This window comes from Bradyrhizobium diversitatis (genome assembly GCF_016031635.1).
Lineage (GTDB): Bacteria > Pseudomonadota > Alphaproteobacteria > Rhizobiales > Xanthobacteraceae > Bradyrhizobium > Bradyrhizobium diversitatis.
The window spans coordinates 171,331-229,001 of record NZ_JACEGD010000006.1 but is presented as its reverse complement, the minus strand read 5'-3'; the positions used below and the strand labels follow the sequence as shown (position 1 = coordinate 229,001).

The 57,671-nt window shown below is 64.0% G+C and carries 30 protein-coding genes and 1 pseudogene (2 of these 31 only partly in view); 2 read left to right on the top strand and 29 right to left on the bottom strand.

The features are described from left to right. The 21 genes from H1B27_RS07665 to H1B27_RS07565 all read right to left on the bottom strand — a co-directional run. On the bottom strand, positions 1-12,564 hold the 5' portion of the coding sequence (locus tag H1B27_RS07665; protein WP_197965559.1) for a non-ribosomal peptide synthase/polyketide synthase. The gene continues 3,879 nt to the left of window position 1, outside the view; 12,564 of the gene's 16,443 nt are visible here — the first part of the coding sequence; its start codon is at positions 12,562-12,564; its stop codon lies beyond the left edge, outside the window. Further along, on the bottom strand, positions 12,557-19,120 hold the full coding sequence (locus tag H1B27_RS07660; protein WP_197965558.1) for a non-ribosomal peptide synthetase: 6,564 nt from the start codon (positions 19,118-19,120) through the stop codon (positions 12,557-12,559). The genes H1B27_RS07665 and H1B27_RS07660 overlap by 8 nt, the downstream gene beginning before the upstream one ends. Positions 19,121-19,122: 2 nt before the next feature. Further along, positions 19,123-28,869 carry a non-ribosomal peptide synthetase gene (locus H1B27_RS07655; RefSeq protein WP_197965557.1) on the bottom strand — a complete coding sequence of 3,249 codons (9,747 nt, stop codon included), beginning with the start codon at positions 28,867-28,869 and terminating at the stop codon, positions 19,123-19,125. A gap of 57 nt (positions 28,870-28,926) precedes the next feature. Beyond that, positions 28,927-29,895, bottom strand: a complete 969-nt coding sequence (locus H1B27_RS07650; RefSeq protein WP_197965556.1) for a TauD/TfdA family dioxygenase — start codon at positions 29,893-29,895, stop codon at positions 28,927-28,929. Then, a complete protein-coding gene (locus H1B27_RS07645) occupies positions 29,864-30,619 on the bottom strand; it encodes a thioesterase II family protein (RefSeq protein ID WP_197965555.1) in 756 nt (251 codons plus the stop codon). Before H1B27_RS07645 ends, H1B27_RS07650 begins: the two co-directional genes overlap by 32 nt. Before the next feature lie 21 nt (positions 30,620-30,640). Beyond that, complete coding sequence (locus H1B27_RS07640; RefSeq protein ID WP_061882183.1) at positions 30,641-30,868, bottom strand: MbtH family protein; 228 nt, start codon at positions 30,866-30,868, stop codon at positions 30,641-30,643. 355 nt (positions 30,869-31,223) lie between these two features. Then, on the bottom strand, positions 31,224-33,599 hold the full coding sequence (locus H1B27_RS07635; RefSeq protein ID WP_197965554.1) for a TonB-dependent receptor: 2,376 nt from the start codon (positions 33,597-33,599) through the stop codon (positions 31,224-31,226). A 539-nt stretch (positions 33,600-34,138) separates the two neighbouring features. Then, positions 34,139-35,068: an urease accessory protein UreD gene (locus H1B27_RS07630; protein WP_197965553.1), complete on the bottom strand. Its 930-nt coding sequence runs from the start codon at positions 35,066-35,068 to the stop codon at positions 34,139-34,141. Then, on the bottom strand, positions 35,065-35,715 hold the full coding sequence (gene ureG / locus H1B27_RS07625) for an urease accessory protein UreG (RefSeq protein ID WP_197965642.1): 651 nt from the start codon (positions 35,713-35,715) through the stop codon (positions 35,065-35,067). Before ureG ends, H1B27_RS07630 begins: the two co-directional genes overlap by 4 nt. Continuing rightward, on the bottom strand, positions 35,712-37,418 hold the full coding sequence (ureC, locus tag H1B27_RS07620; protein ID WP_061882180.1) for an urease subunit alpha: 1,707 nt from the start codon (positions 37,416-37,418) through the stop codon (positions 35,712-35,714). The genes ureG and ureC overlap by 4 nt, the downstream gene beginning before the upstream one ends. A 2-nt stretch (positions 37,419-37,420) precedes the next feature. After that, entirely contained in the window at positions 37,421-38,173 is a 753-nt protein-coding gene (gene ureB, locus H1B27_RS07615) for an urease subunit beta (protein WP_311976929.1), read from the bottom strand. Further along, a complete protein-coding gene (locus tag H1B27_RS07610; RefSeq protein WP_246515246.1) occupies positions 38,136-38,801 on the bottom strand; it encodes an urease accessory protein UreF in 666 nt (221 codons plus the stop codon). Before H1B27_RS07610 ends, ureB begins: the two co-directional genes overlap by 38 nt. Before the next feature lie 4 nt (positions 38,802-38,805). Further along, positions 38,806-39,258, bottom strand: a complete 453-nt coding sequence (gene ureE, locus H1B27_RS07605; RefSeq protein WP_311976928.1) for an urease accessory protein UreE — start codon at positions 39,256-39,258, stop codon at positions 38,806-38,808. 33 nt (positions 39,259-39,291) lie between these two features. Then, positions 39,292-39,594, bottom strand: a complete 303-nt coding sequence (locus tag H1B27_RS07600) for a putative quinol monooxygenase (RefSeq protein ID WP_061882177.1) — start codon at positions 39,592-39,594, stop codon at positions 39,292-39,294. After that, on the bottom strand, positions 39,594-41,108 hold the full coding sequence (locus H1B27_RS07595) for an amidase (RefSeq protein ID WP_061882176.1): 1,515 nt from the start codon (positions 41,106-41,108) through the stop codon (positions 39,594-39,596). Before H1B27_RS07595 ends, H1B27_RS07600 begins: the two co-directional genes overlap by 1 nt. Positions 41,109-41,192: 84 nt before the next feature. Then, positions 41,193-41,894: an ABC transporter ATP-binding protein gene (locus tag H1B27_RS07590; RefSeq protein ID WP_197965551.1), complete on the bottom strand. Its 702-nt coding sequence runs from the start codon at positions 41,892-41,894 to the stop codon at positions 41,193-41,195. Continuing rightward, positions 41,891-42,619 carry an ATP-binding cassette domain-containing protein gene (locus H1B27_RS07585; RefSeq protein ID WP_197965640.1) on the bottom strand — a complete coding sequence of 243 codons (729 nt, stop codon included), beginning with the start codon at positions 42,617-42,619 and terminating at the stop codon, positions 41,891-41,893. Before H1B27_RS07585 ends, H1B27_RS07590 begins: the two co-directional genes overlap by 4 nt. Before the next feature lie 2 nt (positions 42,620-42,621). Next, on the bottom strand, positions 42,622-43,686 hold the full coding sequence (locus H1B27_RS07580) for a branched-chain amino acid ABC transporter permease (protein WP_197965550.1): 1,065 nt from the start codon (positions 43,684-43,686) through the stop codon (positions 42,622-42,624). Next, positions 43,686-44,552 carry a branched-chain amino acid ABC transporter permease gene (locus H1B27_RS07575; RefSeq protein ID WP_061020378.1) on the bottom strand — a complete coding sequence of 289 codons (867 nt, stop codon included), beginning with the start codon at positions 44,550-44,552 and terminating at the stop codon, positions 43,686-43,688. Before H1B27_RS07575 ends, H1B27_RS07580 begins: the two co-directional genes overlap by 1 nt. 62 nt (positions 44,553-44,614) lie before the next feature. Continuing rightward, positions 44,615-45,853: an urea ABC transporter substrate-binding protein gene (locus H1B27_RS07570; RefSeq protein WP_197965549.1), complete on the bottom strand. Its 1,239-nt coding sequence runs from the start codon at positions 45,851-45,853 to the stop codon at positions 44,615-44,617. 65 nt (positions 45,854-45,918) lie between these two features. Beyond that, positions 45,919-46,968 carry a substrate-binding domain-containing protein gene (locus H1B27_RS07565; protein ID WP_197965548.1) on the bottom strand — a complete coding sequence of 350 codons (1,050 nt, stop codon included), beginning with the start codon at positions 46,966-46,968 and terminating at the stop codon, positions 45,919-45,921. A 246-nt stretch (positions 46,969-47,214) separates the two neighbouring features. On the opposite strand from H1B27_RS07565, the gene H1B27_RS07560 reads away from it, so the two are divergent. Together H1B27_RS07560 and H1B27_RS07555 are read left to right on the top strand one after the other, a co-directional pair. Continuing rightward, the gene (locus tag H1B27_RS07560; protein ID WP_197965547.1) at positions 47,215-47,670 is read left to right on the top strand and encodes a MarR family winged helix-turn-helix transcriptional regulator; all 456 of its coding nucleotides are present in this window, start codon (positions 47,215-47,217) and stop codon (positions 47,668-47,670) included. Positions 47,671-47,785: 115 nt separating this feature from the next. Next, entirely contained in the window at positions 47,786-48,685 is a 900-nt protein-coding gene (locus H1B27_RS07555; protein WP_197965546.1) for a LysR substrate-binding domain-containing protein, read from the top strand. Positions 48,686-48,863: 178 nt separating this feature from the next. On the opposite strand, the gene H1B27_RS07550 is transcribed toward H1B27_RS07555, so the two are convergent. The 8 genes and pseudogenes from H1B27_RS07550 to H1B27_RS07515 all read right to left on the bottom strand — a co-directional run. Beyond that, positions 48,864-50,354 (bottom strand): amidase, encoded by a 1,491-nt coding sequence (locus H1B27_RS07550; protein ID WP_197965545.1) that lies wholly within the window; start codon positions 50,352-50,354, stop codon positions 48,864-48,866. A gap of 16 nt (positions 50,355-50,370) precedes the next feature. Beyond that, entirely contained in the window at positions 50,371-51,168 is a 798-nt protein-coding gene (locus H1B27_RS07545) for an FAD binding domain-containing protein (protein ID WP_197965544.1), read from the bottom strand. A gap of 11 nt (positions 51,169-51,179) precedes the next feature. After that, complete coding sequence (locus tag H1B27_RS07540; RefSeq protein ID WP_061882166.1) at positions 51,180-53,567, bottom strand: xanthine dehydrogenase family protein molybdopterin-binding subunit; 2,388 nt, start codon at positions 53,565-53,567, stop codon at positions 51,180-51,182. A gap of 2 nt (positions 53,568-53,569) precedes the next feature. Continuing rightward, positions 53,570-54,061 (bottom strand): (2Fe-2S)-binding protein, encoded by a 492-nt coding sequence (locus H1B27_RS07535; RefSeq protein WP_197488783.1) that lies wholly within the window; start codon positions 54,059-54,061, stop codon positions 53,570-53,572. A 21-nt stretch (positions 54,062-54,082) separates the two neighbouring features. Continuing rightward, positions 54,083-55,189: an ABC transporter ATP-binding protein gene (locus H1B27_RS07530; RefSeq protein WP_061882165.1), complete on the bottom strand. Its 1,107-nt coding sequence runs from the start codon at positions 55,187-55,189 to the stop codon at positions 54,083-54,085. A 2-nt stretch (positions 55,190-55,191) separates the two neighbouring features. Then, positions 55,192-56,097 (bottom strand): ABC transporter permease, encoded by a 906-nt coding sequence (locus tag H1B27_RS07525; protein ID WP_061882164.1) that lies wholly within the window; start codon positions 56,095-56,097, stop codon positions 55,192-55,194. Beyond that, positions 56,094-56,972 carry an ABC transporter permease gene (locus H1B27_RS07520; RefSeq protein WP_061882163.1) on the bottom strand — a complete coding sequence of 293 codons (879 nt, stop codon included), beginning with the start codon at positions 56,970-56,972 and terminating at the stop codon, positions 56,094-56,096. The genes H1B27_RS07525 and H1B27_RS07520 overlap by 4 nt, the downstream gene beginning before the upstream one ends. 82 nt (positions 56,973-57,054) lie before the next feature. Continuing rightward, positions 57,055-57,671 (bottom strand): annotated as a pseudogene (locus tag H1B27_RS07515) (ABC transporter substrate-binding protein) (it continues 733 nt past the right edge of the window).

Sequence of the window (57,671 nt, the reverse complement as noted above, 5' to 3'; positions counted from 1 at the left end):
TCTGCCGAGCCGTTCCGGATCGAGGCCTCGGATCTCGACGCTGACCTGGTTGACATAAACGCCGCTGCCGGCGTCGCGCAAGCTGTGAAACAGCATGCCCTGCTGCATCGGCGACAGCGGATAGACGTCCTCGATGCGGTCCCAGTGGAGACCGAGCCGTTCGAGCTGCTCGACCGAGAGTCTCGCAAGCGAGCCGCGCTCCGATGCCGCGGCGCCTTTGCCGGGACCGACATCGCGGCACGACGCAATCAGCGCCTCGATGGTCTGATGCCGGAACACGTCGCGTGGCTCGATCCGCACGCCTTCGCGGCGCGCACGGCTCACCATTTGCAGCGAGATGATGGAATCGCCGCCGAGCTCGAAGAAATTGTCGGTGACACCGACGTCGGGCTGGCGCAGCAGATCGGCCCAGATCGCAGCCAGCGCTGCCTCGGCCGGCGTGCGCGGCGCGACGTGCTCGGCGGAAGATGCGAGCTGATCCGGTGCCGGCAGCGCCTTGCGATCGATCTTGCCGTTCGGCGTCAGCGGCAGGCGCTCCAGCACCACGATCCGCGCCGGGACCATGTAATCCGGCAACACCGAGGACAAGGCCGTCTTGAGAGCGGCTCCGTCCAGTGCGTCGCCACTGACATAGCCAACCAGCTGGCGGCCGGCGCCGGCCTCGCGCGCCACCACCACGGCCGCGCGGACGCCCTGCTGCGCCTGTAGCCGCGCCTCGATCTCGCCAAGCTCGATGCGGAAGCCGCGGATCTTCACCTGGTGGTCGGCGCGACCGACATAGTCGAGCACGCCGTCGGACCGCCACCGCGCCACGTCGCCGGTCCGGTACAGCCGCGCGCCGGGCGGACCGAACGGGTCGGGGATGAAGCGCTCCGCCGTCAGCGCGCCGCGCCGCCAATAGCCGCGCGCCAGCCCGGCGCCCCCGATGTAGAGTTCGCCGGCAACGCCGACCGGCGCCAGGTTGAGATCACCGTCGAGAATGTGCAGCGTGGTGTTGCCGATCGGGCCGCCCAGCAGCGGACGATCGTCCGCCGCATCGAGCCGGTGGCGGGCCGACCACACCGTGGTCTCGGTCGGGCCGTACAGGTTCCAGACCTCGCCGGCCTGCTCCACCAGCCACCGCGCCAGATCCGGCGGCAGCGCCTCGCCGCCGCACAGCACCCGGCAGCTCGCCGACAGCGAAGGACCCTCGTGATCGAGCAGCATCCGCCAGGTCGACGGCGTGGCCTGGATCAGGGACACGCCGTGTCGCTCCACGAGTGCCTTGAGCAGCGCAGGATCATGCGCCGCCGCACGATCCGCCAGCACCACGCAGGCGCCGATCGTCAGCGGCAGCCACAGCTCCAGGACCGCGATGTCGAAGGACAATGAGGTCAGTCCCAATACCCGGTCGCTCGCGGTCATGCCGGGCTGCTCCGCCATGGTCGCCAGGAAATTGGTCACGGCATCGTGGCGGACCATCACCCCCTTGGGCAGGCCGGTCGAGCCCGAGGTGTAGATCACATAGGCAAGGCTCTCGCCGTGAACTACGACATCGAGATTGCCGGCATCTCCGGCCCCGCCGTCCTGCCCGTCGAGCAGCCAGGCCTCGGCACCGGTCTCCGCCAGCACGGCGGCGAACTGATCGTGCAAGTCCGTCTGCGTCAGCACCAGCGCCGCGCCGCTGTCGCGCAGCATGTGCGCCAACCGCTCCGACGGATAGTCCGGATCGAGCGGCAGATAGGCCCCACCGGCCTTCAACACGGCGAGCAGCGCGACCAGCATCTCGGCGCCCCGGTCGAGCGCCAGCCCGACCACCACGTCGGTCCCGACGCCGCGATCGCGCAATCGCCGCGCCAGCCGGTTGACGCGTGCATTCAGCGCGGCGTAACTCAGCTCCGCCTCGCCGAACGCCAGCGCGATCGCCTGCGGCGACTTCCGGACCTGTGCCTCGAACTGCGCAATGATCCCCTCGCGCGGTTCATCCCGGCGCGTATCGTTCGCCCGTGCAAGCAGGACGTCATCCGCGGGATCGCGGGCCGCGATCATGCCAACCGATCGATCGGCATCCATGCTCAGCGCCTCGATCAGCCGCACAAAGGTTCGCTGCAGCCGTGCGATTCGGGCCTCGTCGAAATATTTGCGCTGATAATTGAAGACGAGACGCAGGCGCTCATCGACGCCGATGCTGGCGAACAAAGGATAATTGCTGGTCTCGACGATCCGGGTTTCGCCGACCTGGATCTGCCGGTTCTGCCCGATCAGCGCGCGGTCGACCGGGTAATTCTCGAACACCAGGATGCTGTCGAACAGCGGCCGTCCCGGGCGCCCTGCCAGCCGCTGGATCTCATAGAGCGGCGTCGCGCCGAATTCGCGCAAGGCCAGATTGCGATCCTGCAATTCGCGGAGCCATGCGCCGACGGCCTGCTGCGGGCTGACGCCGTCGATGACCGGCAACGTGTTGATGAACAGGCCGACCATTTCTTCAGCGCCGGCAAGCTCAGGCGGCCTGCCCGACACCGTGACACCGAAGCAAACCGTCCTCTGCCCGGTATGCTGTCGCAGCAACTGCGCCCATGCCGCCTGCACCAGCGTATTCATCGTGATCCGCTCGCGCACCGCAAATTCCAGCAACCGTCCAGTCAACGCAGGATCCAGCTCCAGCGCAAGCGAGCCGTGGTCCGGCGACTGCGGTTCTGTGCGTTCGGCCAGGCTTTCACTCAGGAAACTTGGCTCGTCCAGCCCGGCCGTCGCATCGCGCCAGAACCTTGCCGGTGCGTCGCTGTCACGGCCCTTCAGCCACGCGATGTAGTCGCGGTAACGATGCTGCAACGCCGGGAGACGTCCCTCGCCGTTATGCTGCATCACCTCGGCGATCAGCCGCGCCGAGCTCCACCCGTCGAGCAGGATGTGATGATGCGTCCAGATCAGCCAATGCCGGTCTTCGCCGAGCCGGATCAGCCGGACGCGCTGCAAGGGCGGTCGCGACAAGTCGAACCCCGCGGCCTGCTCCTGCCGCGAGACGTCGACGAGTGCCGCGTCCAACCGTGTCTGGTCCCACCCTTCAATTCGCTCGCGCCAGTCGTCTTCGACAAAGGGCACTTCGGCGCGACGATAAACGACCTGTTGCGGCGCGCCGGACAAATCACGCCAGACGAATCCGGTCCGCAGCACCGCATGGCGATCGCTGACCGAGCGCCAGGCGCGGCGCAGTTTTACGGCATCCAGGCCGCGGATCTCCGCCGCGACCTGATTGACGTAGAGCCCCCTCTCGCCGTCATGCATCGCATGGAACAACATGCCCTGCTGCATCGGCGACAATGGGTAGATGTCCTCGATCTCGCGCCAATCGAGTGCAAGCCTGTCGAGCTCGACCTGACCGAGCTCCGACAACGCCACGTCGGATGGCGTCAGGCCGCAGGCGCCGCCGGTGCAGTGTTCGACCAGCTCATGCAATGCAGCCTCGTACAACGCGGCCAATCGCTCGACCGTCTCGCGCCGATAGCGCTTGCGGCCGAAGCCGAACGACAGCCGTAACCGGCCATCGCGGACCGTGCCGTTCACACTCAGCCAGCGTCTCAGCGGGCTCAATGCATCGCGGGATGGACCAGCACTTTCCGCCGCCATCGCGAACAGCACCGCTTCAGCGTCGCCGCCGTCGATCTGGCCCAAATAGTTGAAGGCAATCTTCGGCTCGGCAACATGCGACAGCGCCGTGCGTTGCTCCTCCGAGCCGAGATAGCGCAACACGCCGTAGCCGAGCCCGCGGCCGGGAATGCCACGAAGCTCCTCCTTCACCGACTTGATCAACAGCGAGGACTCTTGCGAACCACCGGCCAATCGCACGGGAAAAGCTGTCGTGAACCAGCCGACCGTGCGCGAGAGGTCGAGATCGCCGGACAGGTCCTCGCGGCCATGACCTTCCAGCTCGACGAGGACGTCGTCATGTCCGCACCACCGCCAAACGGCGCGTGCAAGGCCGGCGAGAAGGAGATCATTGACCTGCGTGCGATAAGCCGACGGAGCTTCCGCGAGCAGCCGCCGCGTCCATTCGCTTTCGAACGTCAGCAGGACCTCATCGGCATCTGCAATGCGGTCGACGCCGTCATGATCGTCGTCGCAAGGAATGTCCGCACCCGCATGGCGGCCGGTCCAATAGGATAGTTCGCTCGCCAATTGAGGCGATGTTGCGTAGGCTCGCAAGCGCTGTCCCCACAGCGCGTAAGCGTGGGTCTTGGGCGGAAGCGCGACCGTGGCATCACCTTGCGCAAGCTGGGTGTACGCAGAGGCGATGTCCTCCAGCAGAATTCGCCATGATACGCCGTCGACCACCAGATGGTGGATCACGATCAGAAAACGCTGGCTGCCATCGGCGACATCGATGCCGACCGCTCGCAACAGCACTCCACTGGAGATCGACAGGCTTGCCTGCGCCGACGATGCCAGCGCAGTCACAGCATCGCGGTCGGCCGCGTGCCGGACCCAGAGCAGTACGTCCGCGGCTAGAGGAACACCGTGCTCGGCACGCCAGCCTTCTTGTCTCTCTTCGAAGCGGAGGCGCAGCGCGTCGTGATGAACGACCACGGCGCCGAGCGCACGCCGCATTACGTCCCAGTCGAGACGGTCTCTCGGCCGCAGCAGCACCGCCTGGTTCCAATGGTCCCGATTTTCCATATCCTCCGCAAAGAAGCGGGACTGAATCGGCAAGAGCGGATGCGGGCCGGTGACCTGCCCTTGATCGGCGAGCGTCTCCGCGGGCTGCTCGATCCGCGCCGCGAGCGCGAGCGCCTCCAGCGTCTGATGCTGAAACACGTCGCGTGGTTCGATTAGGTATCCGGCGCGCCGGGCGCGACTCACCATCTGGAGCGAGATAATGGAATCGCCGCCGAGCTCGAAGAAATTGTCGCGGAGGCTGACGGCGGGCTGGCCGAGCAGCTCGGCCCAGATCGCCGCAAAGGCGATCTCGGCCGGCGTGCGTGGCGCCTGGTGCTCCGCATCCCCATGAACCATGTCGGGCGCCGGCAGCGCATGGCGATCCACCTTGCCGCTCGGCATCAAGGGCAGCCGCTCCAGCACCGCAATTCTCGGCGGCACCATGTAATCAGGCAGGACGGCCGACAGCGCCGTCCGCAGCCCGGCCTCTTCCAGTTCACCCGTGCCGGCGACGTAGCCGACCAGTTGGCGGCCGGCGCCGATCTCTCGCGCCACCACAATCGCGGAGCGGACGCCGGGCTGTTCGAGCAGCCGCGCCTCGATCTCACCGAGCTCGATGCGGAAGCCACGTATCTTGATCTGGTGATCCGCACGCCCGACATAGTCGATCGCACCATCGGCCCGCCAGCGCGCCAGATCGCCCGACCGATAGAGCCGCTCGCCCGCTTCGCCGAAGGGATCGGGAATGAAGCGCTCCGCCGTCAGGCTTGCGCGCCGCCAATAGCCCCGCGCCAAACCCGCCCCGCCTATGAACAGCTCGCCGGTCACGCCCGCCGGCACCAGGTTCAGATCAGTGTCGAGGATACGGATCGTCACGCCGGGAATGGGCCGTCCGATCGGCACGCGCGCCGCGCCCTCATCACGACAGGTCCAGTAGGTCGCGTTGATCGAGGCTTCAGTCGGACCGTAGCGATTGTCGAACCGGACGCCGGGGAACGTCGCGAGCACGCGCGTCATCAGGTCGAGCGACAGCGCTTCGCCGCCCGCGAACAGGCGCTTGAGCGAGGTGCAGCGCGCTGTGTCGGGCTCGGCCACGAAATGCTCGAGCATCTGAGGCACGAAATGCAGCGTCGTCACGTCATGGGCGATGACGGCCTCCACGAGGCGCCGCGGCTCGCGATGCGCCCCCGGAGCCGCGATCGCAAGCCGCGCGCCGGCCGCAAGCGGCCACAGGATTTCCCAGACCGAGACATCGAAGCTGAAAGGCGTCTTGTGCAGGAAGGTCTCGCCGGCATCGACGCGATACTCCGCCTGCATCCAGCCAAGCCGCGCTGCAAGCGCGCGATGAGAACAGGCCACGCCCTTCGGCACGCCGGTCGATCCCGACGTGTACATCAGATAGGCCAGACTGTCCGGATGGAGTGCTGCATCGGGATTGCCAGCGCAGTCGTCGATGCGAGCTTCGTCCTCTCCAACGATGGTCCAGGATTCGGCATTCGCATCCGCGATCACAGGCGCCAGATGCGTCAAGAGCCGCTCCTGGGTCAGCACCAACGTTGTTCCGCTGTCACGCAGCATGTGAAGAAGGCGATCGGATGGATAGTCTGGATCGAGCGGCAGATAGGCGCCGCCGGCCTTCAGAACGGCCAGGACGCCGACGACCAGCTCGATGCTTCGCTCGAGCGCCAAACTGACCAGCCGGTCGCGACCGATCCCATGATCTCGCAGCCGCCACGCAAGGCGATTGGCGCGCGCATTCAGCGCGCCATAACTGATCTCGCGGTCGCCGAAAACCAACGCGACCGACGACGGCGAAGCCTCGGCCCGTGCTTCAATCTGCGCGACGATACTCTCACTAGACTTCGGAGCCCGCTCAACGCAGCCGCTCCAACCGAGCACCTTCTGAGTCTCGTCGGCATCGAGGCTCTCGAGCACGCCAAGCGGACGAGACCCGTCCTCCACGATCCTGACCAGCAGCTGCGACAGTGAGCCTTGCAGATGCCTTATCTGATCGTCGTCAAAGCGGCTGCGGTCGTAGCGAAAGCCCAGATTGATGCCGTTGGACTTGGCAAACACCGCCACCGTCAACGCATAATTGGTGATCGAGACCTGCTCGACCCGGCCGAACCGGCTGCCGCTCTCGCTCTCGTCTCGCAGCACCTGATCGATCGGGTAGTTCTCGAACACGAGGATATTGTCGAACAGCGCTCGCCCCGAGCGCCCGGCAAGACGTTGAATTTCATAAAGCGGCATCCAGCCGTGATCGCGCAGATCCATGTTGCGCGCCTGGAGCTCGCGTAACCACGCCCCCACCTCCTCTTGCGGGTTGGCCTGATCGACGATGGGCAGCGTGTTGATGAACAGGCCGACCATGTCCTCGACGCCACTGATCTCGGCGGGTCGGCCGGAGACCGTCGCGCCGAAACAGACCGCGCGCTGGCCGGTGTGACGACGCAGCAGCTGCGCCCACGCGCCTTGCACCAACGTGTTGAGTGTGACGCGCTCGCGCCTCGCGAACGCTTGCAAGCCTGCCGTCAGCTCGGCCGTGAGAAGCATGTCCAGCGAGCCGTGGCCGGAAGCGCCCTTGATTGCAGGTCCTCCCAGCGTGGCCGCGAGGACACTGGGCTCATCCAATTCTGCCAGCGCGGTGCGCCAGAACGATGTCGACGACTCGCGGTCCTGCTTCTGCAGCCACTGGATATAGTCGCGGTAGCGGCCCCGCACAGCAGGCAGCCGCTCGCCGCGCTCGTGCTGCAAGATCTCGGCCATCAGACGCGCCGCGCTCCAGCCGTCGAGCAGGATATGGTGATGTGTCCAGATCAGCCAATGGCGTGTCTCGTCGAGCCTGATCAGCCGCACCCGCTGCAACGGCGCCTGCGACAAGTCGAATGCTCTGGCGCGCTCGGCTTGCGCGGCGCGCGCCAACGCGGCCCGGAGCTCTTCATCGTCCCTGGCGGCCGCCTGCGTGCGCCAGTCCTCTTCCTCGAACGGCAAAGGCGCAGAGCGATAGACCACCTGCTGTGCCGCCCCCGACAGCTCACGCCACGCAAATCCGGTTCGCAACACCGCATGCCGTAAGCTGACCTCGTGCCAGGCTGCGCGCAGCCTGCCGGAATCGAGACCGCGGATCTCCAGGCCGATCTGGTTGACGTAATTGCCACTTTCGTCGTCACGCAGGGCGTGGAAAAGCATGCCCTGCTGCATCGGCGACAGCGGATAGATGTCCTCGACCTCGCGACAGTCGATCGTTGCGACCAGCACGTCGAGATCAGCCTGGCTCAAGTCCGACAACGGGAAGACCGACGGCGTCACGCCGCGCGCGCCACCCGTGCAATGCGTGACGAGTTCGCGTAAGGCCGCAGCATAGTGCTCTGCGAGACGTTCGATCGTCGCCCTCCGATAGCGCCTGCGGCCATAGCTGAACGACAGGCGCAATTGTCCTTCACCGACCTGGCCGTTGATGCTGACCCAGCGGCCAAGCGGTGCGCTTTCGCTGCGCATCGGCCCGGAGCTCTCGGGCGCAAGGCGGAATGGCGCGTTCTGTCCCATGCTCGAATCGAACTGGCCGAGATAGTTGAAGACGATGCGCGGCTCAGGCAATGCCTCAAGCGCGCTGCGCTGCGCCTTCGTGCCGAGATGGCGCAGGACGCCATAGCCCAGCCCGCGGTTGGGAACGGCGCGAAGCTCCTCCTTGACCGACTTTATCAGCGCAGCGTCGTCACCCGATCCGGTCCGCAAGCGCACCGGAAACGCTGTGGTGAACCAGCCAATGGTGCGGGACACGTCCATGCCTGCGAAGATGTCCTCCCGGCCGTGCCCTTCGAGCTCGACGACAACATCATCGATCGCGCCCCAGCGCGAGACTGCCCGCGCAAGCGCCGCCAGCAGGAGATCATTGACCTGGGTGCGATAGGCGGATGGCGCCTCCTTCAGGAGCCGCGTCGTCAGTTCTGCGTCGAACGTCAGCAGGACTTCCTCACCGTCCGCAACCCGGTCGACACCGCCATGATCATCGTCGCAGGGAACCGCGGCATGCGCTCCTCGATCAAGCCAATAGCCGAACTCGGCGACCAGCTCGTCGGTCGTGGCATAGGCGTGCAACCGCGCACCCCAAGATGCATAAAGCTCGCTCCTCGCCAGCGCGACCGAGGCCACGCCTTGCCGAAGCTGATCGTACGCAGCCGCAAAATCCTCGAGCAGCACGCGCCATGACACGCCATCGATGACGAGGTGATGCACCACCACCAGAAGTCGCTGGCTGCCGTCCGCGAGGTCCATACCGACCACGCGCAACAACGGTCCGGCCAGCGAGAGGCTGGCCTGGGCTTCAGAGGCGACTTTTGTGACTGCGGCAGCGTCGCGGATGTCGTTGCGAATCCACAGCAGCTCCGACATTGGCGGCGTTGCGCCATAGATCGCACGCCAGGTGCCACCCATGTTCTCGAAGCGTAGGCGCAAGGCCGCGTGATGAGCGACGAGAGCGCCGACCGTGCGCTCGACAAATAGCCAATCGAGCCGCGACTTCGGTCTCAACAGGACAGCCTGGTTCCAGTGGTGGCGGTCCCCTGCATCCTCGCCGAAGAACCGCAGCTGGATCGGTAGCAGCGGATGCTCGCGGCCCTCGATATCGCCTTCGACGACGACATCTTCCGCCTTGCTTTCACGCCGCGCGACGCGCGCCAGATCCTGCAAGGTCTGGTGTCGGAAGACATCACGCGGCTCGATCAGCAGCCCCGCCTGGCGGGCGCGGCCGACCAGTTGCAACGAGATGATGGAATCGCCGCCGAGCTCGAAGAAATTGTCTTCGACACCGATGAGGGGCTGGCCGAGCAGCTCAGCCCAGATCGCAGCGAGCACCGTCTCGGCCGTCGAGCGCGGCGCCGCGTATGCGGCGGTCGCCGGGAGCATCTCTGGCGCCGGCAGAGCGTCGCGATCGACCTTGCCGTGGGCGGTGAGCGGCAGCCGTTCGAGCCGCATAATGCGGGAAGGCACCATGTAGTCAGGCAGCTCGTCCGCAAGTGCCGCGCGCATCGCCGCCTCGTCGAACGGTCCATCGCCCGCGACATAGCCGACCAACTGACGGCTGACGCCGGCTTCGCGGGCAACGACGACAGCCGACTGCACCCCGGCTTGCCGCATCAGCCATGCTTCGATCTCGCCGAGCTCGATCCTGAAGCCGCGGATCTTCACCTGGTGGTCGGAGCGGCCGACATATTCGATCACACCGTCGGCGCGCCACCGCGCCAAATCTCCGGTGCGATAAAGCCGTGCGCCCGGCGTACCGAACGGATCTGGGACGAAGCGTTCAGCCGTCAGCTCGGCACGCCGCCAGTAGCCGCGCGCCAGTCCCTCGCCGCCGATGAACAGCTCGCCGATCACGCCGACCGGCACGATATTGAGATCATTGTCCAGAATATAGGCTGAGCGGCGCCCCACCGGACGACCGATCGGCGCGTAATTGCCGTCAATCTCCTCGCTGGCATCGACTTTCCAGACCAGCGGCGTCACCACGGTTTCGGTTGGGCCATAACCGTTGATCAACGTGCGCGGCTTGAGCGCGTGCTTGACCTTATCGAATCCGGCCTTGGGCATCGCCTCGCCGCCGAACGAGTAGAGTTCCACCGGTGGTGGATCGCCACGCCACATCGCGAATTCGGCGAGCTGTTGTAGATAGGCGGGCGGGAAACCGGCATTGGTGACACGTTGCCGGTGCAGGACATCGAGGGTTTGCTCGGCCGACCACAAATCTGCGTCGCGCATCACCAGTGCGGCGCCGCAGGTCAGTGCGGTCCAAAGCCGCTCATGTGCTCCATCGAAGGTGAAGGACAGGAAGTGCAGCTCGCGCGAGTGCCGGTCCATGTCGTAGAGCCGGGCCGTCACCTCACAATGCATCGCGAACGGGCCGTGCTCGACCGCGACGCCTTTCGGGATACCGGTGGAGCCCGAGGTGTAGATCACATAGGCAAGGCTGGTCGCAGCCAGCGCAATCTCCGGATCGCTTTCGCTCTCCCCCGCGAGGTCGATCCCACCGAGGTGAACGACCTCGATGCCGGGCGGCGACGGCGTGAGCGCCGAACCATCCGCGTCGATCAGCACGATACGCGCGCCGGCATCGCGCATGGTGCCGACCTGCCGCCTCGCTGGATGCTCGGGATCGAGCGGCAGATAGGCGGCCCCCGTCTTCAAGATTGCGAGCAGGGCCACGATGAGATGTGGTGAGCGGCGCGCCGAGATGGCGACGAGGTCGGAGGGACCGACGCCCAGGTGCATCAGATGATGCGCGAGGCGATTGGCGCGCCGGCTGAGCTCGGCATAGCTGATTTCATCCTCGCCGAAGACCAGCGCCGGCGCATCGGGCGTTTCAGTCGCTAGCCGCGCGACAGTCCGGTGAACCGGCATGAGCGGTGTACCGGTCGTTCCGCCATCCCCATCGTTCCACTGGCGCAGCCTCTCCAGTTCCTGTTCGGAAAGTAGCGCCACTTCGGCGATCGATTGCATGTCGTCGGCAACCATCGCCTTCAGTATCGTGGTCCAATGCGTGGCAAGGCGCTCGATCGTGGAGGTCTCGAACAGCGCCTTCGCGTAGGTGAAGATCGCGCGGATTTCGCCCGACGGCCCCTCTTCGGTATCGAGCGCGAGATCGAACTTGACCGTGTCAACGTCGGCGTCGATCGTTTCGATCTGAAGGCCGGTCCGATCCGGTGGATTGCCCGACGCCCGGCGGTGCTGGTGATTGTAGAGGACCTGAAAAAGCGAGTTCTGGCTCAGGCTGCGCGTGGGCTGGAGGATCTCGAGCAGTCGCTCGAACGGAAGGTCCTGGTTCTCCTGTGCCTCGATCATGGCCGCATGGACTTTCGCAATGAAGTCCGCGATCGCCGCCCGGCCGTCGATCTGTGTGCGAAGCACCTGGGTGTTGACGAACAAGCCGATCACGTCGCGTATTTCGTCGCGGTGCCGATTGGCGACGGGCACACCGATGTTGATATCGGACTGGCCAGTGTAGCGATAAAGCAGCAGTTTGAAGCTCGCCAGCATGACAACAAACAGTGTCGTACGGTGTCGCCGCGCCAGAGCGCGCAGGCCATCTACCAATACCGGATCGAGCGGAATGTGCCGTGCTGCTCCCGCAAGATCGGGGACCGCCGGTCGCGCCCGGTCGATCGGCAGCTGGAGCACGGCCGAATCGGCAAGACGCCTGGTCCAGTAATCGGCCTGCCGCGTGCCGTCGACCGCACTCATCCAGAGCCGCTGCCATTCGGCATAGTCGGCACAATCGATCTCCGGCTCCGGTAGAGCGGGCGTTTCACCGTGTGCGAATGCCGCGTACAGCTTCCAGAATTCGTCGACCAGCACGCCCATCGACCAGCCGTCGGTGACGATATGGTGCAGACTGACGACGAGGAAATGATCGCTCTCGTTCAACGTCAGCAACGCCGCACGCATAGGCGGGCCGGCTTCGAGATCGAACGGCAGCGAAGCTTCTCGTCGCGCCAGCGAACGCGCCTGCCCCTCGCGGTCATCGCCGTCGAGCGACACCTGCCGCATTACGACGGGCCGCGGGTCGCATATGCATTGCTCGGCGATCTCGCCTTCCTGCCGAAACACCGTGCGAAGTGCAGTGTGGCGGGCGACGAGCGCATCGAACGCCTGCTGCAGCACGCCTGGTTGCAGCTTGCCGCGCACGCGCACCGTCGCCGAGATGTTGTAAGCGGCGCTGCCCGGATCCATCCGCCACAGGAACCAGAGACGCGATTGCGCAAAGGACAATGGAGCCCGCTTGCGTCCCTGGCGCACAATCGGCAGCATGGCGAGGTTGACGCCCTTCGCCGCAAGCTGAGAGAGGAACGCGTGCTGCTTGCCGGCATCGAGGCGCATCAGGCGCCGTGAAATGTCGCGCAGCTGCTGCTTTTGCGTGGTTGCCGTGTCACTCATCGGACAGTTCGACTTCCTTCAACATGTCGAGCATCGCGGCGATGTCGTCGCCCCGCTTGGCGGTTTCGTCCTCCAGGCCCAACGCAGCCGCCATGGCTTCAACAGTCGTCATTTCGAACAGACGGTTGAGCGGCAGGTCATAGCCGAGATCACGCTTGATGCGGCTGACGAGCTGAACGGCGATCAGGGAATCCCCTCCGAGCTCGAAGAAATTGTCGGTGACACCGATGTCGGGCTGGCGCAGCAGATCGGCCCAGATCGCAGCCAGCGCTGCCTCGGCCGGCGTGCGCGGCGCGACGTGCTCGGCGGAAGATGCGAGCTGATCCGGTGCCGGTAGCGCCTTGCGATCGATCTTGCCGTTCGGCGTCAGCGGCAGGCGCTCCAGCACCACGATCCGCGCCGGGACCATGTAATCCGGCAACACCGAGGACAAGGCCGTCTTGAGAGCGGCTCCGTCCAGTGCGTCGCCACTGACATAGCCAACCAGCTGGCGGCCGGCGCCGGCCTCGCGCGCCACCACCACGGCCGCGCGGACGCCCTGCTGCGCCTGTAGCCGCGCCTCGATCTCGCCGAGCTCGATGCGGAAGCCGCGGATCTTCACCTGGTGGTCGGCGCGGCCGACATAGTCGAGCACGCCGTCGGACCGCCACCGCGCCACGTCGCCGGTCCGGTACAGCCGCGCGCCCGGCGGACCGAACGGGTCGGGGATGAAGCGCTCGGCCGTCAGCGCGCCGCGTCGCCAATAGCCGCGCGCCAGCCCGACGCACCCGATGTAGAGCTCGCCGGCAACGCCGACCGGCGCCAGGTTGAGATCACCGTCGAGAATGCGCAGCGTGGTGTTGCCGATCGGGCCGCCCAGCAGCGGACGATCGTCCGCCGCATCGAGCCGGTGGCGGGCCGACCACACCGTGGTCTCGGTCGGGCCGTACAGGTTCCAGACCTCGCCGGCCTGCTCCACCAGCCGCCGCGCCAGATCCGGCGGCAGCGCCTCGCCGCCGCACAGCACCCGGCAGCTTGCCGGCAGCGAAGGACCTTCGTGATCGAGCAGCATCCGCCAGGTCGACGGCGTGGCCTGGATCAGGGACACGCCGTGTCGCTCCACGATCGCCTTGAGCAGCGCAGGATCATGCGCCGCCGCACGATCCGCCAGCACCACGCAGGCGCCGATCGTCAGCGGCAGCCACAGCTCCAGGACCGCGATATCGAAGGACAATGAGGTCAGTCCCAGTACCCGCTCGCTCGCGGTCATGCCGGGCTGCTCCGCCATGGTCGCCAGAAAGTTCGTCACGGCGTCGTGGCGGACCATCACCCCCTTGGGCAGGCCGGTCGAGCCCGAGGTGTAGATCACATAGGCAAGGCTCTCGCCGTGAACGGCGACATCGAGATTGCCGGCATCTTCGCCCTCACCGTCCGAAGCGTCGAGCAGCCAGGCCTCGGCACCGGTCTCCGCCAGCACGGCGGCGAACTGATCGTGCAAGTCCGTCTGCGTCAGCACCAGCGCCGCGCCGCTGTCGCGGAACATGTGCGCCAGCCGCTCCGGCGGGTAATCCGGATCGAGCGGCAGATAGGCCCCACCTGCCTTCAGCACGGCGAGCAGCGCGACCAGCATCTCGACGCCCCGGCCGAGCGCCAGCCCGACCACCACGTCGGTCCCGACGCCGCGATCGCGCAATCGCCGCGCCAGCCGGTTGGCACGCGCATTCAGCGCGGCGTAACTCAGCTCCGTCTCGCCGAACACCAGCGCGATCGCTTCCGGCAACGTCCGGACCTGCGCCTCGAATTGTGCGACGAACGACTGGTCTAGCGGATAATGCGCTCGACTCCGATTCCACGCCTCCAGCAAGAGCCGACGCTCCTCTGCAGGCAGAATGTCGAGCTCTCGGACCGGCGCGCGCGGCGAGCGTTCCAGTGCCTCGGCCAATCGATCGAGCGCCTGCTGCATCAAGGCGCAGATGCGGTCAGGCGAGAGCGGACGGACGATCTGAGCCGTCAGCCCGAGCGCCTGACCATAGTCCTCGACAGCCAGCATCAAGGGATAATTCGTGCGCTCCTCGCCACCAAGCCATTCGATTCCGGCGCCGTCCCTATCGCCGGCCAAATCGGCCGGCATTGCGTTGTGTCGATAGTTCAGGATCGAGCTGAACAGGGGCGCTGGCGCCGCGACCCCGCTACATCTTTGCGCGAGCGCCAGCGAGGCGTGCTCGTGCCCCATCAGCTCGGTCAGCCGATCATGTGCATCACGAACACTATCCTCGACCGCCCTATCATCGAGATCGAGCCGCAGCGGCAATGTGTTGATGAAAAGGCCCATGGTGCGATCGCCGCCGGCGCCGGCCTGCATGCGACCGAACAGGACCGTCCCGAACACGACGCGCTCCCGCCCGGTGGTTCGTGCCACCACCTGCCCCCAGGCGAGATGACAAAGGCTGGCCAGGCTGACACCCAACCGCCGCGCCTGAGCACGAAGCCTTGCGCTCAGCTGTTCGGGCAGCATCCGCCGGGCTTCCGCAACGCCACCGCCGGCCCCGTGCACCTGCTCAAGTCCAAATGGCGCGGTCGGCTCATCGATGTCGGCGAGCATGCCGCGGAAGAAGCGCTCGTGCTCCGCGGTCGCCACCGAGCCGCGTGACTTCGCCGCCAGATTGCGGAACGGATATGGCCGCGGCAACTCGTGACTCCGTCCCGACAAGATCTTCCCGACCTCGTCGTGCATCACCTCCAGCGTGGAGTGGTCGCCGATCAAGTGGTGCAGCAGCACCAAGAGCAGCCAGCGCCCGCCCTCGGGATCGGCGGCAATTGCAAATCGCAGCAGCGGTGGCTGACCGAGATCGATCCGATGGAGACGCGGGTCGAATCGTCGCACGAGCTGCTCAACCGCGGGACCTTCGCCATCCAGCACGACCTCGCTGACAACCAGCGGAGCCTGCCGCCAAACCACCTGTGCCGGCGTGGACAAGCCGTTCCACACGATGGACGTTCGCAGAATGTCGTGGCGGTCGACTACCTTGCGGACAGCGTCGAGATAACGATCGAGCAGGTCGCGGCTTGCAAATGCCATCCGGCCGACTAGCAGATATGGATCGCCCTCTTTCGACAGCAGATGGTGAAAGAGGATACCATCCTGAAGCGGCGACAGGCCGTAGATGTCCTGGATGTTGGCAACGCCGCCGGGAACGCCGGCCACGATGCTGTCGATGTCGGATTGCGTCAACGCGATCAGCGGCAACAATTCGGGCGTGATCGCCTTCGTCTGCCGGGTAATCCGGTTGACGGGAACGTCGACGGCTCCGTCGCCCCCGAGACCGGCAGCAAAGTCTGCCAGCATCGGCTTTGCGAACAGCGCGCGCGCGTCCGCTCTCAGCCCGTGCCGCAGCAACCGCTCCAGCATGCGGACGGCGAGCAGCGAGTGGCCGCCGAGTTCGAAGAAGTGGTCGCCGCGTCCCACGCGATCAACGCCCAGGAGCTCGGCCCAAACATTCGCGACGATCTGCTCAACATCGCCCCGCGGCGGTTCGAAACGGCGCCGCGCAAACGCATCGTCCTCCGGCGCGGGCAGCGCCTTGCGGTCGACCTTGCCATTTGGCGTGAGCGGCAGTGCATCGAGGCGCACGAAGGCTGACGGCAACATGTAATCCGGCAAGCACGTACGCAGGTGATCGCGCATCGCGCCGGCAAATTCACCGGCGTCGAGCCCCGCGCGGTTACCGCGACGCGCGGCCACATAGGCAATCAGCCGCATGTCGCCGCCACGATCACGCTGAGGCAGCACGACGGAATCGGCCACGTCGGCGTGCTCGTTGAGCCGAAACTCGATCTCGCCGAGCTCGACGCGAAAGCCGCGGATCTTGACCTGCTGATCATTGCGACCAACAAACGCGACATTGCCGTCCGGCAGATAACGCCCGAGATCACCGGTGCGATACATGCGCGCATCTGGATCGCCGTGGAAGGGATCGCGCAAGAAGCGTTCGGCCGTCAGGTCAGCGCGATTGAGATAGCCGCGCGCAACACCGATTCCACCAATGTAAATTTCACCCACCGCGCCGAGTGGAACGGGCGCCCCAAACCGGTCCAGAAGATAGATCCGCGCATTCGGCAGCGGACGACCGATCGGGGCTGCATCACCATCAAAACTCGGTGGCCGCAACCAGCTCGTGGCGCAGACCGTTGCTTCCGTCGGCCCGTAACCATTGAAGACGGCGATGCCAGGAGGTAATCCCTTGATCAGCTCGGTCTTGGGCAATTCACCGGCAAGAACAAGAACCCGCAGCGAGGCCAAGCGGTCGAGATCGGCGCGCCCGTGCAGCATCGCCGGCGGCAGGGTCGCATGCGTGATCGCGTTGTCCGTGAGATAGCCGAACAATTCCGAGGTGTACTCGCGCGGGCCAGCCAGAAACAACGAGGCGCCCGAGCATAGCGCCATGACGATTTCCCAGATGCTGGCATCGAAGCTGAACGAGGCAAACTGCACGATGCGGCTACGCGAATTGACCTCGAACAGTGCCCGTTGCGCCAACGCCAGATTCACCAGGCCGCGATGCTCGACCATCACCCCTTTCGGCCGGCCAGTCGAGCCGGAGGTGTAGATGATGTAGGCGACGCTACGCGACGTCAGTCCTTCGACAAGGCCACCCGGATCGCATGGCGCCTGCGTTGTGACGGCGGAGGCATTCGCCTCGGGATCGACGATCTCAAAGGCCCCATCCGGGAATATCGCCCTTCCCGCCTCGTCGGCTATCAGCACGCGCGGCTCGGCATCGTCGACGATCTCACGCAGCCGCTCTGCTGGATAGGCGGGATCGAGCGGCAGATAGGCCCCGCCCGCCTTCAGCACGGCCAACAGGCTCACGACCATGGCGATGCCGCGCGGCAGGCAGATTGCGACTGGCTGATCCGGCACCACGCCTAAGGCCATCAGGTGCCGCGCAAGCTGGCCCGCTTTGGCATCGAGGTCACCATAGCTCAAGCGGACGTCATCATACACCAGGGCGACGGCCTCCGGCGTCCTTCTCACTTGCTCCGCAAACAATTCATGAATGCAGCTTTCCGAGGGAAATGGCGCGGTGGTCTCATTCCATATGTCGAGAACGCGTCCACGCTCCGCGGCACCAATGATATCGATGCGATCGACCGCTTGGTCCGCATCCGCAACCATCGCACGCAGGAAGGACAGCAAATAGTCCCGGTGGCGCCTGATCGTCGCTTCGTCGAACAACGCGGTCGCATAGTTCAGGGAGCCGACGATACGTCCGCCCAACTCGCCCAGATCAAGCTCCAGATCGAACCTGATCTGTTGGAGCGGGATATCGGCGGTCTCGGCCTTTAGGCCCGGCAGCTCGAGAGTCCCCGTCTCGTTGCGCTGCCAGGCGAACGCGACCTGAAAGACCGGCGTATGCTCCCGTCCCCGCAGCGGCTGGGTGATTTCGACGACCTGCTCGAATGGCAGATCCTGATGATCCTGCGCGGCAAGCGCGGCAGTACGCACGCGACGGAGCAGTTCGGCGACGCTGGGCTCGGCCGAAAGATCGATGCGGACAGCCAGCATGTTGACGAAAAATCCGATCAGGCCCTCGATCTCGGGCCTGTTTCGATTGGCCGTCGGCGTTCCGATGACGATATCCGTCTGCCCGGAAAGCCTCGACAGCACAACCGCCCAGGCCGCCAGCACGATCATGAACGGGCTGGCGCGATGCGACTGGCTCAGTCGCCGGATGCCGGATGCGAGCTCCGCATCGATCTCGATCGGCAAGGACGCCCCGGTAAGGGTCCTGACCGGCGGACGCGGGCGATCCGTCGGCAATTCGAGCACGGCAGGAGCATCCGCGAGCGCCTGACGCCAATAATCTACCTGCCGCTGCGATCGCTCGCCCGTCAGCCATTGTCGCTGCCAAGCAGCATAGTCCGGATACTGGATCGCCAATGGCGGCAAGGGATCGTCTTTTCCGGCGACGAAAGCCCGATAGAGGGCACCCAGCTCACGCACGAGCACGCCGATCGACCAGCCGTCGGAGACGATGTGATGCTGGGTGAGCAGGAAGAGATATTCCCTCTCCGCCGTTCGGATCAACCGACCGCGGATCAATGGTCCTTTGGCGAGATCGAACGGCGTCGCAGCCTCCTCGCAACAGAGGCGCGCGAGCTCCTGCTCGCAATCGTCCCGGCCGCGCAGATCCTGTTCAAGCAGCGGGACACGTTCATCGGCGGGCAGCAGCACCACGCGCGGCTGTTCGTCGATCACGCGAAAGACGCTGCGCAGTGCCTCATGCCGCGCGAACAACCGGTCGATGCTCCGACGCAACGCATCGACATCGAGCTCGCCGGAGAGCCGCAATGCTCCTCGAATGTGATAGCTGGAATTGGTACCGTCGAGTTGTGCCAGCAGCCAAAGCCGTTGCTGCGCAAAGGACAGCTCCAGTGAGCCGCCACGCGTCACCACGGGAATCGCGTTTGCGCCGCCCCTGTCGGCATTTCGGCCGCGTTCCCGGGCCAGCGAGACCAGCCTCCTCATCTGAGCCGGATCCATCTCTCGCAAGCTCGGCTTTGCCGTGTCGGTCATGCTCACCGCTCCGCCCCAACCAATTCCCGGAGCTCTTCGGCGTCGAATTCCTGTTCGATCAGCCTGATCGACACGACCCGCGCAAACGATGCCAGATCGGGATGAGCGAATAGATCCGAGACCGCGATCGATATGCCGATCTCCTGCGAGACGCGGCTGAGCACCCGCACTGCGAGCAAGGAATGCCCGCCAAGCTCGAAGAAGTGATCGTTACGTCCGATCCGGTCGACATCGAGCAACTCCGCCCAGATCCTGGCCAGTGCGAGCTCGATCTCATCCTCGGGCTCTTCATAAGAGTGGCGCGTCAGTGCATCCTCGCCCGCCGCGGGCAGCGCCCGTCGATCGATCTTCCCATTCGGGGTGAGCGGCAGTTGCTCCAGCACCGTGACCGTCGACGGCACCATGTAATCCGGCAGAATGGCGGACAATGCATCACGTAAATCGCGACCATCGAGCGTGGGGTCACCGCTGGCATAGGCAAACAACTGGCGTCCGGTCCTGCCCTCGCCGGCCACCACGGCCGCCGCACGCACGCCGCGCTGCTCGAGCAGGCGCGCCTCGATTTCCCCGAGCTCGATGCGGAAGCCGCGGATCTTCACCTGCTGGTCGGCACGGCCGACATATTCGATCACGCCATCGTCGCGCCAGCGCGCGAGATCGCCGGTGCGATAGAGGCGCATGCCGCTACCCCCGAACGGATCGGGGACGAACCGCTCTGCGGTCAATGCACCCCGGTTCAGATAGCCACGAGCCAGGCCCGCCCCGCCGATGAACAGCTCGCCGGCTACGCCAACGGGAACGATGTTGAGATCGGAATCGAGGATGTGCGCCGATCTCACGCCGACTGGCCGTCCGATCGGTGCGGGCTGACCAGGCTTCAACGTCGTGTCGTCGACGATCCATGCGGTCGGGGCGATCACTGTCTCGGTCGGACCATAGGCGTTGACCAGAAGGTCGACATCGGCAGCACCACGCAAGGCCTTGATCCCGATATCCGACCAGGCCTCGCCGCCAACGATACAGGCCCTGATCGCGAGCTTTCGCCCCTCCTGCCGCAACGCCGCGCTCAATTGATCCGCATAGGCCGGCGGAAGAAAGATCGAGGTCACCGCATGGCGCGCGAGCTCGCCGACGAGGTCGTCGACCAAGAGGCCGGGCTTCGAGGGCAGGACCAGCGACCCACCCGTCATCAGCGGCACCAGCCAGCGCTCATGGGCGATATCGAAACTGATCGACGCCGTCTGGAACTCGCGGTCGCGGGAGGTCATCCGGTACAGCCGGCCGATTGCTTCGCAATGCATCGCAAGCGGTCCGCGCGCGACAGCTACCCCTTTCGGCATTCCGGTCGATCCCGAGGTGTAGATGACATAGGCCAGGCTCTCGGGATGGACTTCGATGTCGAGATTGCCGCTGTCGCTGTCAATGGATGGCAATGGCTCATCAATGCAGAGCGCTTCGACTCCGGCTTCGCGCAGCACCGGCGCGAGGGGCTCTAGCAGCATGCCTTGCGTCAGAACCAACGTCGTGCCGCTGTCACGCAACATGTAGGCAAGCCGGTCGGACGGATAATCCGGATCGAGCGGCAAGTAAGCGCCGCCGGCCTTCAGAATCGCGAGCAGCGCAACAATCATGTCCGGGCTTCGGGTCAGCGCAATGCCGACCAGCCGATCCGGACCGACGTTCCAGAGGCGAAGCCGCCGCGCAAGCGCGTTGGCACGCCCGTTCAGCTCGCCATAGGCGATGCGCTGGTCGCCCCAGACGATGGCCACCGCGGACGGCGCTTGCGCGGCCTGCACTTCGATATGCGTCACGACGTCGGCACAGGAAGGTACCGAGGTCAGCTGCGCTGCGCCGCTCCAATCGAGAATTCGTCGAGCGTCTTCATCAGACGCCGATCGGAGGTCACCGAGCACGCGCTCCGCGTTCGCCACGATCCGCACCAGCAGATCTTGCAGAATGTCGCGAAGACGCAGGATATCCGCCTCGTCGAATTGCCGCGCGTCATAATTGAACTCGATATTCAGCCTGTCGCCTACGGCAAACACCGCCACCGCCAGCGCATAGTTCGTCGGCGTCACATGCGCCACACGACCAATCCGAGGGCCGCCCTCGCCGCCCCGCAGCAGTCCCTGGTCGATCGGATAATTCTCAAACACCAGAATGCTGTCGAACAGCGGCTGGCCGGCATGGCCGGCGAGACGCTGAACCTCGTAGAGCGGCGTCCAGCCGTGCTCGCGCAGCGCCAGGTTCTGTTCCTGCAAGGTGCGCAGCCAATCGCCGACGATCGCCTCTGGGTTCGGCGCGTCGACGATGGGCAGCGTGTTGATGAAGAGGCCCACCATCTCCTCCGAGCCGGGCAATTCGGCCGGACGACCCGAGATGGTCACACCGAAGCAGACGGCGGACTGCCCCGAATGTCTGCGCAGCAACTGTGCCCACGCGCCCTGTATGAGCGTATTGAGCGTCACCCGTTCGTGTTTCGCGAACGACTTCAGCCGTTCGGTCAGCGCCGCATCCACGGCAAGGCCGATGCTGGCGTGGCCTTCGGCGCGGGAGGTCTTGGTGGCCACCAGCGTACTCGCGAGCAGCGTCGGCGTTCCGAGCCCCGCCAGCACCTCGCGCCAGAATCTCTCGGAGCTTTCGTGATCGCGGCTCCTTTGCCATGCAATGTAGTCACGATAGCTGCCCTGCACGGCCGGCAGCGGTTCACCGCTCGCCTGCTGCAACACCTCCGCAACCAGCCGGGCCGAGCTCCAACCGTCGACGAAGATGTGATGATGGGTCCAGATCAGCCAGTGACGGTTCTCGTCGAGCCGTATCAGGCGAATGCGCTGGAGCGGCGGCTGCAGAATGTCAAAGCCCTTCTCCCGGTCGTGTCGGGATATCTCGGCGAGCGCTGCATCCAGCTCCCCAGGTGGGCTGTCGCGCCAGTCCTCCTCGACGAACGGTACGGTCACATGGCGATGCACCACCTGTTGCGACGCGCCTGACAGGTTCTGCCAGACAAACCCGGTCCGCAAGGCGGCATGCCGGTCGCTGATCGCCTGCCACGCAGCCCGCAGCTTGCCGGCATCGACACCGAACAGCTCGATGCCGAGCTGGTTCACATAGGAGTCGTTGGCATCGTCACGCAGCGTATGGAACAACATGCCCTGCTGCATCGGCGAGAGCGGATAGATGTCCTCGACATCGCGAAGGTTCAAGGTCGTGGCTAGCCGATCGAGGTCGGCCTGTGCGAGTCCGGACAATGGAACGTCCGATGGCGTGAGGCCGACCGCTCCGTTGCAGCAGTGCGCGATCAGTTCGCGCAACGCATCTTGATAATGCGCCGCCAGTCGCTCGATCCTGTCGTGCCGGTAGCGCTTGCGTCCGTAGCTGAAAGACACTTCAAGCCGGCCCTCGCGCACGAGGGCATTGATGTTCAGCCATCCGCGCATGGGCGCCGCGGTGCTGCGCGAAGGACCCGCGCTCTCGGGTGCAAAGGAGAAGCGATGTGCGGCGCCAACGCTCGCGTCAAACCGGCCCAGGTAATTGAAGACGATCTGCGGCTCCGCCAGTTGCGCGAGGGCATGACGTTGCTGCTCGGAACCGAGATATCGCAGCACGCCATGACCGAGCCCGCGATTTGGAATCGCGCGCAGCCTCTCCTTCACCTCCTTGATCAGTGACGCCTCGTCGAGGCCGGCATCTCTCAGCCGCACCGGAAATGCCGTCGTAAACCAGCCGACGGTACGGGATATATCCGCGCCAGGAAAAATATCCTCGCGGCCGTGGCCCTCGAGCTCTACCACCACCTCGTCGTGCTGGCTCCAGCGCGACACCGCTCGCGCGAGACCGGCCAGCAACAGGTCGTTGACCTGGGTCCGATAGGCGGCGGGCGCCTGTTCGAGCAGCCGCGCCGTCAACTCGGCATCGAACACCAATGACACTTCGTCGCCGTCACCGACGCGATCGATGCCGCCATGGTCGTCGTCACATGGCAAGTGCGCACCGGCACCGCAATCAAGCCAATAGGGCAGTTCGGCCGCGAGCTCCGCGGTCGCCGCATAGGCACGCAGCCGCTCGCTCCACGAGCCGTAAGACTCGCTCTTCGGGGGCAGCGTGACGGGACCGCCATGCTGCAGCTGGTCATAGGCCGACGCGAGGTCTTCGAGCAGGATGCGCCAGGACACGCCGTCGACGACGAGATGATGAATCGCAAGCAGCAGTCGTTGACTGCCGTCCGCGAGGTTCATGCCGACCGCGCGCAGCAGCGATCCCGAAGACAGTGAGAGGCTCTCCTGCGCGGCGCGGGCGAGCCCGGCGATCTCCGTCGGGCCGCCGACGTGCGGGTGAATCCACAATAGTTCGGTGGACGCCGGCGGCGGCCCCTGCTCCCCCCGCCAGACGCCATCCACCTGCCTGAACCGCAGACGCAACGCATCGTGATGCTCTACGATGGCAGTGAGCGCACGCCGCAGCACGTCCCAATCGATCTGCATGTGTGGCAGCAGCAGAACCGCCTGATTCCAGTGATCCCGGTTGCCGATATCCTCGTCGAAGAAACGCATCTGGATCGGCATCAGATGACGCATACCGGGATCGGCATTGCCGCCGGCAGACGTCTTCGCATCCGGCTTCTCTTTCTTCGCGCTCGTCCCGGTCGATATGACGGCGACGGTCGCCAATCCGGCAACCGTCTGCTGGCTGAAGATCTGCTTCGGCGTCAGCCGGATGCCGCGCTTGCGCAGGCGGGCGATGATCTGCAGGCTGAGGATGGAATCGCCACCGAGCTCGAAGAAATTGTCATTGCGGCCCACACGCTCACGACCTAGCACCTCGCACCATACCTCCGCGATCGCGACTTCAATATCTCCCGCGGGTGCGGCATGGCCGGCGTACACCCCGTCTTCCGCCGGTTCGGGCAAGGCGCGACGATCGACCTTTCCATTGGGCGTCAGCGGCAATCGCGCCAGCATGACGACGTGTGACGGCACCATATAGTCCGGCACGATCGCAAGAAGCCGTTGCTTGATCGTATCGGCCTGCGGACTGGCATCGCGCGATGGTATACAATAGGCAACCAGCTCCTGGCGATCGGCATTCGCTCCGATCGCGCGCGGGAGCACCACCGCATCATCGATACCCGGCAGTGTCCTGATGACGCGCCCGATCTCTCCGAGCTCGATACGATAGCCACGCAACTTGATCTGATCATCGGTGCGGCCCAGGAATATCAGCCGGCCCGCGCCATCGCAGCGGACACGGTCCCCGGTTCGATAGAGGCGCTCGCCTGCTGCCCCGAACGGATCCGGGACGACACGTTCCGCAGTCAGTCCGGCCGCGCCGCGATAGCCGCGCGCCAAGCCGGCGCCGCCGATATAGAGTTCGCCGGTAACGCCGATCGGTACTTCGTTCAGCGCGTCATCCAGGACATGGGCGCTCAGATTGGCAAGAGGCAGACCGATCGGAACCGCGTTGCTCTCGCGCTCGGCCGCGCATTCATGCGTTATCGCACCGACGGTCGTTTCCGTAGGCCCGTAGTGATTGAGAATCCGGCATTCCGGACGCAAGCGACGGACTTCGTCCAGCAGCGCCCGGTCGCAAGACTCTCCGCCCAGAATGAGCGCCTCGCGGGGCAGAAGATCGGCCGACCGCGAGGCCTTCAACAGCCCTCGCAGATGGCTCGGCACGATCTTGAGAATGTCGACCTCGCCTTCGCGCATCGCTTGTGCGAACGCATCGGCGTCGATCACGGCGTCTGGAGACAGCAGATGCAGCGTCCCGCCGGACGCCAGCGCGCCGAACAGGACGGTATGGCCGAGATCGGCCGCCACCGTCGACACCATCGCCATGTTCGCTGACGGACGCGGCTTCAGGCGTAGCAGCAGGGCCTGAACGTAATTGGCCAAGGCGCCATGCGAGACGCTGACGCCCTTCGGGGCGCCGGTCGATCCCGATGTATAGATGACGTAGGCGGTCTGCTCCGGATGAATGGTCGTGTCGACCGGCAGGCTCGGGACCTCCCCGCGCGCGGCTTCGGCTTCTGCATCGAGCACGAGGCAATCGAGCCCACTCGCATCCCCGAGCTTTCCACCCGCCGTCAGCACGATCTCGATGCCGCCGTCCGCCAGGATGCGGCGGACGCGCTCCATCGGCCATTTCGGGTCCAACGGGACGTAAGCGCCGCCGGCCTTGAGCACACCGAGCAAGGCGACGACAAAAGCCGGCGAGCGCTCGATCCACAGCGCGACCGGCGTCTCCCGCGCCAAGCCCCTGGCGCTGAGCACCCGCGCGATACGGTTCGACCTGCGCTCGAGTTCCGCAAAGCTCAATCGCTCCCGGCCGCATTGGATGGCCGTGGCGGTCGATCGATCTGCGGTCGCCGCCCGGTGAAGGCTGATGACATCGGTGAAGCCGAATGCGGCGGTCTCACTTGGAACGGCCTGCCGGTGCCCATCGTCAATGGCAAAGTCCGATATCCGCCGCCCGGCATTGTCGGCAATCTGGCGTAGGTTCGAACCGAACTGCGCCGCCAGCCGCCCGATGGTCGGACGATCGAACAGATCGGTGGCGTAGTTGAACATCACCTTCATGCCGCCGGCGCTATCGATGACGTCGAGCGCGAGATCGAAATGCGAACCCGCGAGATCGGCGATGTCGATTTCGGCAGTGAGCCCTTCGATGCCGGCAAACCCGCCCGGCGCAGTCATGTAGTTGAACTTTGCCTGGAACAGCGGATTGTGGCTCCCGCTGCGTTCCGGCCTGAGCGCTTCAACGAGCATTTCGAAAGGAAGGTCCTGGCGCGACAGTGCCTCGACCACCGATTCCCTGACCTGCTGCAGCAGGCTCGGGAAGCTCGCGTCGCCCGCAATCTCAGCCCGCAGCACCAGCGTATTGACGAAACATCCGATCAAGCCATCGAGCTGCCTGTGCCGGCGTCCTGCGATCGGCACACCGACGCGCAGATCACTCTGTCCAGTGTAGCGATGGAGCAGTACCTGATATGCGCCGAGCAGTAGCATGAAGACGCTGACGCGCTGCTTGACAGCGATCCCCCGGAGGCGGGATGCAAGCGCGTCGTCGATGATAAGACCGATCGTCTCGCCGGCATGGCTCTGGACGGCCGGGCGCGGCCGATCATGCGGTAACGCCAGGACGGGATGAACATCGCCGAGCTTCGCGCGCCAATACGCGAGCTGCCGCTCGCCCTCGCCTGCCGAGAGCCAGTTTCGCTGCCAAGCCGCAAAGTCGGCGTATTGAATTGCCGGAATCGACGGCGCGCCTCCGCCCTGACCGATACCGCTGCGATAGAGCGCGGCCAGTTCGTCGAGCAGCACGTCGAGCGACCTGCCATCGACGATGATATGATGGGCGAGCAGCAGCAGCTCGTGCGCATCGTCCGCGAGCCGAAGCAACACCGCGCGCAACAGCGGACCGTTCACGAGATCGAACGGCTTGGCGAGCTCCGATCGCTTGAGGTTCTCCGCGCGCTCGGCGCGTTCCCCCACAGAATGGGAACGAAGATCCTCGTCCCGAATGCCGATGCTCATGACATCGTGGATGAGCTGCGTTCCGCGGCCGTCGCTGGCTCTGAACGTGGTGCGCAATATCTCGTGACGGCGGACGATCTCGCCGAGTGCGCGCGACAGGACGGCATGATCGAGCCGCCCCTTCAGACGGATTGTACTTGCGACGGTGTAGGCGGTCCCGGCCGGGTCCATGTTCCAGAGGAACCAGAGCCGCTCCTGCGCGTGCGACAGCATCGCACGATCGGCCGCGGCGGCCCACGGGATCGGCGGCAGCGTCCGGCCGGCACCAGCACCCACCAAGGCATCGATCCGGCCGGCGAAGGCCGCGAGCGTCGGCGCGTCGAAGAAGGTGCGCAGCTCGACCTCCACGCTTAGGCGGTCGCGGATCGCCGCGGCAGCCTGGCCGGCTGCGATCGAATTTCCGCCGAGCACGAAGAAATCGTCCTCGCGATGCACTGCCGCGACGCCAAGCGCATCGCACCAGATCGAGGCGACGGCGCGTTCGGTATCAGTCGTGGGCTTCGTCAGGGATGCGCCGCCGCGGCGACGCCCCCTCTCGAACACCATGAAGCTGTCGAGGGTATTGTCGGCGAGGCGTGCGGCGCAGGCCGAGCGTTGCAGCTTGCCGCTCGTGGTCAGCGGCATCGCTTGCGGATTCAGCAGAGCGATCACGGCCGGATATTCCTGCGCCTGCCGGAGGACCACCTCGCCGATCGCATGTGCGAGCGCTTCCGGATCGCTGAGCCTGAGCACGGCGCGGCTGAACTCCGCCGCCACGCCGATGGCTTCACGCCCGTCCATTTCGACCGGAAAGACGGCAACCCGCCCGCTGCGGACAGTCTCGACGTCGGCTTCGATCGCCTGCTCGACGTCCGTCGGATAGACGTTCTGTCCGCGGACGATCAGCAGATCCTTGAGGCGCCCGGCGACGACCAGCGCGCCATCGCGCATGAAGCCGATGTCGCCGGTCCGCAGCCAGCGCGCGTCATCCCGCTCGACGAAGGCCTGGTGCGTGGCCTCGGGATTGTTCCAGTAACCGAGCGCGACGCTGGGACCCGCGACCCAGATCTCACCCACCTCGTTCGCGTCGGCGACGGCCGATCCGTCGACACGCATGATGCGCGTGTCGTGGCCTGCGGCGGTTCTACCGCACGCTACGAGATCGGTGCCTGTGCTGGCGCTTGCGATACGACCTGCGGCGAGTTCCGCGGTGTCGAGCGTATAGCTAATGGTGTCAGCGGTGATGTCGCCGGCCGTGACCAACAGCGTCGCTTCGGCGAGGCCATAGCAAGCGGTCAACGCCCGTCGATTGAAGCCAGCCCGCGCGAACCGGTCACCGAACTTCTCGAGGGTGGTCCGGCGGACAAACTCCGACCCCGAGAACGCGAATCTCCACCGGCTTAGGTCCAGCCGACTGATGGTCTCATCCGAGATGCGGTCGGCGCAGAGCGAGTACGCGAAGTCGGGACCGCCACTCAACGTGCCGCCGTGACGATCGATCGCCTCGAGCCAACGGCGCGGCCGCTCCAGGAAGTTCCGCGGTGACATCAGGACGCCGGTAAACCCGGTGAACAGTGGGTTCAGGAGCCCGCCGATCAATCCCATATCGTGATAAAGGGGCAGCCAGCTCACAAAAACGTCGCCCGGCGCGCCACCGGCAACCGCTTCAATGGCTCGCTCGTTGGCAACCAGATTGCCATGGGAGACACAAACCCCCTTTGGCCGTGAGGTCGACCCCGACGTATACTGGAGGAACGCGATCGCATCGGCCGCGGGCCTTGTCTCGCGCCAGTCCGCTGCGAGTTCGGAGGGGATGGTATCCACCCTGACGATGTGCACGTCGCCCAATGCGGGCAGCGTTGCTTCGATGAGATCACGCACGGCCGTCTCGCCCAATATGAAGCGCGGCGCCGCATCCCGCAGGATGCCATCGAGACGTCCTGCATAGCGCTGCGGGCCACCCTCCGGCGGATAGGCCGGAACGGCGATCACGCCCGCATACAGGCAGGCATAGAACGCCACGGCATAGTTGATCCCGCTCGGAAGCAGGATGACCGCCCGCTCGCCTGCACCACCCATCTGCTGCAACCACGCCGCAAGCGCCCTGATCCGACCATCGAGCGCGGCAAACGTCAGCTCATCGGCGACGTCGTCGCCTTCCAGGAACCGCAACGCCACCTTCTCCGGTCGCAGGGTGGCGTGCTCCCGCAAGCGTTCGACGAGGTTGGCTCTGTCCATGTTCTCGAATCCCTGTCCGGCCGCGAGCCGGAAATCACCACCGACGATTGCCGCCGATCACACCTGCCGATGGGCCTCGGCCATGGCGACAATCACCTTGCGTGGTCCCTTGAATGGCGCGCGCGCATGCGCGGTGAGCATGTTGTCAAGCATCACGACGTCGCCGGCTTGCCAGGGAAAGCTGATCTTGTGCTTCTCGAGAACGGCCCGGACCGATGACAGCGTCTCATCGTCGATGGCCGAACCATCGCCGTAGAAGACGTTGCGTGGCAAATCGGCTTCGTCATCGACCACATCGAGCAGACTCTCGCGGACCTCAGGCTCGAGATTGGAGACGTGGAACAAATGTGCCTGATTGAACCAGACCCACTCACCCGTAACGGGATGCTGCGCCGTCCCCTGACAGATCTGGCGCGTACGGAGCTCGCCATCCTCCTTCCATTCGCATTCTATGTCGTGGCGAGCGCAGTAAGCCTCCACCTCCGATCTGGAGTCCGTGCCGAACACCTGTTGCCAATCGACATCGAGGCCGTTGCCGTAGTTCCGCACATACATCACGCCCTTGTCGGCAAACCGTTCGCGAATGGCTGGCGGCATGTCTCGATAGATGGCTCGGCTGTCGGCGATCGGCGTCTCCCCGCCCTCCAGCGCCGGCTGCATGCAATAGAACCAGATCTTCATCGGCCAATCGCGGGTATAGGCCTGCTCGTTGTGCAGCGGAATATGCTGGTGCGGCGGGTATTCCGTGGAGGTGTAGACCCCGGAGGTCACCTGCGAACGCGGCGTCGATCCGAACTCGTATGTGAGCAGCGGGTGACCAAAATCGGCCGCGAACGCCCGAAACGCATCGGGGCCATCGAGTGAGAAATCGCGGAACACAATGCCGCCAGTTTCGATCAGGTGCATGTCGATCGTCTCGCGCAGCATGGGAAGTGCTTTGCCGAGCGGCTGCCCGGCCTCACCGGCCTTGAGCAGCAGAGGAAGCGTTCTGCCCTCAATGAGTGGCTGGACGGAGAACGTGCTCATGATCCTCGCTCCGATGCAGATCAATCGATCGCCCCGATCGCCGGGCCAGCGCCGCACCGATCCGCTCGATCAGCTCGGCCTGCTGCGTGTGAATGAAGAAGTGATGGCCGGGCAGCACATCGAGCGTGAATGACGCGGAGGTCTCCCGCCGCCAGGTCTCGAGCGCTTCGCGGTCGGTCTCGTCGTCCGCTCCGGCAAAGACGTGCACGGGGCACGGCAAGGCACGACGCGGTCGATAGACATAGGCCCCGCACATCAGGAAATCGGCGCGGAGCACCGGCAACGCAGATCGCATCAGCTCTGCGTTCGACAGCGCCTCATCGGGCGTGCCCTGCAGATTGCGCAGCTCCTTCATCAGCGCATCGTCGCTCAGCGGCTCGCGCCACCTGCTGCCGTCCCGAACCGCAGGCGCTTCCGCACCCGAGGCGAAGAGAACGGCCGGCGCCGCCGCGCCGCGATCGAGCAGGCCGTGCGCGAGCTCGAATGCGATCACGGCACCGAGGCTGTGCCCGAACAACGCGTAAGGCCCGTCGAGCTGGCCGCCGAGCTCGCTAGCGAGCTTCGCGGCCAATACATGCGGATCGGTAGCCAAAGGTTCATCCATGCGCGCGCCGCGCCCGGGCCACTCCACCGGCCTCACGTCGATCCACGATGGCAGCAGCCTGCGCCACCGCGCGTAGAACATGGCGCTGCCGCCGGAATAAGGCAGACAAAGAAGCCGCATCGGAAGACCAGGCTCCGCCGACTACGCCGACCGTTGAGGCGTTGCGTCGTCCATGAACTTGCGCAGGCTGAGCGGGCGCATGTCGGTCCACACCTGCTCAATGTGGTCGAGGCATTCCTTTTTGCTGCCGGTCTTCCCCACCGCTTTCCAGCCCGCCGGAATCGTCTTGAACGTCGGCCAGATGGAGTATTGCTCTTCGTGATTGATGACGACGGTGAAGGTGACGTCGTCTCTGTCGAACACCATCATGGCGCGATCCCTTTTCAGCAAGCGAAAGTAGAGACGTTTGACTAGGTCAGAAGCAGACGATGGTCAAAACAATATCGACGCGACTTTTTTTAAGACCTCAAAACTGGCGACGGACGGACACAATGCAACCTCCGCGCTTGCGCGCCAACGCGCGGGAAAATATCGAGATTTCAGGACACGTCGCAGTTTGCTGCAATTCTAACTGGACAAGCAGGAACTTTTCGGATGCGGCATGATCGCGCGTTCTGTCGCGGGCGATCCTTCATCGCATTGTCATCAATTGCGCTGGTCGTGTCGAAACAATGCCGCCGCGGATCGTCCGCGGCGGCATGAATTCCGACTCCAAGACAGCAATTCAGAAATTGAACGTGGTAGACACCAGATAGGTCCGAGGCGCACCAAGCGTGATAACCCCGCTATATGCCGAGGCCCAGTAGGCCTTGTTCCCGACGTTCTCGATATTGGCGCGCACGACGATCGGCTTTCCGTTCCAGGGGGACGTAAAGGTGTAGCGCGCCCCGATGTCGACACGCGTCCATTCGGGCAACGTCAGCGTATTCGTGACGTTGACGTATTGCGAGCCCGTATAGATTACCCTGCCCGTGAGCGTAAGACCCCGCACGAACGGTGTATCCCATTCCGCGCCCATATTGACGTTGACCACGGGCACGCCGACCGCACTCTTTCCGTCGTTGATTCCGCCCTGCGTTTTCTCCTGCACACCATCAATCAGGGCGACGCCGCCGAGAACACGGATGTCGGGAGTGATCTCGCCGAACACGTTGAGCTCCGCACCCCGATTGCGCTGCCTTCCGTTGAGTTGCTGGGTCGCGGTAACGCCCGCCCCCACCGAAATGATGCTCGGTTGACTGATGTCGAATACGCTCAACGTCGTCGTGAATCGACCTGCGTCGATCTTCATGCCCACCTCAGCCTGCTTCGTCTGCGCCGGCGGAAACACGGTTCCAACGTTTGTAAAGGCGCCGCTAACCACAACGGGGGTCTGCAGGCCTTCGATGTAGTTCGCATAGAGCGCGACGTTTTCCACCGGCTTGACGAGAACGGCGTATGCGGGACTCCAGACGGAGGTGTCTTGTTCCGGCCGGCTCGATGCTGGTGTTAGGAAGTTCGTCACTTCGGTTCCAGCCGTCTGACGGCGAACGCCAAGCGTAAGCTGAACGCGCTTGTCGAGGATCGACATCGTGTCGGACACGCCAACGCTTGACAGGGAAACACCCGTCGTCTGGTTGGCAGAAACCGCCGAGAAGTTGGGTTTCGCTATGTTTGTCGGCTCAGTATACAGGTTCCAGAAAATCAGATCCGCAAGAGCATTGTTCGAGCGCGTCAAGATTTTCTGATTGTATGTCCGATCGTTGATTGAGTAGTTGACATTCACTGCATGGTTAACGGGACCCGTATTCACCGTGGCCCGAACACCAGCCTCACCCGCGAGCGTCTCGAACGTTTCCTTGCCACTAAAGGGCCGCGACCACAAACCTCCCAACTGGGAGACGCCAGGCGGAGACGTCAAGGCACCCGCCGCGGCGTTGGAGATGTTGGGCGATGGATAGGCGTAGTTGATGTTGCTGTCGTGATAGCCGAACGCCCCATACGCGGTTAACCAATCGGTGACATCCACTTCGCCTCTGGCGGTCGTGAAAAAGTCGGTCGGGGCATAGTAGGCCCACGGGACCTGGAAGTTCAGCCCGGCCTTCGGTGGTGAAGGAATGGACGTCGTCGTGGTCGGGACATTGAAGAAGCGCAGCGGCGGATTCAGATTGTCGGCTTGGTAGCCGACATCGACTGCCGCGCGCACACGCTCCCCCCGATAATCTACGCCCAGAACCACGTTGCCGAACTCGTCGGTTTGACGATTCCAGGGCGTGTTGCCGTTCGAGTAGGTGCTGTTGAGCCGAACACCCCACTCCTTGTGTTCACCGTAGCGACGGCTGACATCGATGTTTTCACCAAACTGCGATCTTGAAACGTAGGTTGCCGTGAGCTGCGTAATGTCGACGTCGGGCGCATGCTTGGTAATCAGATTGACGCTGCCGCCGACCGCACCGCCGCTCGCGACACCGGTGCCGCCGGCCGTCATGCCGTTGAGCAGCGCGCTCGGCCCCTTCAGCACCTCGACGCGCTCAACGAAATTAGCTCCCGTGGAATAATATGGAGCAATTCCGTACAGACCATTCAGCCCATAGTCGCCGCTGTCATAGTAGAAGCCGCGAATGAAGAGACTATCCGCACCACCGCCCGCCGCTTGAATGACCCTGACGGAGGGATCGTTGGCGAGAACGTCACGGATCGTACGTGCCTGCTGGTTCTGTATCAACTCCGCCGTATAGCTTGTCTGATTGAACGGCGTGTTCATCACACCGCGATTGCCGAGAAGACCGAGACTGCCGCCGGTCGCGACCTGGCCGCCTGCATAGGCCGGCGGGACGGTGCCGATCGTGCCGGTCGACGGTACGACATAGGGAACGGGCGCGGCCTGGCGCGGAGCCGCCGCGGCGACGGATCTCTGTCCCCGCGATGCACGCGTCGACTGGGATCTTTGAACCGACTGTCGTGCTCTCGGCTTGGGTGCATCGACGGTCACCGGCGGCAGGTTCGTTTGCGCAAACGCTTGCTGAAGGTCACCCGACGATTCCAGCGACAGCGCGAGATAGCTCACCGCTCCAAGCGAGAGCGTACGCACAATTTTCCTGGCCGAGAGTTCACGCGTCATTCCTGCACCCCAATTCCACTACAGGTCCCCGCGCTTCCTAACATACGCGGGTGCTCCGAGAAGGGATGGAGAACTAGAAGTTATCTAAGGTTGCACGACAAGCCGTCGCGATTGGACGATCGTTGCCGACCTCGAATGACGCCGCTCAATCTTTGAATGTTTCTATTTTCAAACCGTTCTAATCTTGGTCCGCATGCAGCATCTCGGCGAGACTCCGTTGCTCCGTCTCGGATTTCCGACCGTTCCGAGCAGGTTGCGTATCGCCCGTTCCCAGAAAGACCTTTGCCGCCTTGGATCGCGCATCAAGACACTCGAAGTCCTCAGACCCGCGCAGTGGAGGGCCATGCGCAGGATGTCGCACCTCCTTCCAACTCTTGTGCGCTTCCAAGATGGGCAAGCGGTACGGACATCATTTGCGCAATGATCGCAACACGTCGCCATAGGCGATGTCCACTTTCACCCCTGATCGGAAACCACATCCCGAATCAAGGCTTCTGCTTCCAGATGGGCTCGCTCCATCATCGCGTCGGTCGCTGTTCTCAGCGTCGCTCACAGCTCGCCGCGCCCCGGTGCGATACTGACGCCGGCTCTTCAAGCCTCGCATCGTGACCTGCATCTGTCTCGGTGATGGACAAGTTCTCAGAACGAATTCCGTCAATCCATTCCGAGAGCGTTTCGCGGTAGATTAGTCTGATCTTCTCAAACGCTTGACGGATATATCTTAGGTCCAGGGCGGCGAGACGGATCGAGAGCCCAGCCTGTGCCGGGGACGCGCTCACTGCGCCATAGAGCCCTTTGATTCGCTCTAGCGCTGCTGCCAACTTCCCTTGCAGCTCTCCCAGATCATGTGCAGGGGGCAGCACAATGAATGCCGATCCGAAGGCCCCGTAGCCATGAAAGAGGCTTCGGTCTGGGCGAGATAGACGCGTCCGCTCCATCAGCAGCGGCTCGCCACCCGATCTTCGCAGGCAGAACGTCGACTCCAGCTCGCGGAAGTGGCGCGCTCCGCCACAGGGGTCGTGCATCGTGAATGCATCGACGATCAACGCATAGGCGTCGGGCGCGCAGTCAAGCTCGATCGTCTGCGACAATGCCGCCTCGGGAAACAGGATGCGAGGCTCCGGCAGGTATTCGAGACTGGCCTTGCTCGCGACATCAAGCTCCACCGTCTCGACAGCGCGCGCGGCGGGGTCGGCGCGATGAACCGACGTCGCGCCCTGATTGGTCAGGCAAACGGCCGTCCCCGGGCCGAGCTCGAGACGTTGTGCAAGGCTGTCCTCTCCGTGAATCGCGCCGCTTGCCGTCTGCACAATCACACTGAGGCGATCCGGCCGGTCCGGATCGACGTGAAAGCTGCGCGTCAGCACGAATGGCCAAGCGAAGTTCCGTCGGTCGATCACAGTACGGTTGGCACGCCGAACGAAGCTAAGGTCGAGCCGCGCTGCGTCGCTCGCCGCTGCATCGTTCATGTCTTGAACAACACTTCGCGCTCGAGGAGATCGACGATCGATTCGATACCGTCACCGCGACGACAATTGGTGAGCAGTACCGGGCGATCTCCTCGGACGTTCAATGCGTCTCGATACATGCGCTCCAAATCTACGCCAACGTAAGGCGCCAGATCGACCTTGTTGATGACGAGAAGATCGGCGCGAATGACGCCCGGACCGCGCTTGCGCGGAATATCGTCGCCTCCGGCGACATCGATCACGAACATCCAAAAGTCCGTCAGATCGCGCGAGAACGTCGAGGCGAGATTGTCACCACCACTTTCGAGCAGGATCAGCTCGACTCCCGGGAAACGGCGTTCGAGCTCATCCGCGGCTTCAATGTTGAGTGTGGGGTCCTCGCGAATGACGGTGTGCGGACACGCGCCCGCCTCGACCGCCGACACCCGTGCCGGATCGATCAGCCCGGAGCGCCTGATCCGCTCGGCGTCTTCAGCCGTGACGAGATCGTTGGTGATGACGGCGATATCGATGCCCCGCGCAACGAGTGCTGGAATCAAGCACTCCACCAATGCAGTCTTGCCTGAACCGACCGGTCCTCCGATTCCAACCCGTGCGGCCGCGATCCGTGGCTGCGCCAATCCATTGTTGAGCAAGAGCCGGCTCATCGGAGCATATACCGTCTTGCCAACGGCACCTTCGTCGCTGGCGGGCACATCAGAAGCTTCCCATCAGCCCGAACCTCGAACGTTTGCGGGTCGACCTCGACATGCGGTGTCGCGGTATTGCGCAACATGTCTGCCTTCCGCAACTTCCGTACATTCTTGATCTGGACGGGGGCGCGCTCAAGGCCGAGCTTGCGGGTCACATCGGCATCCATGGCGAGCTTCGACATGAAGTTGACGCCCAGCCTTTGCGGTGCGGCACCGAGCGCCCCCCACATCCGCTTCTGGATCATCGGTTCCGACAGACCGAGGCTACCGTTGCCGTCGCCCATGGCTGCCCAGACGACAAAACCGTTCTTGATCACCATATAGGGCTTGATGCCGAAGGAAGCGCGGGGCCAGAGAACGAGATCGGCCATCTTGCCGGGCTCGATCGAGCCGACGAGGTGATCGATGCCCACCGCAATGGCGGGATTGATGGTCAGCTTGGCAATGTAGCGCTTGATGCGCTCATTGTCCGCACGTGCCGTCCTTTCCTCGGGCAGGCGGCCGATCCGGTCCTTCATGACGCTCGCGAGCTGCCAGCACTTCGCGACGTTCTCGGCGAGGCGCCCCATGCCTTGCGTATCCGTGCCGAATATCGAGATCGCCCCCATGTCGTGCAGAAAGTCTTCCGCCGCCATCGACTGGGCGCGCACCCGCGCCTCGCCGAACATCACGTCCTCGGGCGCATTGTAATTGAGCTGATGACAGATCATCGTCATCGGCACGCCCTCTTCCATGCCGTAGGACGTGTAAGGATTGGTCGGATTGGTCGACGAGGGAATAACGTTGTCCCACGACACGACCTTGAGCAGGTCCGGGGCGTGCCCGCCGCCGGCGCCCTCCACGTGATACATATGGATGGTGCGCCCCTCGACGGCCGCCATCGTATCCTCGCAAAAACCGTATTCGTTGATCGAGTCGGTGTGGAGGTGAACCGCGAAATCATTGCGATCTGCCGCAATGAGGCTCTGGTCAATCACCGCGGGGGCGGCGCCGAAATCCTCGTGAATCTTCACGGACATGCCGCCGGCCGCAACCGCTTCCTCGATCGCCTCGGGGTTGGACCCCGCACGTCCGAACAAGGCAAAATTGAGCGGGGAGAACTCGATCGCCTGCAGGAAGCGCGCGAAGGTCGAAGCGGCCCCGCTGCCGACGTCAAAAACCGGTCCTGATCCGTTCCCGACCAGGGTGGTCGTCCCGCCGGAAAGCGCATGGTCGGATTGCTCGGGCGAGATCAGGTGCGCGTGCGACTCAATGGCGCCGGCGGTGACGATGAAAGGACCGCCAGCAATCGGCGCCGTCGTGTGACCCACGACCATGTCGGGATGCACGTCAGGCATCACGTCGGGATTGCCGGCCTTGCCGATGCCAACGATGCGCCCGTCACGGATGCCGATGTCGGCCTTCACGATGCCGGCGACTGCGTCGACGATGGTGGCGTTCTTGATGACAACGTCGAGAGCCTTGTGCGAGGCAGTCCTGTAGGCGTTGACGCCTTCACCATCGCGCAGGTTCTTTCCCGCACCAACCAGCAGTTCGTGCCCGTAGGTGGTGTAGTCGTGCTCGATCTCGGCGAGCAGACTGGTATCGGCCAATCGCACGAGGTCGCCTTTGGTGGGCCCGTAGAGTTCGCCGTAGGCCCTGCGTGACAGTGTGGCCATGGTCAGGCTCCCAGATAGCCGCGGGCGCGAGCCCGTTGAAGCGCATCATCCCTCGCCGACGGCGCATCCAACGAACCGTTGACGAGGCCTGCCTGCCCATGCACGACGCGATCACCCGAGATCGGGACCAGCCGCACGGACTTGGTGACCCCCGGCTCGAAACGGATACCGGCCCCCGCGGGACGGTCGACTTTCCTTCCCCAGGCTGCCGCGCGATCGAAGAGCAAGGCGCGATTGACCTCGAAGAAATGGGTGTGGCTGCGAACCTGAACGTCACGGTCGCCGGTATTCGTGACATCGATGGTGATCGCAGCTAGGCTCGCGAAGCTCTCAATGTCTCCGTCACCCGGGATGATCTCACCGGGCACGATATCGTCCACGACCGATGTGTCACTGGGACCGACCGGCTCGAAAAGCGCCATCACCTTGGTCCCTTCCGCGAACATGCATTCGATATAGAGCATCGGAATCATCTGCCCGACGCCCGGCTCGACATCGTCCCATGTCAACAATCGGCCTGCCATGTCGCGGATCTCTGCGTAAGGCAGGTTACGGCGCGCCGCGGTCATGACCTCGTCTGTGATGTAGGCGACCGCCTCCGGATGGCTCAGCCGGATTCCAAGTGACCGATTGCGGCGCGCCATTTGCGCGGCATTGAAGATGACGAGGCGATCCATCTCGGTCGGTGAAAGGTTCATCATGGAAGTGCACCCTCTCTCAAGTCGTGAACATGCGGATATGTCGCAGCGGTCCACGCGAAACCGCGATGTCGATGAATGGCGTGAAGCTCGCAGGCAGCGCATCGGGCGGCGGAGTTTCCTCGAGCAGTCGCGCCAGCAACATGCGTGCGGCTTCCTGGCTGCGCTGCGCCTCGATGTGGCCGATGATCCCGAGCCTTACGGCTGCGCTGACGAGGCCGGTCACGAGCGTCCAGCCCGAGACCAGCTCTGCGGCCTCCAGGCTGAGCCCCGCGTCCCGGCCGACGACGGCCTGCACAACGGCCAGATGGCCTAGCCTGGTGTCCGACGACACCAGGCCACGGTAGGCGACCGATAGCGGTCCATCGAGCTTGAACCATACCCCGAGTAGCGCTCTGCCCGCGCGCCGCGATCCTTCCCGCATTTCGGCCGAGGGTGTTGCCGCATCGGCCAGGCGATCCACGCGCGCGATGGCCACACAATCCTCTGCCCGAAAGGCCTGGCGCAGCAAAACACGGTCCATACTTGCCCAGCGCCGCTCGAGCTGGTCCGCAATGATCCGATCGAGTTCGCTGCGATTGGCAAGCATGCCGTCCGCAGCAAGTCCTTCCAGCCCCCAGGAGAACGCAAAGCCGCCGGCCGGGTAGGCACTGTCCCCGAGCTGCAACAAGGCCAGCGTCTGCAATCTGTCAAACAGCATCGCTCTCCACGATCTCGCCCGCGTCGAGCAGCGCCTTGATCCGTGCCCGGTAAGTGTCGAGCGGCCCGTCCAGCAGGACAACAAGGAGATCGCCCTCGAAACGGACCCGCCAATGCAGATTTCCGGCATTCCAGCCCAGCTTCAGCGCGGCAGCCTGGTTGATGGGCTTCAATCGCCAGCATTCCTGCTCGCCGAAGCGGACAATGATGGCGCGATCATGTGCGAGAAACAGCAGTGCCCCGTCGACCAGGTCCTCGTCTCGGTCCAGGCTGACGGCGCAATCGGTACCGCGATCGGTCGTCAAGCGAAAGCGCTTGCGGCCGACGTCGGACGGCGGCACGAACAGGAGTTCGATCCCGCCATGATGCTCGACGTGGTGGAGACGGCCTGCATAGGCCGCGTCGTCGCATCGTCCGATGATGCCGTGAAGCCGTAACGTCACGATACCCTCCCGCAAATGACAGATGGACCCGCCTCACCGCATCGTTGCCGACACCTCCCTCGAGGTCACCAAAGTGACCTCGCCATCCAGGATGGGCTTGGCAATTCCGAAGAAGGTCGCGACGACCGCCGAGCTGTTGTGGCGATCCATCGCGGCCTTGTCGGCAAATCGCTCATACGTCGTGAACACACACGGGTCCTCCTCGCTCTGCGAGATGAAGAATCCGATCGTATCAGGCTCGTTGGCCGCGACATTTTCGGCGACGGCCATCAACGCGTCGCGCATCGTGGTCTCATGCCCGGACTTTGCCCTGATGACAGCGGTGATGGTGATCATCAGAATTTCTTCCAATCACCGTCGGCTTCGAAGGCGCTCGCCGCCTGGTAGATGGTCGCCTCGTTATAGTCCTTGGCGATCAGCATCAGGCCGACCGGAAGGCCGTCCGACAAGCCGCAGGGAATGGTCATCGCGGGATGACCGGTTACGTCAAACGGACTGGTCGTGGCCGTCATTTCAAAGGCACGTTGGACAATCTCGGCGAGCGGCGCATCCTTGGCCGGGATCGGCGTGGCGACACAGGGCAAGGTCGGCATCAGCAGCAGATCGTAAGAGCCGAATACCGCATCATAGGCCGCCTTGGCAGCGATCGCGATGTTGCGTGACTTGGCATAGTAACGACCGCGATAGTGGCTGACGCCCCACTGCCCGACCAGCATTGTGAGCTTGAGCGTTTCCGACAGGTCGTCGGCACGGCTACGCCAACCGGAATGGGCGTCGAGCAGGCCCACGTCATAGAGGCCCTTCCAGTTGAAGCCCATGCCGTTGCCGATCATCATCTGGACCAGGAATCCTTCCAGCGTGATCGGGTTCCAGGCCGCGAGTGCATGAAGATGTTCAGGAATCGAAACTTCCGACACGCTGGCGCCGAGCTTTGCGAAACGCTCTGCGCCGGCCTTCACCTTGGACGCAACGCCTTCCTGCATGTTCGCAACGGCAAATCCCTCCTTGAGGATGCCGATCTTCATGCCCTTGACGCCCTTGCGGAGCATCTCGGTGTAGCTCGTGACCTTCGGCGCATATTGGCGCGGATCTAGCCCGTCGGCGCCGGCCAGCACCTCCAGCAACAGCGCGTTGTCGGCGACGTTGGCCGTCATCGGGCCGGTGTGGTCGATGGTCGATTCGATCGGCATCACGCCCGTATACGGCACGAGCCCGTGCGTCGCCTTCATGCCGTAGATGCCACAATAGGATGCCGGGATCCGGATCGAGCCGCCTTGATCGCCGCCGATCGCCATGTCGACCTCGCCGGCTGCGACCAGCGCGGCGCTTCCCGACGAGGAGCCACCGGCCGAATACCCCATCTTGAGGGGATTGTGAACCGGTGCAGGATTGGAGGTGTGGCTGCCGCCGGACAGGCAGAAATGCTCGCACACGGCCTTGCCGACGATGGTGCCGCCGGCATCGAGTATGCGGGTCACGATCGTTGCGTCGGCGGCGGGAATGAAGCCCTCGAGCGTGGTCGAGCCGTTCATCATGGGGACGCCGGCCAAGGCGACGTTGTCCTTCAGCACGATGGTACGACCCGCGAGCTTGCCGGTGGCTGCGCCCTTGACCTCGGTCTTGATCGCCCACGCGCCGTACTTGTTGTCCTTCGGCATCGGCTTGGAGCCCGGCATGCGCGGATATTTGACCGGCGGCAGCGGGTTCGGCAACTCGTCGATGACGTCGTAGGCGTCGAACATCCCGCCCATGAGGGCAAGATAGCTTCCGGCTTCTTCGACCGTCATGTTCATGTGCAGGCTCGCGGCGAGCTCGGCGACATCTTCGGCAGTCGGGCGTTTGATAGACATAAGTCATCCTTTCTTGTGAGGACAAGCCGGCAGCAAGACAACCAGCGATCGTAACGACGGGCGCAGCGGCGCCGGAGATTGAACCTAGTTTGGATGCATCGCGCCGTCCCGAGCCAGAAGGCTTTCTCGGTCGAGCTCCCCGGTGATGCGCCCTTTTTGGATATTGAGAATTCGGTCCGACAGTGAGGTGATGAACTCGAGGTTCTGCTCGACGACGATCAGCGACATGTTCCACTGCTTCTTCAGTGCGAGCAGCGTCTCGACGATCTCTTCGATGATCGATGGCTGGATACCCTCGGTCGGCTCGTCCAGCAGGATCAGTCGGGGTTTCGTGCAGAGACAGCGCGCCAATGCCAGCAATTGCTGTTCACCGCCCGACAGGGCCCCACCGCGTCGGTCGAGCAGTCGCACCAGGCGCGGAAAGTCCTGAAGCACCGCGTCGATGACCGATCGGTCCTCCTTCGGCGCCGCCGCCAGGCCCATTCGCAGGTTCTCAAGGACGCTCAGGTCGGGAAATATCTCTCGTCCTTGCGGCACAAGCCCAATGCCAAGCCTCGACCGCTCGTGCGGCTTGAGATGGGTGATCGGCTTGCCGGCGAACGTGACGGTGCCCCCCGTCGTTGGCAAATGCCCCATCAGCGCACGCAGCGTCGTGGTCTTGCCCATACCGTTGTGGCCGAGAATACCGAGATACTCGCCATCCTGAACCGTCATGTCGAGACCAAACAGGATTGGGATGCGGCCGTAGCCCGATCGTAGATCCCGGACCTCGAGAAGCGCGCTCATGCCGCCACCTTCTTGCCGAGATAGACGTCGCGCACGCGCTGATCCGCCAAGACCTTGTCCACGGTGTCTTCGACCAGCACCCGCCCCTGATGAAAGACCGTCACCTTCTTTGCGATCTGCTTGATGAACTCCATGTCGTGCTCGACGACGATGATGGCGCGGGTCTGGTTGATCTCGCGGATGATGGCGGCTGTGTGCAGTGTCTCCTCGTCGGTCATCCCTGCGGCCGGCTCATCGAGCAGGATCAATTCCGGCTCAGCCGCAAGCACCACGCCGATTTCGACCCATTGTCGTTGGCCGTGTGACAGCGTCGCCACGATGCGATCGGCATGATCCGTCAACCGGATCATCTGCAATACCGCATCGACCGCGGGCCCCTGGGCGCGCGGCGTCGCTTTCCGCCGAACGGCGAGCCAGATGTTCTCTCGCACCGAGAGGCCGTTGAAGACGTTCGGCACCTGGGTCTTGATGCCAATTCCCATGCGGGCGATCTCGTACGACAGCTTGCCGGCGATCGGCTGACCGCGAAACGCAATCGCACCCGACGTCGGCACAAGCTGTCCAGTCAGCGTCTTGAAGAAAGTGCTCTTGCCGGCGCCATTGGGCCCGATCAGGCAGCGCAGCTCCATCTCTTCCAAAGTGAAGGTGATGTCGTCATTGGCCACGACACCACCAAAACGCATCGTGAGGTGCTCGGCCTTGAGGAGGGGTACGAGGTCCGCCATGGTCATTCGGCTCCGGCCATGTGGGACGCCGCCACCGACGGCGTTAACTGCTCGTCTGCGAGTTGCGCCTTCGGTTTCGGTGCGGGCACGAGCCGCATCAGCAGGTCGCGCGCCGTCGGCACCAGTCCCTTCGGAAGCAGCAGCACGAAGACGACCAGCACGGCGCCGAGCACGAGGTTGGAATTCAGAGCCTGCTGCGAGCCGATATAGGCGACGATGTATTCGATGAGCACGCAGCCAACAATGGGACCCAGCAAAGTGCCCAACCCGCCCACCGTGATCCAGATGATGATCTCCGCCGACAACGAGAGGCTGAAGATGGTCGGCCCGACGAACGCGCCCCAGTTCACGTAGAGCGCACCGGCAAGGCCCGCAATCGCGCCGCTCAGAACGAAAGTGAGCAGCTTGACTTTCCGCGGGTCGTAACCGAGCAGCGAGGCACGTACCTCGTTCTCGCGCACCGCCACGATGACACGTCCAGCCGGTAGAGACAGCAGCAAACGGAGAAGCAGAAATGTCCCGAGCAAGGTCCCACCCGTCACCCACCAGGATTGTTCGGGCGACAGGATTTGGTCCGGATAGAATGGAACGTTGAAAGTCGGCACCGCCGGAATGCCATTGAAGCCGCCGAGCAATGCCTTGCCAATCCTGTACTCGTCGCCCGAGGTCGAGTTGACGCAGTTGAACAGGATCAGAGTCACGGTGAGCGTGATCACACCGAGATAGACGTCGGAGATACGGCCGAAGAAGATGAAGTAGCCGAGGATCGCGGCGAACAACGAGGGAATGATAATGGCAAGCAGGATCGAGGGCGTGGAATCCTGAAAATTGATCGCTGATATCGCGTAGGCATAGCCGCCGAGGCCGAAGAAAGCCGTCTGTCCGAAGGACAGGATGCCGCCAAAGCCCCAGATGAAGGCGAGGCTGAGCGCCAGCACCGCCATTGCCGCGAACAACGTCAACTGCATCATTGCGAACAGCTCGATGACGCTCGGGATCAGCACGATCGCGATGATCGCGATGAGGACGGCAACCGCCTGAGCCACAAGGCGAAAGCGGATGGTCATTACAGATTCCCCTTGAAGAAGCGGCCGGAAATTCCCTGCGGCAGCAGGCGGATCAGCACGATTGCCGCCGTGAACACCAGGACCTCGCCATAGACCGGCGTGGTGAAGAAGGCGCCGACCTGATTGACAGCACCGAACAGGCTCGCCGCCGACATCGTCCCCGACAGAATGGCGGCGCCTCCCCCGACGACGGTCATGAAGGCCTTGGCGACGTAGGCGCCGCCCATGCCGGGCGTGATGCCCGAAACCGGAGCCAGCAGGCCTCCGGCGAGACCTGTGATGGCCGCTCCGACCGCGAACGTGCTCATGTAGACCCGCGCCGGATTGACGCCCAGCGTGGCCGCCATCGCCGGGTTCTGCATCGTTGCGCGGGCGATCAGGCCGAAGCGGGTGTAGCTCATCACGCCGTAGACCACGGCCATCATGACCACCGCCATTCCGGCCAGGAACAGCGTGTAATAGCTCGACTGATACGAACCGATGGAGAAGCCGCCGAGAGGAGTCGGCACACCCTGCTGCGTGTTGCCGTAGATCGTAGTGACGATCCCGATGATGAGAAGGCTTAACCCCCAGGTCGCGAGCATCGAATCGACGAGGCGACCGTAGAGAAAGCGAATAAGGCACCGCTCGATGACCAGACCGACGAGACCGACGAAGAGCGGAGCAACGACCAGCATCGCGATCCAGATATTCACGCCTGCATTGGCCGATATGACAGTCGCATACGCGCCGAGCATGATGAACTCGCCATGGGCGAGATTGATGATCTTCATCATGCCGAAGATGATCGCCAGTCCGAGGCACAACAGGAACAGCGACGATATCCCATTCAGGACGTCGAGCGCGACGATGAGGTAGATCGCCATTCTTGGATTCTTTCGGTCCCCTCGAAGTCACGGGCCCCGCCGGTGGCGAGGCCCGGCTAACATCAAAGATTGATGATGTACTGCTTGGTGTCGTTCGGATTCTTGACGAGATCGCAGACACTGGCAGTATCGGCCGGCTTGACGTCGGAGTAACTCTCCAGCACCGACCACTTGCGGTCCTTCACCTCCGCGAGAAACGCATTGCGGGTGGTGTGATGGGTCGGCTTGTCCAACGCAACCTTGCCGCTCGGGCCATCGAAAGCGATGCCGTCCTCCAGCGCGGCAATCACCTTCATGCGATCGATGCTGGCGGCTTTCTTCACGCCGGCGGCCCAAAGCATGACGCCCTCATAGGTGCAGGCAGCCAGCTCGCTGACATAGGGTGAGTCGGGATGGGCCTTCTTGATCTTCTCGACGAAGCTCTTCGAGGCCGGCGTGGTAAGCTCCTCGAAGTAGCCGTAGGCGCCGAGAATGGAATCGCTTTCGGCCGCATCGAGTGTGGTCGGCTCGTTGACGAGACCGAAAGTGGTCGACGCGATCGGAATCTTGCCCTTCATGCCGGCCGAGGTCCATTGCCGGTAGAAGGCCGTATGATTGCCGCCGACCAGTGCCGACAGGATAAGGTCGGGCTTTGCTGCCTGAATCTTCGAGATCGTCGTACCGAAATTGGTAACGTCGAGCGGGAAGAAGTCGGTCGCCAGCACCTCGCCGCCATTGTCCTTGACGTACTTCGTCATCCACTTCGCGGTGATCTGACCGTAATTATAGTCGGCGGCAATGATGTAGGCCTTCTTGCCGGCCTTCTTCATCGCGCTCGGCACCAGCTTTTCCACGGTCTGCGCGGGCGTGGTACCGGTGCAGAAGGTGTTACGATCGCAGACGCCTCCCTCGTAGAGGACGTTGTAGAAGTACAGCACCTTGAAGCGATCGAAGGTCGGACGCACCGCCTCGCGCGAGGCCGAAGTGATGCCGCCATGAACGACATCCACCTTGTCTTTCACCGCAAGTTGCTGCGCGAATTGCGAGTACATCTGAATGTTCGACTGCGTGTCGTAGTGGATGACTTTCAACGGGCGTCCCAACAATCCCCCGCCGGCGTTGATCTCATCCACGGCAAGCTGGAGCGCGTAGACCATGGGCGTGCCGGACGCTGCGATCGGACCAGACTGGTCATGAAGGCTGCCGACGACGATCGGGTTTTCGGCGCCAAAGGCGCCGGAGCGGAAGACTGCAGGTGCAGCAATCAACGTCGTCGTTGCAATTGCTGAGCGCTGCAGGAAGCGACGGCGGGAGAAAGTCATAGATGTCCCCTCGATCTTTGAGATGGAAAATATTACTAATACAATATTTGAAAAGGCAAGCTCTTTTATCGCCGCGCGATGATGGAGAAATCGTACCCGTCGAGCTGAGCCAGATAGATCGGATGGCGGCCGCCGACCACCGATTGCGCCAGGTCGCCTCGTGCCGTGCGTCGCTGGAACGTCCTTCCGTACAGGCGCGTCAACTTGCGCGCGTCGAGACTGGCGGCCTCCTCGATCAAGGAGGCGAGCGAGTAGATGCCTTCATAGCAGGACTCACCAAAGGCATTCACGGGAGGCGGACTATCGCCGTACGCCGTATGATAACGCTCCAGAAACGCGCCATTGTTACGTGAGCGGATCGACCCGTAGTAGCTCGAAGCGGCGTAGAGATTCTCGGTTTCATCTGCGTTGAGGCCGTATGCCACGGTCTCGTCGATCGCCGAGGAAAACCGCAGCGTGCGCGAACTCAACCCGGCCGCACAGAAGGCGCGATTGAATGCGATGCAATCAGAGCCCAGGAAATACGGAAGAACGACGTCCGAGCGCGTTGCCTTGATCCGGTCCAGCACCTCGTCAAAGTCGTGCTGGCCGACCGGCAGATAGTATTCACCCGTCACGGTGCCGCCGAAGCGGGCAATCAACCTGCGCGCAATCTGAAGGGATGAGCGCGGCCATACGTAGTCATTGCCGCAAAGAAAATATCGGCGCGCACGCCTCGTTTCCGAAAGCCATTGAATTGCGGGAGAAAGCAGCTCTTCTGCGGTCTCACCGGTCGCCATGACGTCCAGCGTCGATGAGCGGCCTTCGAACTGCGGCGTATATATGAACGGAACGCGACCACGGGCCGCGCGCGCCACGAAATCGCGCGCGAAGCTCGGCAACATTCCGACGATGCCGTCGACACGATCGATGTCAATTGCATCGCGCGCGGCCCATCCCGCACTTGGGCCGGTTTCTCCGGCGTTTACGACGTGCAATTCGACGGGACGGCGAAGGACACCGGACATGGCGTTAATCTCGTCGACGGCCAAGCGTCCGCACGCCTCGGCTGACGGGGCCCAAAGCCCCGCGGCGCCGCTCTGCGGGATGAGCAGACATATCCGGACGCTACGCAACGATGGTGTCTCCGCACTTTCCGTGCACAGAACACTCACGAATCGTGCCAACGGCAATCCTGTGCCGCTACGGCCCGTTTGACGACGAGAACACTCGATCCTGAAGGGAACATGCCCTTTTTCACGGCGCCAGCCGATGCATTCGCTCCTTCCCTAGGCAGTCGCGCGCAAACCTGCTTTTCGCTTGCTCCTCATTACGTTCCAATGCAAATATTGAAATATCAAATAATTCGCTAAGGGTGCAACGTGGACCTCCCCGAACTCATCCGAGGTGTGAATCGCCGGCTTGAGCAGATGCTGGAAGCGAAGCTCAAGCCACGAAGCCTATCTCTTCACCAGTACCGCGTGCTCGAGGCGCTGACCGAAGCAAACGGGCTGCCGATGGGCGATCTGGCAACCCGCCTCTTGGTCGACGGTCCAACGCTCACAAAGATCATCGACAGAATGGTCGAGTCGGCGCAGGTCTATCGCGCTCCCGATCCACATGACCGGCGCAGGGTCCTGATTTTCCTCTCGCAGCGAGGGGCGGAGCAATTCAAGGACATCGGCCCAATCATCAAATCCATTCAACAGAACCTTTTGAACAGGCTGGGCGCATCAGATGCCACAGTCCTGACGGGCCTGCTCTCGGAGTTGCTTAGCGACCGTGCCTCCGCGCATTCATACCCGGTTCGCGGACAAGAATCACTGATCCACGATTGATGGCCTTCGCCCGCGGGCTACTTCGTACGCCGGCGCACTCCGACAAGACAGTCATCGACGAGCTCGCGAGAGGTAGCACGGAACTTGCATAAATTCTGGGCGACATGGACGCCGCATGAATCTCATCAGTCTCGACATCCGCATGCTCCGGTCGCTGATCTCGGTGGTCGAAACCGGCAGCATCACCGAGACCGCGCGACGGCTTGGCCGCACCCAGCCTGCGATCACCCTTCAATTGCAGCGGCTGGAGGAGCTGACCGGCAAGCAGCTGTTCGAGCATGGCGGCCGCAGGTTGACGCTGACCGACGACGGCACCACCGTCCTCACCTACGCCAAGTCCATCCTGAGGTTGCATGACGAGCTGATTTCGCAGCTGGCGTCACAGGAGATCGAGGGCCAGGTCGTGCTCGGCACGCCCGATCTCTACGCCGCGTTCATGCTGCCGCAGATCCTCAGCGTGTTCCGGAAATCCTTTCCGCGCGTGCAGGTGGAGCTCAACTGCGCGCTTTCGACGCCGCTGGTCGGCCTCGTCAAGCGCGGCGATGTCGACATCGCGCTCGTCACCCGCATGAACGATTTCACCGGCGGCCAAGTGGTTCGCCGAGAGCAACTGGTTTGGATGACCGGCGAACAATCCGCCGCGCATCAGGAACGTCCGATCCCGCTCGCGCTATTGCCGCCGGGCAACATCTATCGCGACTACGCCATCGATACGCTGGAACGCGCAAACCTGCGCTGGCGCATCGCCTGTGTCAGCGAAAGCGTCGGCGGCCTTCAGGCCGCGGCCTTCGCGGGCATGGCGGTTACCGTGCTCGGGCGCAGCGCGCTGGTGCCGGCGATGCGCGAGATCGGGCCGAACGAAGGCCTTCCACCGCTGCCGAAGATCGAGCTGCTGCTCTACAAGTCGAGCGGCGCGAACTCGAAGGCAGCAACCGCCCTGCACGACTACCTCGCGCACTATCTGCGCCTGGACGAAGAGCTCAGCGGCAGGGGTATGCCGATCGAGCTGTCCTGAGACGGCAGGATTGCCAGCGTCCCGCGCTCTCCCACAAAAAGGTGGGGAAACAACCCCATGCACAGTAGACGGCGCTAGTCGGATCAAGGACTTACGCGGGTGACAAAGAGGCCATGCGCTGGCGGCGGCGTAGCTTGACATGTCGGGCAAAACAGCAGCAGGATCCCACCATGGCCCGTCACGCCTTGGTACGTGCTCGGTCCGATTCACGTAAAACCAGCGGCGGCCAGAACTTGGCCCAGGGTTGCGCCTGCTCGAAGGCGGCAGCGATGCGGAAGATCGTGGGTTCGTCGAGCCAGGGCGCGACGATCTGGAGACCGACCGGCAGGCCGTCGCGGTCGAAACCGCAGGGCAACGTCGCCGCCGGCAGGCCGGCAAGGTTGATCGGCCAGGTGAAGGGCGACCAGCCGAGATGCGGGTCGACCTCGCGGCCGTCGATCGTATCGACGCCGATCCGCCCGGCCTCGAACGCGGTCACCGCGACCGTCGGCGTCACCAGCGCATCGACACGCTCGAACAGCTTTACGAACGCATTGCGCGCCTGGCCCCGGCGGTAGCCGGCCTCGATGTACTCCGTGCCGCTGAAACGCCGGCCGGCCGTGACGACATCACGGTAGTCGGTCTCCGAGCTTGCGAGATCGGCAGCGGTCCTGGTTGCCACCGCCGCCGCCTGCTCGGTGAAGGCAATCGGCTTCAGCGTGTGCTCCAGAATGCCGGGATCGAGGCCAGGGCCGTCCAGGGTGATCTGCGCGCCGCAGCCGTCGAGAACGGCCAGCGCTTTGCTGAACGCGGCCCGCACATCGGGGCTGACAGCGGCGTAGCCGAGATCGGCGCTGGCGCCGATGCGAATGCCGTTCAACGGCGCCGCGCTGGTGTCGAAGCGGCGTGGCGACACCGGCAGGCTCGCGGGGTCGCGCAGATCGTAAGCAGCGATGGTCTCCAAGGTGAGCGCGGCATCCGCGACGGTGCGCGTGATCGGCCCGGTATGGGCGAGCGAAGCCCAGGACGGCGGCGAGAAGCCCGGCGAGCGCGGCACCAGGCCGAAGGTTGGCTTCAGTCCGAACACGCCACAGAAGGACGACGGCACGCGGATCGAGCCGACGCCATCGGTGCCGATCGCGATCGGCCCGCAGCCGGCGGCAACACCGGCTGCTGCGCCGCCGCTCGACCCGCCGCTGGTGCGGCCGGGATTCCAGGGATTCCGCGTCGTGCCGGTGACCGGGCTGTCGGCCGTCAATTTGTAGCCGGACTCGCAGGTGGTGGTCTTGCAGGTGATGATCGCGCCGGACGCCTTCAGCGCCGAGACCACGGCGGCATCGACGTTGGGCACGAACGCCTTGTTCATCGGCGAGCCGGCATAGGCCGGCACGTCCGCGACGAAGACGAGATCCTTGATCGTAACTGGCACGCCGGCAAGTGGCCCCTTGGCCTCGCCCGCACTCATCTCCCTGGTGAGCCGGTCGGCCTCGGCCCTCGCCTGCTCGTACATCGGCGTCACCACCGCATTGCAGGCCTCGTTCGTCGCCTGAAGCGCAGCAATGGTGTCGTCGACCACATCGCGCGGGGTGAACGCCTTGCGTCGGTAGCCGGCCACGATCTCGGCAACAGAGAGCGCACCAAGGCCAGTCGGCGCCGGCGGGAAGGCCGTTCGGCCGGAACCATCAGTCATCATCAATCCCAAAGAATTAGCTGAGCGCCGCGTCGACGGCGCGCTTGGCCATGACCGTGACGAGATGCGCCCGGTAATCGGCTTCGGCATGAATGTCGGAGGTCAGACCGTCCGTATCGATCTTGATCGCCGCGATGGCCGAGGGATCGAAATTGGACGACAGCGCGGCCTCCATCGGCGGCACGCGAAAAACGCCTGGACCGGCGCCGGTCACGGCGACGCGGACACCTTCGGCGAATTTGGCGACGAACACGCCGACCAGCGCATAGCGGGAGGCCGGCGCCTTGAACTTGGTGTAGCCGGCCTTCAACGGCACCGGAAAACGGATCGCCGTGATGATCTCGCCGGGCCCGAGCGCGGTTTCGAAGAGGCCGAGGAAGAACTTGTCGGCCGCGATCTCGCGCGCGCTGGTGATGATGGTGGCGCCGAGTCCGAGCACGCCGGCGGGATAGTCAGCCGCGGGATCGTTGTTGGCGACCGAGCCGCCGATGGTGCCGCGGCTGCGCACCGCGGGATCGCCTATCATCGAGGCCAGCGCGGCGAGCCCCGGGATTTTCGTCTGGACCAGCTTGGAGGCGGCGACCACCGCATGCGGAGTCATTGCGCCAATCGTGATCGTCGCGCCGCCATCGGTGATGCCCTTCAGCGACCCGAGCTTCGACAGATCAACCAGCGCAGGCGGATTGGCCAGCCGCTGCTTCAGCGTCGGAATCAGCGTCATGCCGCCGGCAACGAGTTTGCTGTCCTCGATCGAGGTCAGGAGCTTGGCCGCATCGGGAATCTGGTCAGGCTGGTGATAGGCAAACGGCTTCATTGTCATCCTCCCTATTCCGCGGCGACCGGCAGCGACGCGTTCTGCAACAGGCGCCAGATCCGGTTCGGCGTGGCCGGCATGTCGACATGGGTGACGCCGAGATGCGAGAGCGCGTCGACGACCGCGTTGATGACCGCCGCCGGCGATCCGATAGTGCCGACCTCACCGCAACCCTTCACGCCCATCGGCGTATGCGTGCACAGGGTGGAATGGGTCTCCACCTTCATCATCGGCAGATGATCGGCGCGCGGCATGCAGTAGTCCATCAGCGAGCCTGACAGCAATTGCCCTGATCCTTCGTCATAGACGGCGTTCTCGAACAGCGCCTGGCCGACGCCCTGCACGATGCCGCCGTGCAACTGCCCCTCGACGATCATCGGATTGATCACCGTGCCGACATCGTCGACTGCGGTGTAGTTGACCAGCGTGACCGTGCCCGTCTCTGGATCGACCTCGACCTCGGCGATGTGGCAGCCGCCGGGATAGGTGAAGTTGACGGGATCGTAGTAGGCCTGCTCCTCCAGCCCCGGCTCCAGCACTTCCAGCGGATAATTGTGCGGCACATAGGCAGCGCCAGCGATCTCCTCGAAGGTCTTGCTGCGGTCCGTGCCCGCCACCGAGAACTTTCCTGCCTCGAACTGGATATCGACCTCGGCCGCCTCGAGCAGATGGGACGCGATCTTCTTGCCCTTGGCGATCACCTTGTCGGTCGCCTTCGACAACGCGGCGCCGCCGACCACGAGGGAGCGCGAGCCATAGGTGCCCATGCCGAACTGCACCCGATCGGTGTCGCCGAACACGATGTCGACATTCTCGAAGGCGACGCCGAGTTTTTCCGAGACGATCTGCGCAAAGGTCGTCTCGTGGCCCTGGCCGTGATTGTGGGTGCCGATCATGACCGTGACCTGGCCCGTCGGATGCACGCGCACCGTGGCGCTCTCGTAGAGGCCGCCGCGCGCGCCGAGCCTCCCCGCGAAGCGCGACGGCGCAAGGCCGCAGGCCTCGACATAAGTTGAGTAACCGAGCCCGCGGAACTTGCCCTTGCTGGCGGAAGCCGCCTTGCGGATGCCGAAATTCTTGACGTCGGCGGCAACCAGCGCGCCGTCGAGGCAGCCCATGGGATCGCCGGAATCGTACTGCACCAATACCGGCGTCTGGTAGGGATAGGCCTCCTTCGGGATCATGTTGCGGCGGCGGATCTCGACACGGTCGATCCCCATCTCGCTGGCTGCGACATCGACGATGCGCTCCAGCACGAACGTCGCCTCTGGCCGTCCCGCACCCCGATAAGCATCAACCGGCACGGTGTTGGTGAAGACCACCTTCACGTTACAGTAGATCGCGGGCGTGGTGTAGACGCCGCCAAGAAGCGGCCCGTAGAGATTGGTCGGGATGTTGGGCCCGAAGGTCGAGAGATAGCCGCCCATATTGGCGAGCGTGTTGACGCGGAAGGCGAGGAATTTTCCGGTCTCGTCGAGCGCGAGCTCGGCCTCCGTGACATGGTCGCGGCCGTGACGGTCGGAAACATAGCCCTCCGAGCGGCTCGCCACCCATTTCACCGGCCGCCTGACGCGCTTCGCAGCCCAGGTGATCACGGCCTCCTCGCCGTAGTGGAACTGCTTGACACCGAACCCGCCGCCGACATCGGGCGCCACCACCCGCAGCTTGTGCTGCGGGATGTTCAGCACCAACGCGCCCATCAGGAAGCGCACGACGTGCGGGAACTGGCTCGTGGTCCACAGCGTGAAGCGATCGGTGCCCGGCTCGTATTCGGCGATCGCCGCGCGCGGTTCCATGGGGTTGCCGATCAGGCGGTTATTGACCAGGCTGAGCTTGGCAACATGCGCAGCCTTCCTGAACGCGGTCTCGACCGCGGCCTTGTCGCCGAGCTCCCAGTCGCAACAGATGTTGTTCGGAACATCGTCGAAAAGCTGCGGCGCATTCGGCCTGACAGCTTCCAGCAGGCCGACCACTGAGGGCAACACCTCGTAGTCGATCTTCAACAGCTCGGCCCCGACATTCGCTTGCTCCGGCGTCTCGGCGACGACGAAGGCCACCATGTCGCCGACGAAGCGCACCTTGCCCTGCGCCAGCATCGGGAACGGCGGCTCCTTCATCGGAACGCCCTTGGCATCCGAGATGCCCCAACCGCAGGGCAACGAGCCGAGCCCATCGGCCTTGACGTCCTCGCCGGTCAGCACGGCGATGACCCCGGGCGCAGCCAGCGCCGCGCTCTTGTCGATGCCACGCAGCACCGCATGCCCGTGCGGCGAGCGCACGAACACGCCTGCGGCCATGCCGGGGCGCTTGATGTCGGAGACGTAATTGCCGCGGCCAGTGAGAAAGCGCTGGTCCTCTTTCCGCTTCGGCGCGGCGCCAATGCCGATCACATTGCCCATGGTCACTCTCCCTTGGCGGCGTTCATGGCGGCGGCGCCGGCCATCACGGAAACCACGATGTTCTGATAGCCGGTGCAGCGGCAGATGTTGCCTTCGAGGCCGTGACGGACGTCGGCCTCGGTCAAATCGGGCTTCTCGGCAGCCAGCGCTACCGCCGTCATCAGCATGCCCGGCGTACAGAAGCCGCATTGCAGGCCGTGATGCTCGCGAAACGCCTCCTGCATCGGATGCATCAGGTTCGAGCCCGGCGCGCCTTGCAGGCCTTCGATGGTCAGCAGCGTCGCGCCATCGAGCGCGGGCGCCAGCAGCGTGCAGCTCTTCACCGGCAGGCCGTCGAGATGCACCACGCAGGCGCCACATTGGCTGGTGTCACAGCCGATATGGGTGCCGGTCAGGTTGAGCTGCTCGCGCAGCAGCTCGGCGACGAGGGTCGCCGGTTCGACATCCACGGTGGTGGGGCGGCCGTTGAGTGTAAAGGATATCTGCACGGTCATGCTCCTGTGCGCGACGGGTCTTCAGGCGAGTGGCAACGCGCTGCCGGCGGCCCATGTGGCCATCACGACATCGCCTACGGCGAAGGGATCTGCGAAGAAGGTCTTTTCCGGCACGTAGGCGACGAACTCGTCGTCCGGCACCGTGTCGAGCATGACCTTGACGAAATAGCCCTGGTATTCGATCGCGAGCACGCGGCTCGGCAGCGAGGTTGTGCAACCCGGAGGCAAGTCTCTGCCGGGCCGGACCAGCGCGACGTCGTCGCGGCGCACCGCTATATCGACCTTGTCGCCGACGCTGACGGCCGAGCGTGGCCGCAGCGGCACCTCGATGCCATCAGGCGCTGCCTGCGCGAGCGTGAAGCTCGCGCCGTTGACCTTCTCGACGCGGCCCGACAACACGTTCTGACCGCCCATGAACTCGGCGACATAGCGATCGTGCGGATGCGCGTAGACGTCGCGCGCCGGGCCCGCCTGCTTGATCTTGCCCTGCTCCATCACGACGACGAGGTCGGCCAGCGCAATCGCCTCGAGCTGGGTATGGGTGACGTGGATGAAGGTGATGCCGAGCTCCTGCTGCATCCGCCGCAGCTCCTGGCGCATCTGGACGCGGAGCTGCTCGTCGAGCGCGGACAGCGGCTCGTCGAGCAGCAGCACGCGCGGCTCGGTGATCGCGGCCCGCGCCAGCGCCACACGCTGCTGCTGGCCGCCGGAAAGCTGGGCCGGCAAGCGGTCGGCAAATTGCGTCAGCCTGACCTTCTCAATCATGGCATCCGCCGCGCGCAGCCGATCGGACTTGGACTGGCCGCGCACGCGAAGCGCAAAGGCGATGTTCTCCCGCACGGTCAGATGCGGGAACAGCGCGTAAGACTGAAACATCATCGCGGTGCGCCGTTGTACCGGCGCAAGACCGACGACGTTCTGGCCGCCGATCACGATCTCGCCGGCGGTCGGGTCGTCATGGCCTGCGATCATGCGCAGGATCGTGGTCTTGCCACAACCGGACGGGCCGATGAAGCAGCAATAGGCGCCGTCCTCGATCTTCAGATTGACGCCATCGACCACGTAGGTCGCGCCGTCAAAGCTCTTGCAGACGCCCGCCAGTTCGATATCGCCGCGATCGCTCTTCATTCCTAACCCTTTGTCGCGCTGCCGCGCCTTTTCTGGATCAGCACGATGGTGCCGAGGCTCGCACCGATGACGACGAAGGAGACGATGGTGGTCACCGTGCCGAGCGCGTAGAGCGAGGGCGAGGTGACGTTCAGCGTCATGCTCCAGATTTCCAGCGGCAGCGTGTTCAGCGAGCCTGCCGTCTGCAGGCTGCGCGCAAACTCGTCGTAGGACAGCGTGAAGCCGAACAGCGCAACCGCGACGAGACCGGGCGCCAGCACCGGGATCATCACCATCCGGATCGACTGCCAACGGCTGGCGCCGAGATCGTACGCCGCCTCCTCCCAGACGTGGTTGAAGCGCGACATCACCGCGAACATCACGAGCACGCCGAACGGCAACGTCCAGGACAGCTGCGCGCCCAGTGCCGACGTGTACCAGCTCGCATTCAGCCCGAGCGCCTGGAACAAAAGTCCCGTCCCGAGACCGAGCACGAGGCCGGGCGCGACCAGGCTGCCGATCATCATGTAGAAGACAAAGGTGTCGCCGCGAAATCGCTTGCGAAAGCCGAGGCCGGCGAGGAACGACACCACCACAGTGATGATGGTGACGATGACCGCAAGCTTGATCGAGCGGTCGAAAGACCCCATGACGTCGCCGGTCCGCACCTGCGTGAAAAGATCGACGAACCAGTGCAGCGAATGACCCTTCATCGGAAACACAAGTCCGCCACGGATGTCCTGGAACGACAGGATGTAGATGCAGAACATCGGGCCGTAGAGCGCGATGACATAGAAGGCAAACAGCGTCGCCAGCACGTAGAACGTCCAGGGCCGGCCGCCCTTGCTCGGCGCGATCGCCTTGGTCGTCGCGGGCGCGACCGTCTTCGACACGTCGGACTTTGGCATGTCGGCGAGAACCGCGCTCATCGCGTGATCTCCTGCCGGATATCCACGGTGCGGAGGATCAGCGAGACGATCGCAACCAGCACGAGCGTCAGCAGCACGGCACTGGCCGCCGCGGTCGGATATTGCAGCACGCCGACGTCCTCGTAGAAGGCGCTGACCACCGACGCCGATCCGCCGCCGGACATCACCTTGACCACGAAGAAGTCGCCCATCACGATCGAGACCACGAAGATGGTGCCGAGCGCGATGCCGCTCCTGGACATCGGCACCACGACCAAGCGCATGATGTCGAAGCGGCTGGCGCCGGCGTCGATCGCGGCCTCGATCAGCTTCTTGTCGATCCGCGCCATGGAATTGAAGATCGGCACGATCATGAAGATCGTGAGCTGATGGACATAGGCGATCACCACCGCGAGATCGGAGAACAGCAGCACTTCCAGCGGCTGACGGATCACGCCCATTCCAAGCAGCGCCTGGTTGATCAGGCCTTCCTTGCCCAGGAGCGGAATCCAGGAAATCATCCGAATGATGTTCGAGGTCCAGAACGGCACTGTGCACAAGAGAAACAGGCCGATCGCGAGCAGCTGGTTGCGGACGTGGAACACCAGGAAGTAAGCGACGAAGAAGCCGATGACCAACGTGAAGATCCAGGTCAGGACCGTGAACTTGATCGTCGCCAGATACAGCTTCAGCGTCAGCGCCGAATGCAGGACCTCGACGTAGCTTGCCAGCGTGAAGCCCGGCGTCAGCCCGCCAAAGCCGTCGGTGGCGAAGAAGCTCGCCGCCAGCACCACCAGAATCGGCGCCACGAAGAACGGCACGAGCACCAGGACCAGCGGCGCGACATAGAGCCAGCCGGCGAGATTTGCGCGTGGCGGAGTTTGACTGGACTGCATAGCGGCAAACGCCTCGAGTCGGTCTTCTCGCACCGGCGCGTGACGGCGCCGGTGCATCGCTTCAGGTCAGGGAAAGCAGGTTTCAGGCCACCTTGAAGTCATTCCAGCGCTTGTTCATGTACGCCGCCTCGTCCATCAGCGTGTTCCAGCACGAGATGTTTTTGACGCGATCGAGGAACGAGCCGCCGTCACGCTTGGTGCCGGCCCTCTCCATCGGCACGCCGTAGGGATCGTTGACCACCTCCGGCGCCGGCTGCCCCTCGTACCAGAACGCCCATTCGGCCGGAGTCAGGAATTTCTTCGCGGTCGAGGGCACCGGGCTGTAGTAGCCGTAGCGCGCGACGAAGCCGCCCTGCCAGCCGGACAGGTACCAGTTGAGATATTCGTAGGCCGCATCGAGCTTCTTGCCGGAGAGATGCTTCATCAGGCCCATGCCGTTGCACCAGCCCCGATAGCCTTCCTTGCCGTTCTTGACGTTGACGGGCGCGTAGACGCAGGGAATTTCCTTCACGCGGACGGCGGCCACCGCCGGCGACCACATCGACTGGATGACCACTTCCCCCGCAGCCATGAGCTGCACCGACTGGTCGAAGGTGGTCCAGGTCGCACGGAACTAGCCCTGCTTCTTCAGCTCGATCAGCTTGTTGCAGGTGAAGTCGATCTCCTCCTTGGTCATGTTGCCCTTGTTGCCGTACTTGA

Coding starts and splice junctions, on each gene's coding strand:
- H1B27_RS07540 (WP_061882166.1), bottom strand. CDS start 53,567: ATGGGCAATGTGATCGGCATTGGCGCCGCGCCGAAGCGGAAAGAGGAC.
- H1B27_RS07595 (WP_061882176.1), bottom strand. CDS start 41,108: ATGTCTATCAAACGCCCGACTGCCGAAGATGTCGCCGAGCTCGCCGCG.
- H1B27_RS07535 (WP_197488783.1), bottom strand. CDS start 54,061: ATGACCGTGCAGATATCCTTTACACTCAACGGCCGCCCCACCACCGTG.
- H1B27_RS07585 (WP_197965640.1), bottom strand. CDS start 42,619: ATGGCGGACCTCGTACCCCTCCTCAAGGCCGAGCACCTCACGATGCGT.
- H1B27_RS07525 (WP_061882164.1), bottom strand. CDS start 56,097: ATGAGCGCGGTTCTCGCCGACATGCCAAAGTCCGACGTGTCGAAGACG.
- H1B27_RS07555 (WP_197965546.1), top strand. CDS start 47,786: ATGAATCTCATCAGTCTCGACATCCGCATGCTCCGGTCGCTGATCTCG.
- H1B27_RS07645 (WP_197965555.1), bottom strand. CDS start 30,619: ATGCGGCTTCTTTGTCTGCCTTATTCCGGCGGCAGCGCCATGTTCTAC.
- H1B27_RS07530 (WP_061882165.1), bottom strand. CDS start 55,189: ATGAAGAGCGATCGCGGCGATATCGAACTGGCGGGCGTCTGCAAGAGC.
- H1B27_RS07640 (WP_061882183.1), bottom strand. CDS start 30,868: ATGATGGTGTTCGACAGAGACGACGTCACCTTCACCGTCGTCATCAAT.
- H1B27_RS07635 (WP_197965554.1), bottom strand. CDS start 33,599: ATGACGCGTGAACTCTCGGCCAGGAAAATTGTGCGTACGCTCTCGCTT.
- H1B27_RS07520 (WP_061882163.1), bottom strand. CDS start 56,972: ATGCAGTCCAGTCAAACTCCGCCACGCGCAAATCTCGCCGGCTGGCTC.
- H1B27_RS07570 (WP_197965549.1), bottom strand. CDS start 45,853: ATGACTTTCTCCCGCCGTCGCTTCCTGCAGCGCTCAGCAATTGCAACG.
- H1B27_RS07545 (WP_197965544.1), bottom strand. CDS start 51,168: ATGAAGCCGTTTGCCTATCACCAGCCTGACCAGATTCCCGATGCGGCC.
- H1B27_RS07650 (WP_197965556.1), bottom strand. CDS start 29,895: ATGAGCACGTTCTCCGTCCAGCCACTCATTGAGGGCAGAACGCTTCCT.
- ureG (WP_197965642.1), bottom strand. CDS start 35,715: ATGAGCCGGCTCTTGCTCAACAATGGATTGGCGCAGCCACGGATCGCG.
- H1B27_RS07655 (WP_197965557.1), bottom strand. CDS start 28,869: ATGGACAGAGCCAACCTCGTCGAACGCTTGCGGGAGCACGCCACCCTG.
- H1B27_RS07575 (WP_061020378.1), bottom strand. CDS start 44,552: ATGGCGATCTACCTCATCGTCGCGCTCGACGTCCTGAATGGGATATCG.
- H1B27_RS07550 (WP_197965545.1), bottom strand. CDS start 50,354: ATGACTGATGGTTCCGGCCGAACGGCCTTCCCGCCGGCGCCGACTGGC.
- H1B27_RS07600 (WP_061882177.1), bottom strand. CDS start 39,594: ATGATCACCATCACCGCTGTCATCAGGGCAAAGTCCGGGCATGAGACC.
- H1B27_RS07590 (WP_197965551.1), bottom strand. CDS start 41,894: ATGAGCGCGCTTCTCGAGGTCCGGGATCTACGATCGGGCTACGGCCGC.
- H1B27_RS07630 (WP_197965553.1), bottom strand. CDS start 35,068: ATGAACGATGCAGCGGCGAGCGACGCAGCGCGGCTCGACCTTAGCTTC.
- ureC (WP_061882180.1), bottom strand. CDS start 37,418: ATGGCCACACTGTCACGCAGGGCCTACGGCGAACTCTACGGGCCCACC.
- H1B27_RS07660 (WP_197965558.1), bottom strand. CDS start 19,120: ATGACCGACACGGCAAAGCCGAGCTTGCGAGAGATGGATCCGGCTCAG.
- H1B27_RS07580 (WP_197965550.1), bottom strand. CDS start 43,686: ATGACCATCCGCTTTCGCCTTGTGGCTCAGGCGGTTGCCGTCCTCATC.